This window comes from Gluconacetobacter aggeris (assembly GCF_014174395.1).
Lineage (GTDB): Bacteria > Pseudomonadota > Alphaproteobacteria > Acetobacterales > Acetobacteraceae > Gluconacetobacter > Gluconacetobacter aggeris.
Map to the genome: position 1 here is coordinate 1 of NZ_JABEQD010000009.1, position 56,193 is coordinate 56,193.

The following is a 56,193-nucleotide window of genomic DNA, read 5'->3' on the forward strand; positions in this document are numbered from 1 at the left end:
CGCCATCTGGTTCGGCGCGGTAAACTGCGCCCTGGGATCGGCGCGCAGCAATTCCACCGGCGAGGTTCCCGGCCCGTTCAGCACCGAATTGGCCAGGTCGAGGCTGCCATGCACGTCCGTCGCCTGCCCCTTCCAGCCAAGGTCCGCATACAGGCTCTGGATGTCGGTGCTTTGCAGGTCCCGCCAGCCCTCCTCATGCACCTCCCGGCCGGCGACATAAAAACCCCAATCGCCCCGGCGCGCGGCATAATCGCCCTGGGCCACGATGCGCCCGAACGAACCGCCGGACAGATCGGCCTCGCCGCCGGCGGCGGTATTGAATGCGTTCTTCATCCGCACATTCAGCGCACCGCCCAGCGCGTTCAGGCCGAAGACAGGGTTCGGCCCCTCCACCGCCACCCGCTCGATCGCCAGATCCGGGATCAGGTCCCAGTTCACCGTGTCGCCAAAGGCCTGGTTGAAGCGCACACCATCAAGATAGACCGCAACACCCTGCGACGTGCCCTGCAACGGCGACGCCTGGAAGCCGTTCATGACGATGGTGGGCTGATACGGATTCCCCGCCGGCGCATTGAGGCTGACACCCGCCAGACGGCTGTCCAGCGCATGCAGCATGTCGGCGGTGCCGGTCCCTTGCAGGTCATGCGCGGTCAGGATGGCGGTCGCGGCCGGCAGACGGTCACGGTCGATGCCGGAACCCGGCAGTGGCGAGGTTCCGATGACGGTAATGTCCTCCGCCTGCATACCGGCGGACACGCCACCCCGGGCCACTTCCGGCGCCGTCTGCGCCAGCACCGCGCGGGCGGGCAGAAAGCAGAGCGTGACCGAGGCCAGATACAGGGCCCTCCGTCCAGTCGTCTTCTCAAACATGCGTTTATTCTTCTTTTTTGATTGGCATGCCACGCGGTTCATCAGATCGAACGGGGCCAGGGAAGTCGATGGGACATTTTCCCGAAAATCATAAAAATCATCCGCCCGGCACTGCATTCTTCCCGTTCCGCCCCATCGGTGCGCGCCTGCGGCTGCTGGAGCGCCTGCTGCTGGCACTCATAGTGGCCACGATGATCGGCCTGGTGGCCGGCTCCGGCCTCGCGGCGTGGCAGGCCGCCCGCTCGATCCGGGTGGAGCTGGTCGCCGCCCTGGCCAATGCCCGCGCCGATATCAGCGCGATGCCCCCACCATCGGCCCCGTCCGCCGCCCGCTGGCTGGCGGAACTGTGCGACAGTTTCGACGGCAATCGCCACATCCAGGCCCGCATCACGGATCAGGCCGGGCGCGTGCTGCGCCAGTCCCAACTGGCTGCCGGGCCCCGCCCGCCCGCCTGGTTCCTGCACGCCACCACGCCGCCCATGGCCCCGGTCACGCTCGCCCCGGCCAGCCTGCCCGCCGGATGGCGGCTGCACCTGCAAGCGGATGCGACCAACGAGGCGGCGGAACGCTGGGGCGAACTCCGGGTGCAGATCGCCACCATCACGCTGCTGGTCCTGCTGATCGCCGGATCATGCTGCGTCATCATGGTGCGCGGCCTGCGCCCGCTGGCCACCCTGTCCAACGGCTATGCCCGGATCGCGGCGGGCGACGAGGGGGTGGAACTCCCCGAAAGCGGCCCGGCCGATATCGCCGCACAGGCCGCGTCCTTCAATCGCATGGCCCAGGCGCTGCGCACGGCCACCGCCCAGAATCGCCACCTTCAGGACCAGCTCGCACGCGTCGCGGAGGAAGAACGCGCCGACATCGCGCGCGACCTGCATGACGAGGTCGGCCCCCTGCTGTTTGGAATCACGACCTTCGCGGCCACCCTCGCCCGCTCCGCCGCCGAAGGCCGCCACGACGCCATCCCCGCGCAGGTGCGCGCCATACAGGACGCCACCGGCTCCATCCAGCGCACCCTGCGCGCGATCCTGCAACGGCTGCACGGCACGCCGGGACGCGGGCTGCCCGAAGCCCTGGAGGCGATCGTCCTGTTCTGGAACAATGTCGCCCCGCACATCATCTTCACGCTTTCCTGCGATCCATCGCTCGGCACCCTGGACGGAGCAGAACGCGACGCCCTGTTTCACGTGGCACAGGAAGCTGTCTGCAACGCCGCCCGCCACGGACATCCTTCGCGCATCGCGCTGCGGGCCGGACGCGATGGCGGGCGGATCATCCTCTCGGTCCGTGACGACGGCACCACCGGCCCCAGCGCACCGGGTCTCGGGCTCGCCGGCATGTGCCGCCGCCTCTCGGATCTGGGCGGCCATCTGGACATCAGGCGCGACCAAGGCTGGACCGTCACCGCCAGCCTACCCGATCCGGACGCCCTTCCCCCATCGGCCAACACCCGCACCATGGCGCCGGAGGCGCACAACGCATGAAAATCCTGCTGGTGGACGACCATACGGTGGTGCGCGCCGGCCTGGGGCAACTGCTTTCAACGGCCCTGGGCGCCACGATCCTGGAAGCCGCCGACACCCCGACCGCCCATGACCTCGCCCTGCGCACGCGGCCGGATCTGGTGGTGCTGGATCTGGGCCTGCCCGGCGCCGGCGGCCTGTGGCTGCTGCCCCGCCTGCACGATGCCGGCCTGCGCGTGCTGGTCCTGAGCATGCACGCCGACCCGATCTATGCCCGCCGCGCACTGGATGCCGGGGCCACAGGCTATGTCTCGAAGACGATCGGCCCCGACGACCTGCTGGACGCCATCCGGCAGGCCATGGACGGACAATGCTATGTCGAATCCGGAATCGCCTCCATGCTCAGCGAACATCGCGACGTGCTGGGCCGCGATTTCGGGCGCCTGACGGCCCGCGACCTGGATATCATGCGGTTTCTGGGCGAGGGACGCAGCCTGTCCGACATCGCGGCGACACTGGGCGTCAGCTACAAGACGGTGGCCAACACCGCCGGCATGATCAAGACCAAGCTGGGCGTCGCACGCACCGCCGACCTGGTCCGTCTGGCCATTGCCATGCCGGTGGGCTGGACCATCGGCGGGCGGGAAAACCGGGAAACGGTTTGACGCCTGCGGCAGGGTTCGGAGTCTTCTTTTTCTGAAGAAAAAGAAGCAAAAAGACTTTTATTCGTTTTGGCCATCGTCTGGGTGGCGGCCATCCACAAGACCGTGCGGAACGATCCGGGGGCACGAATGCCCCCGGACGAAAACATCAGAAGAACAGGATCGCGCCGCCCGAGACGGTATTGTCACTGGCCGAATTGCCGTTATGCGCCGCTGCTTGCGTATGGGCATATTCCGCCACCAGCTTCAGCCAGTCGGTCAGATCGTAATAGGCCGCACCAACCTCGGACTGGTTGCGACGCACCAGCCCGGTCGCGGTATCCCCCGACGCCAGATAAAGGTTGCTGACGCCATAACTGCCCACCAGCTTGAAGCGCTTGGTGAAGTTGTAGGCGCCCTGCACGTAATACCCTTCCGAATCACGCTTGTGCCCGTTCGGCGCAATGCCGTCGAAGAACAGGCCCGTCGTGCCTAGGCCGCTGCCGCGATAGTAATAGACCACGGCCTGAGCGGGGCCATAGGTCAGCTTGGCACCGATTTCGCCGGCCTCGGCCATGGCACCACGCCGGTCCGTTTCCGCCAGCAGGCCGCTCGTCAGACCCTGCTGATGCTGGATCAGGAAGCTGGACCAGATCCGGGTACTCAGCTCGCCGATCTTGAAATCGTACGTGATCTTGCCCTGGACCATCGGCGAACTGTGCTGCGTCGACTGCGCCGACAGGCCACCACCGGCAAAATTGAACGCATCCAGCGGCTGGAAGACACCAACCGACCCCTGGAAGCCGGCAATGACCGGCGACGCATAGGAAATCTGCGGAATCCAGTCGGCATAGACATAGCCCAGGCCGATCCGGCCCAACGAGGTATTGGCCGGAGCCGTATTGCTGCCCGTCGTGCCGACGCTGAGCAGCGTCGCATCGTTCAGGATCGCGTCGGAACCGAACAGCGCCAGATCGCGGCCGAGCTTGACGGTGCCGAAGCTCTTCGTTCCCGCCGTCAGATAGACCTGACGCAGATCGATGCCCGCCGTGCCCAACCCGACCGAACTGCCGCCGGAATTGGCATTGAACGCGCCCGGATTGGCGTTGTTGAGGCCGGGATACAGGCCCAGCACCGCCGACAGGTCGATCCCCGACTGCGTCGTCGACAGTTTGAGGACGAAACCGGCCGGCAGCAGCCCGTTGCGCACCGCCGACGAATCGAATCCGCTGCCCCCGCTCGACAGCCCGCCCGCCACCGGCAGGCCGTGCCCTGGCGAATTGTAGCTGTAGAACCCGTTCACGAAACCGGAGAAATTGATATCGATCTGGCCGGCCTTGAAGGTCAGCCCCTTGCCCGCGACATAAGGGGCAACCCGGACCACGCTGGGGCTGTCGATCGTGCTGCGTGCCGCCAGCATCGAGGCCTCGGCGGCGCGGGCGCTGGCCGCGGCACTGTCGGCTGCCCGCTGGGCGGCGAGCACCGCCGGCATCACCGCGCCATCCGCGGCGGCCTCGGTCGTGACCGCGCCATGGCGTGCCGCCGCACCCCGCCCCCGTCGCGGAGCCTGGGCCGAGGCCGGCTCCACCGCATGATGGCGATGCTTGGCCAGCAGGGTCGAATATTCGACCTGCGTCAACGCACCCTTGGCCCGCAGGATATCTAGAAGATCGCTGTAATCGTCAGCCCTGGCGCAGCGGGCCGACAGCATGGACACGCCGCCAGCGGCCAGAACGGCCGTCAAACCCACCTGTGCCCAATGTCTTGCCGACATCTGACAAACTCCGTTGTTTCTTGTTTTTATTATAACGCGTTCGCCTATGGCGCGAACTACCAATTACGCCGCGCCTGTACAGGCTCCGGTAACGTTCTGGAGGGCACGCAGCCGCATCTGTTCACGGTCCGGTCCGGCCTGCAACCTGGCCGGACCGGGTCCCCGCTTCCTAATCCCCGCTATAGACCAGCGGCACCGTCGATGATTTGGCCCCGTCGAACGTCAGTTCGGCCGAACCGGCAGGCATGCCGTTCTGCTGCAGCAGAAACGCCATGATGTTCACATAGACATCGTGCGGCAGGCTGGCCGGCTGGGTCGCCGGCATATTCTGCGACACGATCGTGAACACGTCGCCAACATGGAAATTCGCCTTGGGCGAGGCGAAATTCTTGCCCTTGAGCGCGGGGCCGGCCATCCCCTCCAGATTGTCGCCATGGCATTGCGCGCAATTATCGGCATAGGCCTTCTTGCCTGCATCGGCCTGCGCCGCCGTAAAGAGCGCCGGCTTCGCCCCACCAGCAGCAGGCGTTGCCGGAGCGGCCGCCGGGGCCGCCGGCGCTTCCGCCGCCGCGAGGACGATCGGGTTGGCCGGCGACATGGCATAAGGGCGCAGCAGCGCCGCCAATTGGCCGGACCGCCGCAGCGCCGCGATGCTCTTCTGGAAAGACGCCGCCGCAGCAGCACCCTGCGGGCCATACAGCGCCACCACGTCCCAGTCGGCATGGGGTTCGCTCAGCGCGTGCATGCAATAGTCACGCGCCTTTTCCCCACCGGGCAGATAGGCCACCGCACTGGCGCGCCAGACCATCGCCGCCCGATCCGTGCGATGGACCACGCTCGCAATGGTCTGCGCATCGGTCGGATAGATATCGGCGTGGACATTGGGATGTTTCACGAAATACAGGTTCGGCGCCGTCAGGTAGGTCACCGCCACATCCGTCCCGTTCGGCAGGGCCGCCAGCGTTTCGGCCTCGTGGCCGCGCGGCGTCACCAGCACGAATCCCATCCGTGCATAGGGCGCCGTCGCCCGCATCCCCTCTGGCACCGCGCCATGCGTGGCATCGACGGGAAAGCCCAGCACCAGCGCACAGCGCGAGGCCGCGAGCGTGCTGAATTTCCGGACATCGAATCCGTCATCGTCCCCCGCGCCACTGCCGTCGAACGTATAGATCGCGGCATCGGTGCCCTGCTGGCGGGCCACCGCCTGGACAACCCGGCGATCCATCGCATGGGCCGGGTTGGAGGAATCGATGCAGACCGAAACCGTGGCCCCGGCCGGCCGCGCGGCAAGCACGGCACCGACGGCTACGGCGCAGGCCAGGGCGCGGCGCGACAGGCGGGCAATATTCATGCGCATGCGGTCCTCCTTACAGCGCGAAGACATAGAGATGGCCACCCAGCGGAATCGAGCGGACACGCGGGTCCTTCGCCATGTCGCCGCCCCAGATCGGCACACCGCCGCCCCAACCGGCATAGACGCCGACATATTGCCTGTCGCCGACCTTCCAGGTGCTGGGCACGCCAAGGACACCCGACGACATTTTCGGACTCTTCCACAGCACGGAACCCGTTTTCGCGTCGAAGGCATACAGATAGCCGTCGGCGCTGCCCGAGAAGACCAGCCCGCCCGCCGTCGCCAGCATTCCCCCGTTCCACGGCAGCGCGGATTTGAACGACCAGGCCTGCTTGCCGGAATTCAGGTCGATGGCCTGGACCGAACCCCATTCATCGGGATGTTCCGGATCGCGCATGACGGTAAAGGTCTCGCCCAGGAACGGCAGGCCGGCCTTGTACGAAACCGAGGCCCCCTTCATCTTCATGCAGGTGTGCAGTGTCGGCACATAAGCGAAATGGGTCTGCGGATCGACGGCGATCGGCCACCAGTTCTTGCCGCCCAGGAAGCTGGGGCAGGTAAAGATCTCCTTGTCCACGTCCGGCCGCATGGCGGGGTCGGTCATCGGCCTGCCATCCTTGAAGCCGGAAACCGACGTCGCATGCGCGAATTTTTCAGCGTAGATCAGTTTCCCGTTCGTACGGTCGACCGCATAGAACCAGCCATTGCGGCTGGCGCTGACCAGCGCCTTGTACGCCTTGCCCTGGTAGGTCAGGTCGGTCAGGACCGGCTCGTTCGTGCCGTCATAATCCCATGTATCGTTCGGCGTGTACTGGTAATGCCACTTGATCTTGCCGGTCGCCGGGTTCAGCGCGATCACGCTGTCGGTATAGAGATTGTCGCCCGGCCGCAGCACCGCCAGCCACGGCCCCGGATTGCCCACGCCCCAGATCAGCGAGTCGGTCTGCGGGTCGTAACTGCCGGTCAGCCAGGTGGCGCCACCACCGGTCTTGTAGGCCCCCTTGGGCCAGGTATCGCCGCCCGGTTCGCCCGGAGCCGGAATCGTCGACTGCCGCCAGATCTGCTTGCCGGTCTTGGCATCCAGCGACGCAATGAAGCCCCGCCCGCCATACTCGCCACCCGAGACGCCGACAATGACATGGCCCTTGACCACCAGCGGCGCCAGCGTCATCGCATAGCCCAGGTCCGGCGCCTCCAGCGCCTGGTCCCACACCACCTTGCCGGTCGTGGCATCCAGCGCCAGCACATGATTGTCCAGCGTGGCCATGTAGACATTGCTGCCATACAGCGCGACGCCACGGTTCACCACGTCGCAGCAGATCGTCTTCAGCCCCACATCGGACAGGTCGCGCTGATATTTCCACAGCAGCTTGCCGGTGCTGGCCTGAAAGGCCAGCAGCCCGTTCTTCGGCGTGGTGATGAACATGTAATCGCCATTGACGATCGGCGGCGCCTCATGCCCGCTCTTCGAGCCCGTCTCATAATCCCAGGCGGGCTTGAGCTGGGCGACATTGCCCGCGTTGATGCCGTCCAGGACCGAATAGCCCGTGCTGGAATAATCATGCCGGTACATCAGCCAGCCATTGTCCTGCGCCGCGTGGCCCAGCCGCTCGCTCGTCACCGGCTGATAGGGGCCGGCCGGGTCTTCCGCCCGGACGGGGGATGTAACCGTCAGCGCGGTCGCACAGGCCAGTGCGACCGGCAGGGCCAGCACCGCATTGCGCAGGGGCCGCCTGGTGACGCTGGTACGGTAAGCAAACTTCATCTTGGATCTCCCGCAACACTCTTCCGGTAGGAATCGTCCGCACGGCATTTCAGCTTCCGGGAAATGAAAGTCGCGCCCAACCGTCCGCAACGCCGTCCGGCCGAGGGCCGGATAAGCGTAACGACAGGAACATGGCGCAAGATCCGTAAGTAATCCCCGACAAAACCGTTCATGACGATGCTCCACCTGCACGTTCGTCGTTCTTATGTGTCAGGCCCCTCAGCATTTGCCGGTCCAGGCGTTTCTGTCACGACAGCGAAAAGGCATGGGGCCGGCGGACTGTCGCAAAACTGCGACAAGTCCGGAGCCGGTCGCGCAAGAACAGGGCCGGAAAACCATGGTGCAACGCAGAAAATCGCGGACGGCGCTTTTATTCCCCCGCGGCATCGATACGGATTGACTATAATCACGTTTCAGAGATTATGGCCGGCACGATGAAAGCGCCCCTGTTCCTGTCTCTCTATTGCGTGGCCTGACCGGAAATGTGGGCTGGTGCGCCAGGGCGCCGCGCAAGCGGCACGTCCACCATGTGCTTCCGAGCCTCGGCGCGGACCGGATTTCCATCCCCTGATCGCGCGCGCCTGTCTCAATTCTGCGACAGGTCACGTATCCGGATCGAAACCACCCCCGTGACAGGCCAGCGGCAACATCGGAAAGTCGCAGCCGAAGAGCGAGCGGGCCAATAAGCAAGAATACCAGGAACCGCGATGCAGGGGGATTGCGGGCGATGCCCGGTTTCCGGCAATCGCCTGTAGCTTATCATATCGGCAAGACACCCGAACGGGAGAAAGGCATGCACCAGGCGGCGGAAAGCATCATCCGTCCAGGCCGGCGACGGGCTGGCGTATTGACGCTCTTGGGACTCACCCTGCTGGCCGCGCAACCGTCCCGCGCGGCCGATACCCCCGATCCGGCGGCGGGGCGGACAATCGCGGAAAGCGGCGTCCTGACCGGCCATGTCGGCTGCTCGGCCTGCCACCTGATGAACGGTGCCGGACAGCCCGAGATGGGCATACCGCGCCTGGCAGGCTTCTCGGCCGCCTATCTGGAGCAGCAGCTGGGCTTCTTCGCGTCCGACAAGCGCAGCAACAACTGGATGGCCCCCTATGCGCGGATGCTGACCCGGAAGCAGATGCAGGACGTCGCCGCCTATTATGCCAGCCTGCCCGAACCGCCCCCGGCCGAGAACGACCCGGCCGGCGACACATTGCGCGCGCGCGGCAAGGAGATCTTCCAGAAAGGGGACATGCCCCACGGCGTGATGCCATGCGGCGGCTGTCATGGCCCGGCGGGCCAGGGCATGGGCAGCTTCGCCCCGCATCTGGCCGGGCAGTCCGCCCCCTATCTGCTGGAACAGTTGCGGCAATGGCAGCAGGGCAGGGATCGCGACCCGATGGGCAAGATAATGGTGAAGGAAACCCACGCGATGGCCGACACCGACATGCAGGCCGTCGCGGCCTACCTGCAAAGCCTGCCGGCACCGGACACGGGAGCCACGAAATGAGCACACCGACCACACATGATGACGGGAATGACGGCATCGCCCCGCCCGTGATGGAGGTCCGGCCGGTCGGCACCTGGGTTGTCAGCTTCGTGCTGCTGGCGGCGACGCTGACGGTCTGGGTCCTGGTCTCGGTGATCTTCCTGCATCGCGCGTGACGGGAGAGGAACGGTTATGGACAACAAAACGGGCATGAGCCCATTCGAAGCCGCCTTCCATGCCTCGGCCGAACGGCACGAGCGGTTCTGGATCTTCGGCGTGCTGGTCATGCTGGTACTGCTGACGATCGGGACGATGTTCTACGTCGTCCATGATTACGGCCTGGTAACCGGCACCCATTCCTACGCGGCCGACCCGCAGGCCCCGGCGCGCGAAGCCGCGTTCCAGGACGGCAAGGTGGTCCGCACCGGCCCGAATAGCTATGCGGTCTATATGGTCGGCCGCGCCTGGCACTGGGCGCCGGACGTGATCCATGTGCCCGAAGGGGCCGAAATCACCTTCTACGTCACCAGCGCCGACGTGCTGCATGGTTTCGAGATCCAGGGCACGCCGGTCAACCTGACGGCGGTACCGGGCGTGGTCGGCACGGTGAAATACACGTTCCGCCATGCCGGACTGTTCCGCATCATCTGCAACGAATATTGCGGCATGTTCCACCACGCCATGGTGGCCCGCATCATCGTCGATCCGGCAGGCACACCATGAGCATGGAAATCACAGCCGACACACTCCCGTCCGCCCTGGCCCGGTCCGACTCCGACCGCGCCGCCGCCAGCATGCACCGGCTGATGCTGGCCTTCCTGATCACGGGCTTCTCCGCCCTGCTGATCGGGGCGACCATCGGCCCGCTCCAGGCATTGAATTACGGTGGGGTCGACGCCTATCCCGCCCTGCGCCCGCTGCTGCAGAGCTATTACCAGGGCCTGACCATCCATGGAGTGATGAACGGGTACGTCTTCACCTTCTTCATCACCTGCGGGCTGCTGGTCTACCTGCCGGCCCGCGAACTGGGCGTGGCGCCCAATCTCGTGATGTGGCGCACCTGTTTCGCGATCATGGCGGTGGGTGCGCTGTGCGTACTCTATGCCATGGCCGACAATTCCTCGTCGGTGCTGTGGACATTCTATCCGCCGCTGAAGGGCAGCCCGTTCTTCTATATCGGCATCACGCTCCTGGCCCTGGGCAGCACCATGCCGCTGCCGATCCTGCTGGAGATGCGCGCGACCTGGCGCCGGCACCGCCCCGGCGAAATCACGCCGCTGGTCACGTACATGTCGCTCACCACCATGCTGATGTGGGGCCTGGCCGGCGTGGGCGTGATGGCCGAACTGGTGCTCCAGCTCGACCCGTGGTCGCTGGGGCTGATCGGCACCGTCGACCCGATCATCAACCGCACGCTGTTCTGGCTGACGGGCCACCCGATCGTCTATTTCTGGCTGATGCCGGCCTATGTCTCATGGTACGGCCTGCTGTCGCGCCAGGTCGGCGGCAAGCTGATCTCCGATCCGATGGCGCGGATCACCTTCGCCCTCCTGATGATCTTCGCGCTGCCCGTGGGCACGCACCATCAATTCTCCGATCCGGGCTTCTCGTCGATCTGGCGCGGCATCCTGGTGGTGCTGACCATGTCGGTGGCCACCCCCAGCCTGGTCACCGCCTTCACCATCGGGCTGAGCCTGGAATATGCCGGCCGCCTGCGCGGCGGACAGGGCTGGTTCGGCTGGTTCCGCGCCCTGCCCTGGGGCGATCCCAGCGTGGCGGCACAGCTCCTCGCGGCGATCACCTTCATCCTTGGCGGCGCCACGGGCATCGTCAACGGCAGCTGGCAGCTCAACGCCATCGTCCATAACACCACCTTCATCCCCGGCCATTTCCACGTCACCGTCGGCAGCGTCACCGCCATGACCCTCATGGCGATCAGCTTCTGGATGGTGCCCCATCTGACCGGCCGCCAACTGATCAGCCGCCGGCTGGCGCTGTTCTCCGTCTGGACCTGGTTCGTCGGCATGACGATCTTCGCCATCGGCATGACATGGGCCGGCCTCTACGGCGTGCCGCGCCGGGCATGGGTCTCGGCCCTCCCCCACGACACCTATCACGCGCTCTATGGTGCGGCATCGGTCCCGCTGGCACTGGTGGCGGCAGGCGGTGTCCTGCTGTGGGTGGCCAGCTATGCGTTCTTCGCCGTCTTTTTCGGCAGCATCCTGTTCGGCCGGCGCGCGGCCCCTCCGCCCGTTCCCTTCGCCCAGTCCTTCGGCGGCCCGGCCAGCTCCACCATCGACTCGCCGCCCAACCCGGCCCAGTCGGCCTCGCCCCTGATCCGCGCGCTGGATCATGTGTGGCTGTTGACCGGCATCACGGTCCTGGCGACCCTCGCCGCCTATATCCCGATCCTCTGGCCGTTCCTGCATCATGTGACGCGGGCACCGGGCTGGATTCTCTGGTAGGCCACGCGGCGTGACGGCACTTGCGCCACCGCTCCGCCAGTCCCTGCGGCGCGCCGCCTGCGCGGTGGCCGCCATCCTGGCCCTCCTGGTGCTCCATGCCGGCTGGAGCGGCGGCTTCGGCCGGTTCGGCTCCCCGGTCGCACCGGCCCCGGCCCCGAGCCTCGCATTGCGCGACGATCTGGGCCGCCCGTTCGACCCGGCAACGCTGCACGACCGGGCAACGCTGGTCTATTTCGGCTATGTACGCTGCCCCGATGTCTGCCCGACCGTGCTGGGGGCGCTGGAACCCGTCTTCGCCCGACTGGGCCCAGACGCGGCGCGGACAGCCATCCTGTTCGTCACGCTGGACCCGGCGCATGACACGCCCGCCGTACTGCACGGCTTCCTCTCCCAGTTCCAGCCGGCCCCGACCGGCCTGACCGGCCCCCCCGCCGATGTGGCCGCGATAGCCCGCGCCTGGGGAATCGGCTGGACGGGAACCGACGGCCATATCAACCACAATTCAGTCCTCATGCTGGTCGGCCCCGACGGGCGGATGCGTGCCCGCTACGGCATGACCCAGTTGAACGATCCGGATGCGATGGCCGCCGACATCCGCGCGGTTCTCCCCCGATGAGGGGCTGGAGCCCCCTGCTTCAGGCCGGCTGGGTCGCCGCCGGGCTGCTCATGGGCACCGCGATCCTGCTGCTGGCCGCCCGGCACCGCCGGCCGGCATGGCGGCTGACGGCGGGCGGCACCGGCACGCTGCTGCTGGCGGCCTCCTGCCTGGGGCTGCGTGACCCCCTCGCATCGATGACGCAGTACACCACTGCCCTCATGGTCATGGGTCAGGTCGTTCCCCCCTTCCTGCTGCTGGCCCTCGCCGGCCCCACGACCAGGCAGGCCGCCCCCGTCCGGGTCGCGGGCTGGACGCGCGACCCCGGGGTGGCGGCGGCGCTGTTCGGCGGCCTGGCTGTAGCGACCGGCCTGCCATCAATCCTGGACCGCTCGCTGGCCAACGCCCTGTTCAGCGCGCCCCTGGGCCTGCTGGACCTGCTGGCCGGCCTGCTGTTCTGGGCCCAGTTGATGCCGGGCAGCCGCGTGATCCGGCACGATCCGATGGCCGGCGCCTACGCGCTGCTGGGCAGCCTGCCGATGACGGTCGTGGCCGTGATATGGATGACGGCGCCGCGCGTGCTCTACGCCCCCTATCTCGACGTACTGTGCCGATGGGACCTGACCCCGCTTCAGGATCAGCACTGGGCGGGTTTCGTCATGCTGGTGGCGGGCCTGCCGCTCCAGGTCGTGGGCGCATGGCTGCTGGTCGCGACCCAGGGGCAGAAACCCCCGCCGGCCTTGACCGGCCCCGCCGAATGATTTTATCTGCGCGCATGATCACCCCGTCCTTCCTGTCCGGACTGTATTACGCGCCGCATTCATAGCGGCGGGGGCTTGTCATGTGTTCAACCGCTGCGTCGTCAGCGGTCGAACAATCGAGATTCCTCCCGACAACGCAGCTTCCCGAAAGCAGTGTCATGTCAGACGGATCTCTTCCCTCTTCTCCCCAGATCGGCCTGTTCGGCTTCGGCGCCTTCGGGCGGCTGATCGCCCCCCACCTGGCCGCCCACTGCCCCGTCCGCGTCCACGATCCCCTTCTGCCGCCGGGCCCCCTCATGCCGGGGATGGCGGCGACGAATCTGGAAGATGCCGCCGCCTGCCCGATCGTGATCCTGGCGGTTCCGGTCGCGCGGATGCAGGCGGTCGCGCGCGCGATCGCTCCCCACCTGCCCCGCCACGCGCTGGTGGCCGATGTCGGCTCGGTCAAGATCCTGCCGGCGGAGATCCTGTGCCGGGAACTGCCGGACCATGTCCGCATCATCGCGACCCATCCCCTGTTCGGCCCCCAGAGCGCGCGGGACGGCATCGCCGGCCACCGCATCGTGCTCTGCCCGCTCCGGCGGACCAGGCCCGGCGCCGTGGCCGCGTTCCTGCGCCGGACCCTGGGGCTGGACGTCATCCTGACCACGCCCGACGCCCATGACCGCGACGCCGCGATGGCGCAGGGCCTGACCCACCTGCTGGCGCGCATCCTCTCCGAGATGGGCCCGATGCCCGAACGGATCAGCACCAGCAGCTTCGACCTGATCCGCGCCGCCACCGCCATGGTGCGGGACGACGCGCCGGACGTCTCTCACGCCATCGCGCACCTCAATCCCCACGCAGGCGCGGTGCGCCGGCGCTTCCTCGCCATCGCCGGCCGAATCGCGGAAAGTGATGACGCGAAGGACGCAGCCCCCTTCCCCGAAAGGGCGTTCGGGTGAAAGATGATACGGTCTTGGACAGGGAGAAGAAGATCATGGCAACGATCGACCCCGTGACCTATGTCGTCGCCGACGCGCACACGGCGCGCCTGCTCCGCCACGAAGGACCCGCGCTGCACACCATCCGGCACATCGCGACCACCGAACAGTTCGCCACCACGATCGCCGCGACGCTGAACCACGGCGTGACCGACGGCACGATCAGCCGCTTCGTCCTGGCCGCGCCGGGCCATCTCCTGCACGCCATCCGCGCCGACCTGACCGCCGCCGCCCAGGACAGGCTGATCCTGGCCGTGTCCAAGGAACTGGCACAACTGCCGGACCACGAACTGATCGATCATTTCGACATACCGGCGACCGGCTGGCCATAACCCACGCAATGGACCGCCGGGGCTAAGCTTCGGCGCCCACGCCCTCCGCGCCCGACCCGTTCAGGCCGGAGCGCTTGGCCCATGCATCCAGATCGAGAAAGGCCTCGATCATCCGTTCCAGCGCGATCGCGCGGTTCGGCAGGTCCGGCTGCCGTGCCTGCCAGTCCTCGACACGCCGGAGAACGGAACCGTTGAGCGTAACCGTCACGATCTCACTGTCTGCGACCACCCGCGACGACGAGGGCACATGGACGGTCCGTACCGTCTGCAAGGCCACCTGCAATCCCGAAACCTGGGCACGCAGTGCGGTCAGGTGCGACAGGATCTCGATGGCGGTCAGATCACGCATGACCGTTTCCTCCGAACCAGACAGGGAGCAAAAAAGGGGGCCGTCAACCGATTTCGTAGCGCGCCGTGCCCACGATGGTTGCATCTGCCGCCCAGCGCCGGCATGGCGCCCCTTCTGGACAGCCACGGACGTTCCCGGTCATATGCGCCATCGGCGGGCCAGCGCCCGGACAAAAGCCTGATGGATTCGACCAGTGAGACAGAGCGGCCATGCCGGAAACCCGGATGCGGGGATCGGAATCCTTTTCGCATTCGAAAATCCGCTCCCCAGTGCCGAGGCCGACGCCGAAGTCTTCATCACCACCGCCCGCTACCTGGCCCGCCTGGCGCCCCGCGCGCGGCTGCACGTCCCCATGCGCGACCAGGCGGCCTGCGCGGCCATGGGCAAGGCCACGGGGCTGGCGGTGGTACGGGCCTGGGCACCGCTGGGCCCGGCCGTCCTGCGCCATCTGATGTGCGGCCTGACCATCGTCTGCCGCCGGGCCTTCCGTCAGGCGGACCTGGTCTATACCCGCAACCTGTGGATCGCCTGGATGGCCATCCGGTTCGGCCAGCGCGTGGTCTTCGACCATTACCGCCCCTGGCCCGACCAGATCCCGCCGCTGCGCCGCTGGCTCCACCGGCTGATGAGCCATCCGCGCTTCATCCTCAATATCTGCCATTCGGACTATACGCGGCGGAAATATCTGGAACTCGGCGTGCCCGCCGCCAAATTGCGCTGCATCCATAATGGCTTCGAGCCCGAGCGGCTGGATGCGCGCCCCACGCCGGAAGCCGCGCGACAGGCCCTGTCCATCCCTCCCGCCGCCCGGACGGTCGTCTATACGGGCCGGATCAACCGGCGAAAGGGGCTGGACGTGGTCATCGAGGCGGCGCGCCTGCTGCCCGACCGGCTGTTCATCCTGGTCGGCTCCTACGGCGACGGCCCGATCGAAGAGAAGGCCCGCCCCCTGCCCAACGTGCGGATCGTGCCGTTCCAGCAGCCCGAGACCCTGGGCCTGTATGTCGCCGCCGCCGATGTCCTGCTGATCCCGCCTTCGCTCCAGCCCCTGACGCGCTTCGGCTCGACCGTCCTGCCGCTCAAGCTGTTCTTCTATATGGCATCGGGCCGCCCCATCCTGGCCGGGGACACGCCAGACGTGCGGGAAATCCTGCGCCACGGGGTCAATGCCTGTCTCTGCCAGCCAGACTCCCCCTCCGCCCTCGCGGAAGCGGTGCGGCAGATGACCGACGACCCCATGCTCTGCGCCCGCCTCGCCGAGGCCGCGCTGGCGGAAAGCCGCACCCTGACCTGGGAGGCCCGCGCCACCCGGATCATGACCGCGATCTCCGAACGCCTGGATGCCCCGGCCGATCCGGTCATACCCTGGCAAGCGCCCCAATGGCGCCTCTATCGGCGCCAGTGCTGGTGCTGGCTGAAACATCTGCTGCGCACCGGGTCGCCCATCCTCCCGCCCTCCGGCACATGACCCGGCCGGGGCAACGGGTTTGACGAAAGCAGGCCGCTCTTTTATTCTTGGGCAATCAGGGGTGCGTTCACACGCGGCACAGGCCGCGCCCGTCCGGCGTGACAGGACGGAGGGACCGGTTCGTGCGCCCCGGCGCGACGCGTGTCCCCGACAGACGGTTTTCATACCTTGATCATTCGCAACTATCTTCTGCGCGAAATCGGGAAGCCCCTGGCGGCCATGCTGGTGGTATGCATGGCCCTGTTCGCCGGCTACAGCGCCGCCGATTTCCTGTCGGACGCCGTAAACGGCCTGCTGTCCACCAACACGATCGTGGAGCTGATCGTGCTCAAGCTCCTGATCAGCCTGGAAGTGCTGGTGCCGGTGGCGCTGTACCTGTCGATCGTGCTGGCGCTGGGCACGCTGTACGGCAATTCCGAAATCACGGCGCTGCATGCCCTGCGGGTCACCCCCACCATGCTGCTGCGCCATGTCATGGTCCTGGCCGGATGCGTCGCCATCGGGGTCGGCCTTCTGTCACTGATCGTGCGCCCCTGGGCCTATGAGCGGCTGCATGCCCTCTCGCGCAGCGCCGAACTGACGCTGGACGTCGACGCGATGCAGCCCGGCACCTTCTATGTCGTACAGAATGGCGCGCGCGTCATCTTCCTCACCCGGCGCCAGGGCCCCAACGGCCCGGCCCAGGATATCTTCGTCCAGTTGCGCCGCCCCACGGACATACGGATCATCCATGCCGAACTCGGCTATCCGGTGGCCGAAGAGGGCAATGGCCGCACCGATCTCTATGTACGGCTGAAGAACGCCCATATCTACGATATCGGCACCAGCCCCGGGGCACACGATCAGGTCCTGACCGCGCGCGAAATCACCCAGGACCCGAATCGCCATGTCGTGGAAGCGCCGAACGACAGTTCGGTCACCGCCGGCAGCCTGCGCATCGCCACCTCGCACAAACCGGCGGACGTGGCGGAATTCCAGTGGCGCCTGTCCACCCCCCTGACCACCATGCTGCTGGCGATGCTGGCCGTGCCGCTGGCCCGGGGGCGCCCCCGGCAGAATCGCTACGGCAAACTGGGGACCGCGATCCTGATCTTCTTCGTCTATTACCTGCTCTATACCTCCGCCCGAACCTGGGTCCAGCACGGCATGGTCGCCCCCGTTCCCGGCATCTGGTGGGCGCCCGCCCTGCTGGCGGCCCTGACGGGGTTCATGCTGCGCGGCCAGATCGCCGAGCTGCTGTCACGGCGGGATGACGCGGCATGAGAATGAGACGTTTCGATCGCTATATCCAGCTCGTCACGCTGCGGGCCTTCGTCCTGGTCGCCGTCGGGCTGACGGCGCTGTTCAGCCTGCTGGAATTCGTGGACCAGCTCTCCTTCGTCGGCCAGGGGCATTATCACCTGGCCGACGCCGCCGCCTATACCGCCCTGCTGGCTCCGGCACGGTTCATGCAGGTCACCCCCATCGCCATGCTGCTGGCCTGCCTGCTGGGCCTGGGCGGCCTTGCCAAACATTCGGAACTGACTGCCCTGCAGGGGATCGGCCTGTCGGAAATGCAGATCATCGGCGCGGTGCTGCGCCTGATCGTGCCGACGATCGTGCTGCTGTTCCTGGTCGGGCAGTTCATCGTCCCCTCGGCCCGCCACATGGCCCAGGTAGGCCGGACCGCCGCCCTGACGGCGGGCACGGCGAATGCCGCGGACGACAGCGCCTTCTGGGCCCATGGCGACCAACAGTTCCTCGGCGTCCACCGCTTCATGAACGAAACGCTGGGCGAGGATATCGACATCTACCGTTTCGACGATCAGGGCGCGCTGACGCAATATCTGCACGCGGCCCGCGCCACCATCGGCGCGGACGATGACTGGGTCCTGGCGGACGTCACACGCAAGGACATCGTCGCCGACCAGTTCCACACCAGCCATCAGGACAGCATGATCTGGCATGCCTTCCTGTCGTCGCGGCAGATCCGTTTCCTCAGCCTGCCGCCCGAGAGCGTGCCGCCCATCGCGCTGTATCGCTACATCCAGGACCTGAAGCGACACCACCTGCCGGCCACGCGCTATGAGCAGGAACTCTGGTCGCGCATCAGCACGCCATTCGCCATGATCGCGCTGATCGCCTGCGCGGCCCCCTTCGTCTTCGGACCGCCCCGCTCGCAGAATCTCGGCTATCGCATGGCGATCGGCATCGCGATCGCCATCGTGTTCTCACTGGGACAGGAAATCACCAGCCGGCTGGGCCTGCTGCTGGATCTGAACCCGGCCATCACGGCCCTGACGCCCCCGATCCTGCTGATGCTGTCCGCGGCCTTCCTCTTCATCCACACCAGGGAATAAGAGGCCCTTTCAAAAACCCCGCAGCGCCGTCAGGGCGCGGCGGGCGCCTTGGCCTCGACCACAAAGGCCGCCTGGTCGCGGCGGCGGCCGGCCGGGCCCGGCAGATCGGTGTCCAGCCCATCCAGCCCGGCCGTGAACGCGGCATCACACGCGCGCTGCCGGGCCAGCAATATCATCAGGATCGCCGTAAAACCCACGATCTCGAACATGAAATAGGCCAGCGGCACACGGCAGAAAACGCACAGGAAGATGCCGATCGTCCGATAATTGGCCGACAGGATCGACCAGCCGCGCAACAGCGGCGCAAAGGCCTCGCGATAGGCGGTGCGGATCACCGGCGCGCGGTCGGGATGCGCCGCCAGCAGGCCGGTCAGGCGCTGGTTCAGCCCCGCCTCTCCGCCCGCGGCGGTCAGCGCCTCGAGCCGATTATAGAGCCCGAACAGCAGGTCGCCCATGCGCCGGCCCGAACGAACCTTCGCCCGCGCCATAGGTGCCACGCCACGGGCCCAGCCCCAGAAATTATAATCCTGCCGCTGCCGTTCATAGGCGGCGGACTGCACCGCATGGCACAGGCCGGCCAGCACGACCAGCGCCCACACCCACGCCCCGTAAAGGGCGGAAAGAGCCAGCGCCAGCCCGACATAGACCGACACGAACGTCACATAATCGCAGATGCCATCCAGAATCTTGCCGATCTGCGACTGCTTGCCCGTCAGCCGCGCCAACTGGCCGTCCGCGCCGTCCATGACATGCCAGATGATCATGAGCAGGAACCCGCCGACCGCGTAACGCGGATCGCCGACATGGTGATAGGCCACCCCCGCCAGCACACCCGCCGCCATGCCGCAGAGCGACACCGCATTGGGCGCCACCCCCATGCGGGCAAAATGCCGCGTCAGCCACCCCGAGACCGGATGGATGACATACAAATTGGTCAGTTCTTCGATTTCCGACGTGCGCCGCACGGGATCTGTCTGCTGCAACACGACTGGCGCCCTTGTTTCCTCGTCCCCCTGACCCCGTGGGGGGCCAGGGCAATGCCTGTCAAAGCAGCCCTTGGGCCATCAGGCGTTCGGCCTTGTCATAGGCCACCGGGTCATCGACGTCGATCCACAGACGCTCGCCGATATCGAGGACATAGGCCTTGTGCCAGCGGGCCAGCGTGTTCATGGCGCCGGAAATACTGTCCTCGCCCTCGGCCTGGCTGCTCTCCAGGGCATCGAACATGGAAGGCGTGCACCGGAAGATCCCGGTGTCGAACGCATTGAATTCCGTCAGCGACTTGCCGATGCGCCCGATCCGACCGTCCCGGCACAATACCCGCGTCACATCGTCCGGATCGTTCAGCATGCGCTCGACATTGCTGTCGATACCCAGCGTCACCCCGTCCCGGCCGGCCGGAATCGACGCCATCAGGCGATTGATGTCCGGGTCCAGCACGTGGTCGCACATCGTCAGCAGAAACGGCCCGTCAAGGAACGGCCGGGCACAGAGGACGGAAACCCCGTTGGCGCGGTCCCACGCCGGATTATGGACATGGGTGACACGCACCCCGTCACATTCCGCCATGCCGTCCAGGGCCGCGCACAATTCGTCGCCGCGATAGCCATTGATGATGACGAATTCATCGACCCCGCCACGGCGGGCGCGGTCGATGACCTCGGCGATCAGGGGTCGCCCCCGGATCGGGACCAGGGGCTTGAGCGGCCCCTTGTCACGCAGGCGACTGCCCTGCCCGGCGGCGACGATCAGGCACTTCATCAGGCGGGAACGGCCTCGGTCGAATGGGTGGCGATGAACGCCTCGACCATCTTGTGCGCCTCGTCATCCGTGTACTGGACCAGCGGATGCTTGCAGAAATAGGCGCTGGGCGCCGCCAGGACCCCACCCACGCCGGAATCCAGCGCCAGCTTGCAGCAGCGGATCATGTCGATGGCGACACCGGCCGAGTTCGGCGAATCCTGCACCGACAGGCGCAGCTCCAGCTCCAGCGGCACGTTGCCGAAGGCGTGGCCTTCCATGCGGATGAAGCAGACCTTGTTGTCGTTCTGCCACGGCACATAGTCGCTGGGGCCGACATGGATGTCCTCGTTCTCCATGCGCGTCTTCGCGACGGCCTGCACGGCTTCGGTCTTCGAGGTCTTCTTCGACGCCAGACGTTCCTGATTCTTCATGTTCAGGAAGTCGGTGTTGCCGCCCGTGTTGAGCTGGTACGTGTGCAGCATCTTGACGCCGCGCTTGGCGAACAGGTCGGTCAGCACGCGATGGACGATGGTCGCGCCCAGCTGCGACTTGATGTCGTCCCCGATGATCGGCACGTTGCGCTCGGCAAAGCGGGCGGCATATTCCGGGTCGCTGGCGATGAAGACGGGGATGTTGTTGATGAAGCCGACACCGGCCTCCAGCGCGCATTCGGCGTAGAAGCGGGTGGCCTTCTCCGAGCCGACCGGCAGGTAGTTCACCAGGATCTCGGCGCCGCTGCGGCGCAGCTCCGCCACCACGTCCTCACGGGTCGGCTCGGCCGCATCGGCGCGCACGAAGCTGCGCTTCTCGTCATGGTTGGCCATGTGCTCGGACAGGCCGTCCAGCACCGCGCCCATGCGCACGGTCACGCCACTGTCGGGGATGTTCGGCTCGAACTTCACGACGCAATTGGGGGCAGCGAAGATGGCGCGGCTGACATCGGTGCCGACCTTGCGCGCGTCGATATCGAACGCGGCCACAACCTCGATATCACTGGGACGATAGCCGCCGAGGCTCTCGTGCATCAGGCCGATGACTTCCTCGTTGTGGCGGTTCGGGCCGTAATAGTGAATGCCCTGGATCAGGGCGCTGGCACAGTTGCCGACGCCCACGATCGCGATACGGATACCGCCCTTAGTCTTCATAATGTTTCCCTGCCCTCTTCGAGACCATAATAAACCAACAGTCGTGACGGCCGCCGGCCGCACGACGAATCAAAAAGCACATTGTCGCCTGAACGGGCCCGGTATCGGCATGCGACGCGGCATTGAACCACGGGGTCGCCATGACCGCGCTCACTCCCTGGTGCGATCCGTGCCGATCGCCACGAGCCTCCTGCTCTTTTGCCAAGCATCGGGGAAATCCGACGCCAGATCAAGAATGCGTCCCTGTCAGGTCCCCCTCGGCCAGCGCTGCCACGGGCCTGATTCGGACGCACCCACGGCTCGGGTGCGATCTTTTCCGGCCCTTATGTTACACAGTTCGATGGTCTTTTAGTTAATTTAAGTTAATCTCTCATTGGGCAAAAACACATCGCCCCACCCATGGAACGCGAGGCAACTTTCCCCATATCTTCATAAAAACAATTTTTTATGGACAATCCACCCCTGGTAGGAAAACAGGCATAACCCGGAGACGCTGCCTTCGTTTTGTCATATTTGACATAAAATAAAATCAATCTCCCACGAAACTCGGGCCGCCGGTTACATTTGCTTCATCTCGCCCGAAAGATCGCGGTCGCAGCGGCCACGTTGCGCGCCGTCACACGGACATTGATCGCCGCCTCCGCCAGGGCCTCTTCCAGCGTGCAGGGCCGGTTGACGACGCTGAAGACGGCATCGATCCCATGGGCATGCACCCTGGCCGCATCCGCGCCCAGCGACCCGGCGATGCCGATCACCGGCCGCCCATGCCGCCGGGCCACCCGGGCCACGCCGATCGGCGCCTTGCCGTGCACGGTCTGCCCGTCGATCCGACCCTCGCCGGTAATCACCAGGTCGGCATCGGCCACAATGGCGTCCAGCCCCAGCGCCTCCATCACAATCTCCACCCCCGGCCGCAAGGTGGCATCCAGGAATGCCAGCGCCGCCGCCCCCAGCCCGCCCGCCGCGCCGCCACCGGGAACGGCATCGACCGCGCGCCCCGTCGCCGCCGCGATCTGATCCGCATATCCCGCCAGCGCACCATCCAGCAGGCGCACCATCTCCGGCGTCGCCCCCTTCTGCGGGCCAAAGACCGAGGAGGCCCCGAAGGGACCGGTCAGCGGATTATCGACATCGCAGGCCACCTCGATCCGGCAGCCGGCCAGCCGGGCATCGAGGCCCGAAAGGTCGATGCGCGCCAGCCGGGCCAGTTCCCCGCCGCCGAACGGCAGCTCGACACCGTCCCGATCGCGCAGCGACGCACCCAGCGCCTGCGCCATGCCGGCGCCACCATCATTGGTGGCACTGCCGCCGAGTCCCAGAATGACGTGCCGGCATCCTTCATCGAGCGCCCCCAGGATCAGTTGCCCGACGCCATAGGTCGTGGCCGTCATCGGGTTGCGCCGGTCGCGCGGCACCAGCATCAGCCCTGCGGCAGCGGCCATCTCCACCACCGCCGTCCGCCCGTCACCCAGAATGCCGAACGCCGCCGTGACCGGCGCGCCCAGCGGCCCCGTCACCTCCCGGGTCAGCATCCGCCCACTCGTCGCCAGAACCAGCGACTCCGCCGTGCCTTCCCCCCCATCGGCGGCCGGCAGCTTTACATAAGTCGCGTCCGGATAGATCTCGCGGAACCCATCCTCGATCGCATCGGCCACCTGCAGCGCCGGCAGGCTTTCCTTGAAGGAATCACACACGATCACGATCTTCATCACCGCCCCCTCCCTTGTTTTTGATCATGCCACCCGAGCCTCGGAAAGCGTGGCTGGACATGGGGGCTGGTGAGCGAGAGTGCCGCGCAAGCGGCACGCCCGTCGTGCGTTTCCGAGCACCGGAGCGGAGCGGCCTTGATGGAAGTGAGCACCGGAGCACAGGAAACGCGCGCCGGATCGCCGCCAGCGCGCATGTCCAGCCGCGCTTTCAGCGGTTGACGCGGGTGGGGGGCATGCGCAGCACAAGCACCACCCCCAGCACCGCCATCGCCGCCAGCAGGGCCAGCGCCCCGTCGGTCCGCTGCGTCGCGTCCTTGATCCAGCCCACCAGATACGGGCTGACGAACCCTGCCAGTTGCCCCATCGAATTGATCAGCGCCAGCCCGCCCGCCGCCGCCGCCGGGCTCAGGTAACCGCTGCAAAGCGGCCAGAACATCGGCAGGCCGGTCAGCGCCCCCGCGGTCGCCACCGTCAACGCCCCCAGCGCCACAGGCATCGAATCCGGGAACCGGGCCGCCAGCGCCAGCCCACCCGCCGCCATCAGCAGCGGAACCGCCAGATGCCACCGCCGCTCGCGCATCCGGTCCGCCGAACGGCCCATGACGATCATGAACAGGCTGGCCCCGACATACGGCACCGCGCTCAGCCAGCCGATCGTCGCCGCGTCATGGATGCCGCTGGAGCGGATGATCGTCGGCAGCCAGAAATTGATCGCATAGACCCCGGCCTGGATGCAGAAATACAGCAGCCCCAGCATCCAGACCGCCGGATTGCGCAGCACGGCGCCGAAACTGTCGGCCAGTTGCTTCGGCTGCTCCAGCCGGTCGCGCCGCAAGGCCTCGCCGACCGCCATCCGCTCCTCCGGCGCCAGCCAGGCCGCCTGCTCGATCGTGTCGCTCAGCAGCATCACCATGCCGATGCCCAGTGCCACGGTCGGCAGTCCCTGCAGCAGGAACAGCCACTGCCACGCCGCCAGCCCACCGGGCGCCGAAGCGAAATGCGACAGCATCCACCCCGATAACGGGCCGCCCACCACGCCGGAGAGCGGAATCGCCGACATGAACAGGGTCAGCGCCCGGCCCTGCCGTTCGGAGGGGAACCACCGCGTCAGATACAGCACCAGCCCGGGAAAGAACCCCGCCTCGGCCGCCCCGGTCACGAAGCGCAACAGGTAGAAGCTGATCGGACCGGTCACGAACATCTGCGCCGCCGACAGCAGGCCCCACAGGACCATGATCAGCGCCAGCCACCGCCGCGCGCCCACGCGCTGCAGCATCAGGTTGCTGGGCACGCCGCAGGCGATATAGCCAAGGAAGAAGATCCCGGCCCCAAGCCCATAGGCCCGTTCGGACATGTGCAGCGCGTCGAGCATGTCCAGCTTGGCGAAGCCGACATTCACCCGGTCCAGGTAATTGAACAGGTAACAGACGAAAATATAGGGCACCACCCTGCCCGCGACCTTGCGAAAAGTCGCGTCCAGCCGGCCCACCGCCGGCGACGAGAGTGCGGAGGCTGCGTGCATCATTCTTCCCCGATGCTTGTTTTTTCTTGCCCGGCCACGTTCCGGGGGCGGGACGCGGGCGGGGGCTCCGGACACCATGCGGCAGCCGGGCCATTGAAGCGACCCTACGGGCAGAAGCGGTCCGCCGTCTTGGTGCATCCGCATGATAAATATGCCAGAATCGGCACAAAATTCTGGGCATATGACAGAGCAGCATGAAGACACCGGAACCAACCGCCCATACCGCCACGCCCGACGGCATCGGGCGTCCGGACATCGACCCCGCCCTGGCCCAGGCGATCGTCGACCGGTCGATGGCCATCACCGGCTGCAACATCAACGTGATGGACGCCCGCGGCATCATCATCGCCAGTGGCGACCCCGCCCGGCTGGGCCAGGTCCATGACGGGGCCCTCCTGGTCCTGGCGCGCAGCAGCGCGGTCGAGATCGAAGCCCGCGCCGTCCGGCAGTTCGGCGGCGCCCGGCCGGGCGTCAACCTGCCGCTGCGGATCGGCCGGACGGTCGTGGGCTGTGTGGGGCTGACCGGCGCCCCCGGCTCGCTGCGCCCCTATGCCGAGCTGGTCCGCATGGCGGCCGAGACGATGCTGGAGCATGCGCGCCAGAACCGCACCCTCTCGCGCGACGCCCGCCTGCGCGAGGAACTGGTGCTGAGCCTGGTGCGCGAGGTCCCCACCCCGCCGGCCCTGGCCCGCTCGGCGGCGCGCCTGGGCATCGACCTGCGGCAGCCACGGGTGGCCGCGATCATCGAAATCCGCTCCGAAGGGCCGGACGCCGCGGCATTGCTGGGCGAACGGCACCAGTTGATCAACCTGCTCGGCGAGCCGGAGCGCGGGAATCTGGTGGCACCGCTCTCCCTGGCCGAAATCGCGGTGCTGAAACCGGCCCTTACCGCCAAAGGCATCTGGAGCCTGGACTGGCATCGCGAATGGGCGCGCCGCCTGCTGGCCCGCGCCCGCGCCACCACCGGGCTCGACCTGCGCCTCGCGCTGGGCGGGTTCGTCGACGGGGCCGACGGGCTGGTGCGCTCCTTCCACACGGCCCGGGCAACGCTGGATGTCGGACGGCGCCTGCACCCGGAACGCGAACTCCTGTTCTACGAGGAAATGCGCCTGGCCGTCCTGCTGGACGCCCCGTCCCAGGATTGGCGGACCCAGGAATTGCGTGCCCCGTTGCACCCGCTGCTCGGGGCCACGGGCCACGCGATGCTGCTGCACACGCTGCGGGTCTGGCTGGCCCACGGCATGCGGCCCCAACCCACCGCTGCCGCCCTCGGGCTGCATCGCAACAGCCTGGACTACCGCCTGCGGCGGATCGAAAGCATCTGCGGCGTCGACCTGACCGCCAGCAAGGATATCGTCGCGCTGTATCTGGCACTGCACCTGACCCCCGACAGGGCGCCCCTGGAACACGGCCTTTCCGAAGGCGCCACATAACGCCGCGTCCGGTTACAGACCGTTGCTTTCCCCCCGGCCATGCGAAAGGCGAGGCCCCCACCCGGATGCGCGACGTCACGCCCGACCAGGCGACGATCGGCGACGAGCAGCACTGACCGCATTCCAGAGGCCGCAGTCCCGAATCGCCAGGTCCGTCACGGAAACCCCGCTGCGCAACCCCCATCGGCCCCGGGCGTTTTACGCCGTGCCAGCCTCCGGCCCGAGAGGCCACGAACCAGAGGAATCACGGAGATGGGCGAACTCAAGGACAAGATCAAAGGCCACGCCGACAAGATGGTCGGCGAGATCAAGCGCAATGTCGGCAAGGCGATCAGGAATCCCAATCTGGAAGCCGAAGGCGAGGCGCAGAAGATGAAAGGCTCCGCCGAGAAGGCGAAAGGTGCCGTAAAGGGCACGATCAACAAATTCTGATCACCAGGCGCGCAAGATCGCCGGGGCCTGTCACAATGGCAGGTCCCGCCGGTCGCAGATCGCCTCCATCGCCATGTAGGATGTGACGGTATCCAGTTCGACCCGCGCGATCAGCGCGCGATAGATGGCATCGAACGCATTCATGTCCGTCGTCACGATCTTCAGCATGTAATCGTAATCGCCGGCGATCCGGTAGAAATCGATCACATTGGGCACCGACACCACCGCCTCGCGAAACCGGTCCAGCCAGTCCCGGGAATGGTGGCGGGTGCGCACCATCACAAACACCGTCAGCCCCAGCCCCACGGAATCGGGATCGAGCAGCACCGTCTGCTGACGGATCAGCCCGCGCTCGCGCAACGCATGCAGCCGCCGCCAGCAGGCATTCTGCGACAGCCCGATCCGCTCGGCCAGTTCGCGCTGCGACAGTCCGGCATCGCGTTGCAGCGCCTGAAGCAATGCCCGATCAAAATGATCCAGTTTTTCGCCCATGCCCGATCATATGACCCAATTTCTGCCATTTCAATCGAGAGAATGATAAAGTTCTTCTACCAAATCCCGTCTATTTTTTCGCCATCGATTGATTGGAGGCGGACGATGCGCGACGGACAGGATCTCTTCACGGATTTCACGATGTCCCTGCAGGCGGGCGGGCTCGACGGTCTCCGCGCCGGGCTGATCGGCGAAGGCGCCCCCGTCCCCGGCCCCTTCGGCGTGCAGAAGCTCATCTATGCCGACTACGTCGCCTCGGGCCGGGCCCTGCGCCAGGTCGAGGACTTCATGATGGATCATGTCCTGCCCTGGTACGCCAACAGCCATACCGAGGCCTCGTTCTGCGGCCGGCATGTCAGCCGCCTGCGCCATGCCGCACGCGCCGCCATCGCCCGCCTCTGCGGCGCCGGCGAAGGATTTTCGACCATCTTCACCGGCTCGGGCGCCACGGCGGGGCTGAACCGGCTGGTGGCCCTGCTCGGCGTACCGCAAGCCGCGCGCAGCAGCGCCGCCCCGATCGTGTTCATCGGCCCCTACGAACATCATTCCAACATCCTGCCCTGGCGCGAAAGCGGCGCCGAGATCGTCGAAATCGACGAGGCCGCCGAGGGCGGACCGGACCTGGCGCATCTGGCGGCCTCCCTGACGGAAGCCGGCCCGTCACGCCTGAAGATCGGCGCCTTCTCGGCCGCATCCAACGTCACCGGCATCGTCACCGATACCGATGCCGTCACGGCGCTGCTGAAGGCCCACGGCGCCCTTGCCGTCTGGGACTATGCCGGCGGCGGCCCATACCTGCCGATCGACATGAAGCCCGGCACGGAATGGGAAAAGGACGCCATCGTGGTCTCGCCCCACAAATTCGTCGGCGGCCCAGGCGCCTCGGGCATCACGATCGTCCGCGATGCCGCCGTCACGCTGCACCGCCCGGTCGTCACCGGCGGCGGCACGGTGCGTTTCGTCTCCCCCTGGGGCCATGATTATGCCGACGCCATCGCAACGCGCGAGGAAGCCGGCACCCCCAACGTGACCGGCGACATCCGCGCCGCCCTCGCCTTCCTGGTCAAGGACGCGATCGGGCAGGATGTCATGAATGCCCGCCACGACACGCTGTACCGCGCGGCGCGGGCCGTCTGGGACCACAACCCCAACCTCGTGATCCTGGGCAACCCGCGCGCCACACGGCGGCTGCCGATCTTCTCGATGCAGGTCCACGACCGGCAGCGCGGCGGCATGCTCCACCAGCAGCTCTTCACCCGCATGCTGTCCGACTGCTACGGCATCCAGGCGCGCGGCGGCTGCGCCTGTGCCGGCCCCTACGCCCACCGGCTGCTCGGCATCGACCGCACGGAATCCGACACGTTGCGCGCCGCGATCCTCTCGGGTGAGGAAATGCGCAAACCCGGCTGGACGCGCCTGAATTTCAGCGTGCTGATGGATGACGCAAAAGCGGCACGGATTATCACCGCCGTGGACGAACTGGCCCGCGCGCCGTATCCGGTGGCTGATTTTTACAAGGCGGACCCTGCCACCGCACGGTTTCATGCGATGGCAGGAGAGTCTTCTTTTTCTGAAGAAAAAGAAGCAAAAAGACTTTTATCCGTTTAGGCTCCTTACGAGGCCCGCAGAACAGTCCTTAACAGATCAAACGTTTTTTGGTTCTTTTTTTCAAAAAAGAACAGAAACCTTACTCCACCATCGCCACGTCGATCGCACTCCCACCGGCCCGGAACTTCTCCCCCATTTCCGCCAGCCCGGCCGTGATTTCGGCGGCCGACATGCCGGCCCCGTCATTCTGACTGCGCGCCGCGTCGCGAATATCCTGGCTGATCTTCATCGAACAGAATTTCGGCCCGCACATCGAACAGAAATGCGCCGTCTTGTGCGCCTCCTTCGGCAACGTCTCGTCATGGAAGCAACGTGCCGTCTCGGGGTCGAGCCCGAGATTGAACTGGTCCTCCCAGCGGAATTCGAAGCGCGCGCGCGACACCGCATCGTCATGCAGCCGGGCGGCCGGATGTCCCTTGGCCAGGTCGGCGGCATGGGCCGCAAGCTTGTAGGTGATCACCCCGGTCTTCACGTCGTTGCGGTCGGGCAGGCCCAGATGCTCCTTGGGCGTGACGTAGCAGAGCATGGCCGTGCCGAACCACCCGATCATCGCCGCCCCGATGGCGCTCGTGATGTGGTCGTAACCCGGCGCGATATCGGTCGTCAGCGGCCCGAGCGTGTAGAACGGCGCTTCGCCGCAATGGGCAAGCTGCTCGTCCATATTGGCCTTGATCTTGTGCATCGGCACATGGCCCGGCCCCTCGATCATCACCTGGCAGCCATGGTCCCACGCCACACGGGTCAGCTCGCCCAGCGTGCGCAGCTCGGCGAACTGGGCAGCGTCGTTGGCGTCCGCGATCGACCCCGGGCGCAGCCCGTCACCCAGGCTGAAGCTGACATCATATTCCCGCATGATCTCGCAGATTTCCGCGAATTTCTCATAGAGAAAGCTCTCGCGATGATGCGCCAGACACCATTTGGCCATGATCGAGCCCCCGCGCGAGACGATGCCCGTCACCCGCCGCGCCGTCAGCGGCACATAGGCCAGCCGCACCCCGGCATGGATGGTGAAGTAATCCACCCCCTGCTCGGCCTGTTCGATCAGCGTGTCGCGGAAAACCTCCCAGGTCAGGTCCTCGGCCACGCCGCCGACCTTCTCCAGCGCCTGATAGATCGGCACCGTGCCGATCGGCACCGGGCTGTTGCGGACGATCCAGTCGCGGATATTGTGGATGTTACGGCCGGTCGACAGGTCCATCACCGTATCCGCGCCCCAGCGCGTGGCCCAGACCATCTTGTCCACCTCGTCGGCCACATGGCCCAGCACGGCGGAATTGCCGATATTGGCGTTGATCTTCACCAGGAAGTTCCGGCCGATGATCATCGGCTCCAGTTCCGGATGGTTGATGTTGGCCGGCAGCACGGCCCGCCCACGGGCAATTTCGTCGCGGACGAATTCGGGCGTCACGAAATCCGGAATGCTGGCACCGAAATCCTCGCCATCCCGCAGCGCCGGGTCCGTCGCCGCCCGGCGCAGATTCTCGCGGATCGCGACATATTCCATCTCCTCGGTCACGATCCCGGCGCGGGCATATTCAAGCTGCGTCACCGGCCGCCCCTTCAGGCCGCGCCGCACCACCCGCCCGCGATTGTCGAAGGCCGGCGCCAGCGTCGCCCCGGTGGCGCCGCCATTATCCTCCGGCCGCACCTGGCGCGGCTGGTCGACCACCGCACAATCGCCACGCCGTGCGATCCAGCCCGCACGCAGGCCCGGCAGGCCGCGCGCAATATCGATGTCGACCGTGGGGTCGGTATAGGGGCCCGACGGATCATACAGCGTCACCGGCGGCTCGCCGGCGCTGGGATGCAGGTCGACCTGCCGGAAGGGCACCCGCAGGCCGGGAAACAGCGTGCCGCCCTGATAGACCTTGTGTCCGCCGACGCGGGGGCCGACCGTCACATCGCCGGTCGCGGGCGTGCGCGTCGGCTGGCGCGACGGAGTCGCGGGTTGTGTCTGGATATTCATGGCGCGTCCTCTTGCTCATGGAGGGGGCGCGCCGGCGCGAAATGTCATGACGGACGGCGCATCACGGCGCCGCACTCAATTCCCATCCCTTCGCCGGCATGACCCGGATCAGGTTCGACGGGTCAGGGGGAAAACACCCCTCTCTCAGCCGCTCGCATGCGACTCCCCGGAGAACGGGGCGATCTTAGTCCCGGCCCGAGGGATGGGGTCAAGAGCAACCGGCATGCGCCGATGGCGCCACGCGTCACATTCTCGCGCGGCGCCACCGTCCACTCATACCGCGCGGGGGCGGATCGCGGCCTGCCGCACCTCGGGCGCACAAGCGTCGCGGAAGGTCTCGAAATTCTTCTCGAACCGCTCCGCGAGGTCCGCGGCCGCGCGCGCATAGGCCGCCGAATCGGCCCAGGTCGAGGCCGGGTCCAGCAGGCTGTCCGGCACACCGGGCACATGGGTCGGGATCGACAGGCCGAAATGCTCCTCGACCCGGAAGGGCACGTCATCCAGCCGCCCGTCCAGCGCGGCATTGACCAGCGCACGCGTCTGGGCCAGCGCGATCCGCCGGCCGGTCCCGTACGGCCCGCCGGTCCAGCCGGTATTCACCAGCCAGCACGTCACCGGCGTGCGCGCCAGGCTGGCCGCCAGCCGTTCGCCATACAGTTCGGGCGGGCGCGGCAGGAACGGCGCGCCGAAACAGGCGCTGAAGGTCGCCTGCGGCTCCTTCCCCAGCCCCTTCTCGGTCCCGGCGATCCGCGCCGTATAACCCGAGAGGAAATGATACACCGCCTGCGCCGGGGTCAGCCGCGCAATGGGGGGCAGTACGCCGAACGCATCGGCCGTCAGCATCACCACATGGCGCGGCACCCCGCCCCGGCCGTCCGGACTGGCATTGGCCACGAAATCGATCGGGTAGCAGGCGCGCGTGTTCTCCGTCAGCCCGCCATGCATGAAGTCCGGCACGCCGTCGCGATCGGCCACCACATTCTCCAGCACGGTGGCGAACCGGTGCGATGCATCCCAGATCTCCGGCTCGGCCTCGCGCTTCAGGCCGATCACCTTGGCGTAGCAACCCCCTTCGACATTGAACACGCCATCCTTCGACCAGCCATGCTCGTCATCGCCGATCAACCGGCGCGAGGCATCGGAAGACAGCGTGGTCTTGCCGGTGCCCGACAAGCCGAAGAACAGGGCCACATCGCCGCCAGGCCCGATATTGGCCGAGCAATGCATGGGCATGACATCCTGCTCCGGCAGCAGCCAGTTCATGACCGTGAAGATGGATTTCTTGATCTCGCCGGCATACTGGGTGCCGGCAATCACCACCAGCCGCTGCTCCAGCGACAGGATCACGCCCGTGCCGCTGCGCACCCCATGCCGCGCCGGGTCGAGTTCAAGGTCCGGCGCATGCAGGATCACGAAATCCGGCTCGAACCCCGGCAGGTCGGACGAAGGCGGCCGGATGAACATGTTGCGCGCGAACAGCGCATGCCATGCATGGGTCGTCACCAGGCGGACGCGGATGCGATGGGCCGGGTCGGCACCCGCATACAGGTCCTGGGTAAACAGTTCCTGCCCGGCCAGATAGCCGCGCACATGGTCGCAGACCCGCAGGAACGAATCCGCCGGCAGCGCCGCGTTGATCGCCCCCCACCAGACGCCGTCGCGGGTCGAGGGCTCGTCGACGATGAACTTGTCCTGTACCGAACGGCCGGTATGCAGGCCGGTGCGCACCATCAGCGCCCCGCCGGAAGACAAGGCGCCCTCGTCCCGGCGGATCGCACGCCCGATCAGTTCGGGCGCATGGAGATTGGCATGCACGGCCCCGACAGGATTCAGGCCGGTGCCCCTTATCGCGTGTTCTGAACCCGCAGGCCGGAATATATTATTGTTGTTCATTCTTTTTCCGTTTCCCGATCATTGTTTCCCCGATGTGCCGTCCGGGGATGGCGAGTGTGACCCGATCAGCGTGGCAACCTCCCGATCGATGTCCCCTCGCTCCGTCACAAATTCGTGATCGCATTTTCCAGTATTGTCCTGCCTCTCCTCTTGGTCTCTCCCTGACTGCGCATTCCCTGGTCGGAAAGTTTCTTGAAAGACGATAGCAAACTATCACAAATTCGTCTGAAACCGCCGTCTTTTTGTACCGGACACCCTGCTTTTCTTTGATTTTTTCCGAATCAGTTCATAAAATAACTAAATGAATGATATAGAAAATTCGCAGGCCAAGCTGCTTATCGATGTCATCGCGGGCATTTCCGCCGCCGGCGGGCTGCTGTTCGGGTACGACACCGGCATCATCTCCGCGGCCCTGCTGCAGATCACCCCGCAATTCCATCTGGATATCGGCGGCCAGCAGATCGTCACCTCGGCCATCATCGCCGGGGCGCTGGTGGGCTGCCTGGGGGCTGCGCCCCTGTCCGACCGCGGCGGCCGGCGGCGCACCGTCATGGTGGCCGCCGCAATCTTCATCCTCGGTACGCTCGTCGCCTCACTGGCCAACGGTACCTGGATGCTGACCGCGGCACGCTTCGTGCTGGGACTGGCGGTGGGCGCGGCATCGCAGATCGTGCCGCTCTACATCTCCGAGCTGGCCCCGGCCCACCGGCGCGGGCGCCTGGTGGGCCTCTTTCAGCTCGCGGTGGTCAGCGGGCTCCTGGTCTCGTTCGTCACCGGCTACCTGCTCCGGCATGAAAGCTGGCGGCTCATGTTCGGGCTGGGGATCATTCCCGCCGTGATCCTGCTGCTGGGCATGGCCTTCCTGCCCAACAGCCCGCGCTGGCTGGCCATGCAGGGCGATTTCGAGGGCGCGCGGACCGTCCTGCGCCGGGTGCGCGCAAGCCACCACACGGCAGAGGAAGAACTGCAAAGCATCATCGACGCGCACGACCGGCAGGAACCCTGGTCGGAACTGGCCCGCCCATGGGTGCGCCCCGCCCTGGTGGCCGCGATCGGCGTCGCCCTGCTCTGCCAGCTCAGCGGCATCAATGCCGTCCTCTATTATGCCCCCACCATCTTTTCCGGCGCCGGGTTCGGCCAGGGCTCGGCCCTCCTCACCTCGGTCGCGGTCGGGATCGCGATCATCGTCGCGACATTGTTCGGCAACTGGGCGGTCGAGGCGATCGGCCGGCGTGCCCTGCTGCTGTGGTTCCTGCCGGGGGCCAGCCTGTGCCTGCTGGTACTGGCCGAGCTGTTCCACATGCAGGCGTCGGGGGGCACCTCGCATCCCTGGCTGATGGTGGCGTCGCTGCTGGGCTATGCGGTGCTGAATGTCGGCAGCCTGTCGGTCACCATCTGGATCATCGGGGCCGAGGTCTTTCCGCTCTCGGTGCGCGGCAAGGGCATGGGCCTGGCGGCGGCGGCGCATTGGGGGGCCGACCTGCTGATCTCGATGACGACCCTGTCGATGGTCCAGGGGTTCGGCGCCGGCGGCACCTTCCTGCTGTTCGGGCTGATCAATGCCCTGGCCTACCTGTTCGTGCTGCGCTTCGTCCCCGAAACGCGCGGCCTGTCGCTGGAGGAGATCGAGGGCCGGCTGCGTGCCGGCACCTTCCTGCGCACGGCGAGCGGCCAACAGTTGGGCCGGTAACGTCGGGGGCTCCAGAAGCCCCTCCCGCCGCACGACCGCTTGTCGGCGGCCGGCCGGGCGACTATGCCGACAGGATTCGCCCTCCCACGCCGGACGAGGCCCGCCCATGACCGTCCCCCGCATCGATCCCTTCCATGCCGTCGGGCTCAGCACCCTGGCCCACCAGATGGCGGCGGAAGGGCGCGACATCGTGCATATGGAATTCGGCCAGCCCTCGACCGGCGCGCCGAAGGCGGCCATCGCCGAGGCCCACCGCGTCCTGGACAGCGACGCGATGGGCTATTGGGAGAGCGCGCCGCTCAAGGCGCGCATCGCCCGCCATTATCGGGAAACCTATGGCGCCACCGTCCAGCCCGAACAGATCTGGCTGACCTGCGGGGCCTCGCCGGCCTTCGTCCTGGCACTGAACAGCGCCTTCAGGCCCGGCGCGCGAGTCGCGCTGGCCCGGCCGGGCTATGTCGCCTACCGCAACACATTGCGGGCCCTGTATATGGAACCGGTCGAGATCCCCTGCGGCCCGGCCGAACGTTTCCAGCTCTCGGCTTCCGCCATCGCGGCGCTGGACCCGCCGCCGGACGGCATCATCCTGGCCAGCCCCGCCAACCCCACCGGCACGATCCTGTCGGAAGCCGAGATGCAGGCCATCGTCGCTCTCTGCCGCGACCGGGGCATCCGCATCGTCTCCGACGAGATCTATCATGGGCTGAGCTATGTCGGCCCGGTCCGCTCGATCCTGCAGGACGAGCCCGAGGCGCTGGTCGTCAACAGCTTCTCGAAATATTTCAGCATGGCCGGCTGGCGGCTGGGCTGGCTGGTCGCCCCCCCGTCGCTGATCGAGGCGGTGCGAACGCGCGTGGGCAACATGTTCCTCACCCCGCCCTCGCTCAGCCAGCATGCCGGACTGGTCGCCTTCGACTGCCGCGAGGAGCTGGAGGGCCATGTCCGCATGTACCGCCACAATCGCGACCTGCTCCTGGAACGCCTGCCGGAACTGGGGATCGACCGCATCGCACCGCCCGACGGCGCCTTCTACATCTATGCCGATATCGGGCATCTGACGAATGACAGCCTGGCCTTCTGCGCCCGGCTGCTGGCCGATACCGGCGTCGCCACCGCGCCAGGGCTGGATTTCGACCCCGTCGAGGGCAATCGCTTCATGCGCTTCAGCTTCGCGGTCTCGACCGACCGGCTGGAAGAAGCCCTGCGCCGCATGGTCCCCTGGTTCGCCCGCGCGGGCGGGGCGGGGCGCTGACCGGCGCCTCGCCACGCCTGCAACGCCTTGCCAGGATTGTATAACGTCCTAACATGACGCCATGTTTCGATCCCTGCGCTGGTTGCCGTTTTGCATCCCCCTCGGCCTCGGCGCATGCGCTGATACCGGCTCCTGCACCGTCGCCTCGGTTGGCGATCTGGATGTCCTGAACGATCGCGGCTCCCCGGTCGTCAAGGCGACCGTCAATGGGCATCCCGTGGCACTCATCGTCGATACCGGTGCCATCGTCAGCAGCCTATGGCCGCAGCAGGTCGACAAGCTCGACCTGTCTTCCAGCTTCCGGCAGGTCCGCCTGCTCGGTGTCGGCGGCGAAACCATCGGCACGATCGTCACGGCCCATACGGTCGGCCTGGGCAGTGCGACGGCTTCGAATGTATCCTTCGTCGCCGTCGGCAGGCTGATGGACGGCCGCACCATCAAGGGGCGCCCCATTGTCGGGCTTCTCGGCGCCGACTTCCTGTCCAGTTACGATGTCGTCTTCGACCTGCCGAACCACCGGGTCAATCTGTACGATGTCCATGGCTGCAAGGGCCTCATCCCGCATTGGACCGGCGCCTATTACGAAGTCCCCACCGACCATGACGGCAGGGACCAGACCAAGATCATCGTCCGCGTCAAACTCGATAACCATGCCATGGACGCGATTCTCGACAGCGGCGCGTCCAAGACCCTGATTTCCGCGGACGATGCCGCAGAGGCAGGCGTCAGGAAATCCGACCTCGCCAATGATCGCAAGGGTATCGGCTTCGGCATCGACGACGAGAAAACAGCCCGGTTCCTGCACAGGTTCGACAGTCTTGAACTCGGCCCCTTCCGCTTCAACCATCCCGTCCTGATGATCGGCGAGACCGATCACAGCCTTATGGGGGCGGAATTCCTCCGCCGCCATCGGGTCTGGATTCCCAGGGACCGGACCGGGATCTTCGTTCAACCGATCGCCGCCCTCCCACCCTATCAGCCACCACCACCATCGGCGCCGCCGGCACCGCACGCCTGACGACAGGCCGGTATCAAAGGCGCGCCTCCAGCGGCACGCCCGTCACGGCGCAGCATCAGGCCGCAATAGGCCAGAATGACCAGATAGGCCGGCCCCGCGACCAGAACAAAGGCCGCCTGCGTCCCGCAGGGCCCCGCCAGATGCACGAAAACCTGCGGCAGCACGCCCCCACCGCAAAATGCCATCACCAGCAATGCGGCGGCATGGTCGGCATGCCGGCCCATCGTCCGCATGACCGCCGGGAACAGCGCCGGCATGATCATCGCGTTGGCAAAGCCGAGCAGCGCCACGCACGACACGGAAGGCAGGCCCGCCGTCATCCACGCCGCCCCGCACAGGGCCAGCCCCATGGCGCAGCAGAGCCCCATATAACGTTCCTGCGACACCAGGCGCGGCACCACCACCATGCCGGCCAGATATCCCGCCAGCATCGCCGCCAGGGTCGCGGCGGTAAAATATTTGGTCACGTCCAGCGACAGGCCGAAGGACCGGCCATACAGGCCGATCGCATCCCCGGCCATCACCTCCACGCCCACATAGAGAAACGTGCTGAACACCCCCAGGGCCAGCAGGAACAGGCCCCCATCACGCCCGTCGGCCGGCACAGCCGCCTCCGACCCGATCCCGATATCCGGCAGGCGCGACCGCAGGACCCACACCGCCATCACCACCAGCAGCACGGCCATGAACAGGTATGGCGCATGCACCGCGCGGGTGAAATGCGTCAGCACGGCATCCCGCGCCGCCGGGGACGGCGCCCCCTGAACCAGGGTGGCGATACCGCCGATATCGCGCATCACCAGGGAAGCGAAGACCAGCGGCGCCAGGATGCCGGCGAATTTGTTCGCGGTCCCCATGATCGCAATCCGCTGCGCCGCACGATCGTGCGGCCCCAATAGCGTGACGTAAGGATTCACCGTCACCTGCAACAGCGACAGGCCGGCCCCGATGACCGCCAGCCCCGCCAGCGCGCCAGGATACCAGCGCCCGGTCACGCATTCGCCGAACAAGGCCGTGCCGGCCGCCATCACCATCAGCGCGATCGCCATGCCGGCCTTCAGCCCCGTTCGGCGCGCCAGCAGCGTCGCGGGCAACGGAAAAACGAAATAAGCCAGATAGAAACAGGACGGCACCAGAAAGGCCGCGACATCGCTGAGGCTGAAGGCAAGCTGCACGAACGTGATCAGCGGCCCGTTCAGCCAGGTGACGAAGCCGATGCTGAAGAACAGCAGCGCCATGACGACGATCGGCCGCCAGCCATGGGCCCCCGCCGGACTGGCGACGGAAATATGCTTCATGCCAGTCCCCACATCGCGCACGCTCGCCGCATCCAACCCTGCATCAACCTCGCCCGGCGCCGGAGGTCACGCGCGATCGTCACCCCAGCGCCACCTCCAGCCTCCTTCCGTCTTCGCCGCGCAGACCACGAGAAAGACAGCCAGGATGACGGGAATGATTACGATTTCGACAAAAACCGCAATGGCGGAATGAAAAAAGAGAGGAATGGCCGAAGCGGACAGAACGGCCCCGAGGAACAGCAGCAGCGTCACCCATCCCTGCCACGCGACAGGCAGGCCCGCACCGATGCCATGACGCTTCGCGGCAAACCATTTCTTCGATGATGGAACGGGCATCCGGGCCACTCCGCGTCACAGGAAAACCACGCACGCATCGGAGCATATCATCACCCCGGCTGACCAGCCCTGAAGAGCCCCCAAACCGCGCCTTACAACCCGTGCAGCGTCGCCAGCCAGGGCGTCGCGGCCCCCAGGCCACGTACCGCCAGCATGCCGGCCAGCGCCAGCATCACCGCCGCGACGATCCCGTCCAGCACGCGCCACGCGGCCGGGCGGGCAAAGATCGGGCGCAGCAGGCGCGCGCCGAATCCCAGCCCGGTAAACCACAAGGCGCTGGCGGTCGCCGCCCCGGCCACGAACAGCGGCCTCGCCCCACCCGGCAACCCGCCGCCCACCGCCCCCATCAGCAGCACCGTGTCCAGATAGACATGCGGGTTCAGATAAGTGAACGCCGCGGCCCGCCCCAGCGTGCCGGCCAGGCTATCCTGTCCCGCGTCCCCGTCGGCCACCATTGCGGCAGGGGCAAAGGCACGCCGCAGGGCACCAAGCCCGTACCACGCCAGAAACACCGCGCCGCCCAGGGACATGACCCAGATCAGCGCCGGCAGCCTCTGCACGATCACCCCCATCCCCAGCACACCGGCCGAGACCAGCAGCATGTCGGACAGGGTGCAGAACATCACCACCGGCACGACATGCCGCCGGAGCAGCCCCTGGCGCAGGACGAACAGGTTCTGGGCGCCGATGGCGACGATCAGGGCGGCCGCAAGGCCGAACCCGCTGGCAAAGCCGGAAGGAATCAACATGGCCGCTTCCATGCCGGGCGATGGTCGCGTAATCCAGCTTAATTCTCTTCACCTGATTAAGCGGAGCTAAATCCGATGCTGGATTACGCCGCGCTGGCCGCCGTCGCCGCCGTCGCGCGGGAGGGCAGTTTCGAACGCGCGGCGGCGGCGCTGGGCGTCACGGCCTCGGCGGTGTCGCAGCGGGTGCGTACGCTGGAAGACCGGCTGGGCGCCGTGCTGATCGTGCGCGGGCAACCCTGCGACGTTACCGCGATCGGCGCGCGGCTGTGCGCCCATGTCGAACGGGTCCGCCTGCTGGAGGGCGAAATGGCATCCGCCCTGCCCGGGCTGGCCAGCCAGATCGCCGAGTCCGGGCCGCCGACGATCCGCGTCGCGGTCAATGCCGACAGCCTCGCCACCTGGTTCATCCCCGCCATCGCAGGCTTTGCCGGGCGCGGCGACCGGCTGGTCGACCTGGTCATCGCGGGCGAGGACCATACGGCCGAACGGCTGCGCACGGGCGACGTGCTGGCCGCCGTGACCACCGACCACACACCCGTCCAGGGGTGCCGCACCGTCCCGCTGGGCGCCCTGCGCTACGCGGCAACGGCCTCACCCGCCTTCGTGGCGCAATGGTTCACGAACGGCGTCGATGCCGAGTCCCTGGCCCGGGCCCCGGTCCTGCGGTTCGATCGCCGGGACGATCTGCACGCCCGCTGGGCCCGCACCCTCTTCGGGCCGGAACCGGACATGCCGACGCACTGGATTCCCTCCACCCACGGCTTCATCGACGCCGCCCTGGCCGGAATGGGCTGGTGCATGAACCCCATCCCCCTGGTCGCCAGCCACCTGCGCACCGGGCAACTGGTCAGCCTGACGCCAAACCACCATCTGGACGTGCCGCTCTACTGGCAGCACGCCCGCATCGGCACCCGGCTGCTGGACGCCCTGACGCGCGAGGTCGTCGCGGCAGCGCAGGATGGCCTGCTTTAGGCAGACTGCAAGCAGACTGCGTCAAAAGCCCCGGCGACGGCCGGCCACCACGGCCGGTCAGCGGAACGCGAGATGAACCGGTGCCAGCCCGGCCTGCGCCGGGGGCGCCGAGACGGCATTGACCACCGCCGGATCGAACACCCGCAGGAAGCTGGTGGGATGAATGCCCATCCACAGCGTGACCAGCGCGCAGGGCACCAGTACCGCCAGTTCCGGCCCGGTCAGGTCACGCAGCATCGCCACCACGCCACGCCCCGGCGCGCCGAACATCACCCGGCGATACAGCACCAGCATATAGACCGCACCGAGGATCATGCTGCTGCCCGCCAGGAACGCGATCCAGAACGAAACATGGATCGCCCCCACCATCACCAGCCATTCGCCGACGAAGGCACCCGTCCCGGGCAGGCCGATATTGGCCATGACGAACAGCATCCCCAGCGTCGCCAGCACCGGCATCTTGTGCGCCACACCCGAGAACGCGTCGATCGACCGCGTCTCGGCCCGCCAGGACACGGCGGCCACGCAGAAGAACAGGGCGGTAATGATCACGCCATGCGACAGCATCTGGAAGATCGCGCCATCAATGCCCTCGGGCGTGAGGGTGAACAGGCCGACCGCGATCACCCCCATATGCGAGAACGAGGAATAGGCGATCAGCCGCTTCATGTCCGTCTGCGCCAGGGCGACGATGGCGGCATAGATCACGGCGACGACGCCCAGCGTCAGCACATAGGGCGCGAACAGCCGCGCCGCGTCGGGGAACATCAGCACGCCGAAACGCAGCAGCCCATAGGCGCCGGCCTTCGACAGCACGCCCGACAGCAGCGCCGTCGTGGGCGTGGGCGCCTCGGTATAGGCATCCGGCAGCCACGCATGCAGCGGGAACAGCGGCAGCTTCACCCCGAAGGCCAGGATGAAGCCCAGCAGCAGCCAGCACTGCATGGAAGGCGCGAAATTCGCATGCATCAGCGCGGGAATGTCGGTGGTGCCGGTCATGGTCCACATCGCCAGCAGCGCCAGCAGCATGAACAGCGACCCGCCGAAGGTGAACAGGAAGAACTGCATCGAGGCCCAGACCCGCTTCGGCCCGCCCCATACGCCGATCATCAGGCTGCCCGGAATCAGCGTCGCCTCATAGAACACGTAGAAGAGAACCAGGTCCAGCGCCGAGAACAGGCCGACCAGCGTGGTTTCCAGCAGCAGCAGCGCGACCATGTAGTCGCGCACCCGGGTCGTCACCAGCTTCCACCCGCCGATCACCGCCAGCGGCGTCAGGAAGGTGGACAGCAGCACGAACAGCAGGCTGATCCCGTCGACCCCGGTATGGTACGAAACGCCGAACGACGCCGCCCAGTCCGCCTGCTGCACGAACTGAAAGCCCGGCACCTGCGGATCGAACGCGCCCCACATCACCACCGACAGCGCGAAGACCAGCAGGCTGGTCCACAGCGCCACCCATCGCGACGCGGTCTCGATCGCCTCGGAGGTGCCGCGCATCAGGAAGATGGCAAGCGCGCCGCCCAGCGGCAGATACGTGACCAGGGAGAGCAGGATGGGATGCACGTCGGTCTCATCGTCCGTGAAAGATGGCGAAGCCTATCCCCGTTCCGGCAGCGAGACCACCCGGGCGCCGCATCACGTTCTCCCGAGCAGCATCGGTTTTCGGCGCTTTACGCAACCACGGCCACGCGCTGACGTTGAGGCAGCCCCGCATTTTCCACCGCCCGCGGGCCATCGCGGTGCCTACCGCCGCCCGAACAGCGTTTCCAGGTCCGCGCGGCTCAGCTTCAGCCAGGTCGGCCGCCCGTGCGAACAGGTGCCGGCACGCGGCGTCCGTTCCATGTCGCGCAGCAGCGCGTCCATCTCCGCCCGCGTCAGGCTGCGTCCGGCCCGCACGCTGCCGTGGCAGGCCATCCGGGCCAGGATGGCATCCAGCCGCCCGTCCAGCGCCTGCACCTCGTCCGCGTCGGCCAGATCGTCCTCGGCCATTTCCTCGGCCATGTCCCGCAGCAGCCCGGCCGGGTCGTCGGTGCCCAGCAGCGCCGGCAGGGCCCGCACCAGCACCGCGTCGCCGCCGAACGGCTCGATCTCCACCCCCAGCGCCGACAGCGTGCCGGCCCGGGACAGCACGGCCTCGGCCTGCCCGCGCGGCAGGGTCACCACTTCGGGCAGCAGCAGCCGCTGGGCGCGCAGCGTACCATCCAGATACTGGGCCCGCAGCCGCTCATGCGTCAGGCGTTCATGCGCGGCATGCTGGTCCACCAGCACCAGCGCCCCGTCACCCGACACCGCGATGACATAGGTCCCCATCACCTGCGCCACCGGCGCGCCCAGCGGATAATCCGCCGGGTCGGCCAGCACGGCACCCTCATCTTCCAGCGGCGCCGCGCCCTTGCCCGCCCCCGCTGCCGGCGGCACGGCCGGCAACACCGGGTCCAGAACACGCGCGGCCGGCCGGTCGCCCAGATCGAGTCGCCCGCCGGAAAACGCCGCCGGCCCCGGCGCCGCAAAGACCGGCGCCGCCGGACGCGCGGGCGCGGGATCGGCCGGCGGATACCAGATCCGCGCCGGCCCCGCCGCGCGCGACTGCAACAGCCCCGGCCGCACCCCGGCCACGCCGGCCCCGCCCCCCAGCGCCCTGCCCAACGCGCCGATCACCAGTCCCCGCACCGCGGCCGGGTCGGCAAAGCGCAGCTCGGTCTTCGCCGGATGGACATTCACATCGACCATGTCGGGCGGAATGGTCAGCGACAGCGCCACCACCGCATGCCGCCCATGCTCGATCACATGCCGGTAGCCGACACGCACCGCCGTGCGCAGCACCGGATCGACCACCGGCCGGCCATTGACCAGCAGGATCTGCCCCGCCGCCGTCGCCCGATGCACCGACGGCCCGCAGGCGAATCCGCTCAGCACCAGATCGCCCTTCACCCCCTCCACCGGCAGCATGCCGTCCGCGCCCTCGGTCTCCAGAATGGCCGCCACACGCGCCGCCATGTCCTGGCCCGGCAGGTCGAACACCACCCGGTCGTCCAGTTGCAGGCGAAACGCGACATGCGGCACCGACAGGGCCAGCCGGCGCACCGTGATGTCGGCATGGCCGCCCTCGACCCGGGGACTCTTGAGGAATTTCCGCCGCGCGGGCGTGGCGAAGAACATATCCTCCACCACTACGCGGGTCCCGGCCGGGCCGGCACAGGGCGCGGGCGCGCTCACCAGCCCGCCTTCCACCGTCACCCGCCACGCACTGTCCGCCCCATGCGGGCGCGAGGTCACCGACAGGCGCGCCGCCGCCCCGATCGAGGGCAGCGCCTCACCCCGGAAACCCAGGGTCTCGATCCGCACCAGCGTCTCGTCGCGCAGTTTCGAGGTACAATGCCGCTCGACCGCCAGCATCAGATCGTCCGGCGTCATGCCGCACCCGTCATCGACCACTTCGATCCGGTTGATCCCGCCCTGTTCCAGCAGGATCGCGATCCGCCGCGCACCGGAATCGATCGCGTTCTCGACCAGTTCCTTCAACGCGGCAGCGGGACGTTCGATGACTTCGCCCGCGGCAATGCGGTTGACCACCTGTTCCGACAGACGCCGGATCACCGGTCGGGCGGGCAGGCTGGACGAATCGCTCATGGAATCAGGCTAGACCATCCGCCCGAAGGGGCGAACTCCTTTTCGGCTGGGGGCAGCCCGGAGCGGGGGCCAAACAAAACAAACAAAAAAGGACCGGCCATGGCCGGTCCCCTGTCCTGGCCGGCCGGAATACCGGCCGGACCCTCCCTGGATGCTACTTGCTCGAGCCCTTGCTCTTGACGGTCGGCGTGGCGCCCTGGGTCGGGCTGTTACCCAGCGCCGCATTCTGGCGCAGACGGCGATTCTCGGCCTCGCCATCCACCTCGCCGCCGGCTCCCCCGCCGTTCCAGAACATCAGCTGGTTGATGAAGCCCTGCCCCGCCTGGCCAAGCTCGCCCTTGTCGGAGCTTTGCGATGCCGCATCGGCCTCGTTCACCAGCGCGGCCTGGCCGGCGCTGGGCGTGCCGTCGGCACCCTGCAACGCCACGTTGGGCGAGAGCGTCTCCAGCGCCTGCAATCGCGGGCTTTCATCCTGCGGCCGCGACGCGTCGCTGTGCGGAACCGCCAGCTCCTGGGTCGGCGGCATCGACAGCGGGGCGCGCGTCGTCACCGTATACTCATCCGGCGAATCGCGTTCCAGGCCGAAGGCCCGATTGAGGTCCGAGCCGGAGCAACCGGCAAGAAGGACTCCGCCCGACAGCAGAAGTGCGAACGGAAGCAGACGAGGGAATAGGGGCGCCATGCTTCGCTTTCTACCGCTCCTGCCCGGTTCCGGCAAGGCCGCGCCGCTCGGTCAGGCTGTCGAACAGCAAAATGGCGACACCGCAATCGATCGAGGCATCGGCCAGGTTGAACACGTAGAAACTGTGCCCATACGCATGCAGGTGCACGAAATCGACCACCGCCCCGTAATGGAGCCGGTCGATCACATTGCCGATCGCCCCACCCATGACCGCGCCCAGCCCGCCGGCCACCCAGGGACGGGTCGTCCGCGCCAGCCAGATCGTCAGCACCAGCACCACCGCCAGGGCCAGCGCGGTGAAGACGATGCGCCCCATCCCCGCCAGCCCGCCCAGCATGCCGAAGGTGATCGCGTGGTTCCACACCATGGTCAGGTTGAAGAACGGCAGCACCGGAACCGACACCCGGTTCGGCAGGTCCAGGCCGTACAGAATCCAGTATTTGCTGCCCTGATCCAGCAGCAGCACCAGGACGAACAGCGCGGCGCCGATGGCGCGGCAGCGCCAGGCCGGCCGGGGCGCGCCGGCGGCCAGCACGGCTTCGCTCACGCGCCGCCCCGCGCGTCGACGACGGCAACACAGCGCAGGCACAGTTCGGGATGGCCCGCATGGCTCCCGACCTCGTCCAGCACCTTCCAGCAGCGGGCACATTTATGCCCCGACGCCGCCGAGATGCGCGGCACGCCATGGGCACCGACCGCACCGCCGTCACGCGCCTCGCCCTCGGCCCCGCCGGAGAGGAAGATCGACGCCGCCCCCGGCTCCACCGTGATCGACGCCTGCGACACGATGGCCAGTTCGCACCAGTCGACATCGGCGAAACGCCCGGCCTCCTCCTCCGACAGTTTCAGGTCCAGGGCGGCCTGAAGCGACGACCCCACGATGCCGCCACGCCGCGCGGCCTCGATCTCGGTCGTCACGACACGGCGCACGCCGCGCAGCGTCGCCCAGCGATCGGCCAGATCCGGACGGATCCACTCTTCCGGCAGCGAAGGGAAGGATTGCAGATGCACGCTCTCCCCCTCGCCGAAACGCGCCGTCCACGCTTCCTCAGCGGTAAAGACCAGCACCGGCGCCAGCCACGCGCACAGGCAGCGATGCAACTGGTCGAGCACCGTACGCGCGGCCCGGCGGCGCAGGCTGTCGGTGCCGTCGCAATAGAGCGCATCCTTGCGCACGTCGAAATAGAAGGCCGACAGGTCGGTGGCGCAGAACCCGTGCAGGGCGGCATAGACGCCGACCCATTCATGCGTCTTCACCGCACGGTCGATCTGCGCGCCCAGCTCGGTCAGGCGGTGCAGCACCCATTGCTCCAACTCGGGCATCTGCTCGTACGGCACGCGCTCGGCATCGGTAAAGCCGTCCAGCGCGCCCAGCAGCCAGCGCAGCGTATTGCGCAACCGGCGATACAGCTCGCCCTGCTGCTTCAGGATCTCGCTGCCGATCCGCAGGTCTTCGTTGGTGTCGGAATTCATCACCCACAGGCGCAGGATATCCGCACCCAGCGAGTCGTTCACGTCCTGCGGCGCCACGACATTGCCCAGCGACTTGGACATCTTGCGGCCCTGCTCGTCGAGCACGAAGCCGTTGGTCACCAGCGCGCGATAAGGCGCGATCCCCCGCGTGCCCACACTTTCCAGCAGCGAGGACTGGAACCAGCCGCGATGCTGGTCCGATCCTTCCAGATACAGGTCCGCCGGAAACGGCATGCCGTCGCGCCCCAGCACGAACGCATGGGTCGATCCGCTCTCGAACCACACATCGACGATGTCGAACACCTGCTCGTACTCGTCGGGGTTGCGTTCGTTGCCCAGGAACCGGCTGGCCGGCGCGCTGTACCACACATCCGCGCCCTCGGTGCGGAAGGCGTCCACGATGCGCTGCATCACCGCCGGGTCGCGCAGCACCTCGCCGCTCCGCTTCTCGACGAACACCGCGATCGGCACGCCCCATGCCCGCTGGCGGCTGATGCACCAGTCCGGGCGCCCGGCAACCATCGCGGTCAGGCGGTTGCGCGCCTGGGCCGGCACGAAGGTCACATCCTCCAGCGCCTTCAGCGCGCGGGCCCGCAATTCTCCCTCGCCATCCATGCGGATGAACCATTGCGGCGTGGCGCGATAGATCACCGGCGCCCGCGACCGCCAGGAATGGGGATAGGAATGAACCAGCGTCGACCGCGCAACCAGCCCGGCCGGCGCGGCGCCATCATTATTGGCCCGCTCCATCGCCTGCGTCAGGGCCGCGCAGACCGGGTCGGCGGCCTTGAAGACGTGCACGCCGGCAAACAGCGGCACCCAGTCGGCATAGCGCCCGTCATCCAGGACCAGTTCCGGCACCTCGATCCCGTTCGCCACCGTCAGGGCGAAATCGTCCTCGCCATGCGCTGGCGCCATGTGGACCAGGCCGGTGCCGGCATCGGTGGTGACGAAATCGCCGCCCAGCAGCGGCACGTCGAAATCATAGCCCTCGCCACGCAGCGGATGGGCGCAGATCGCGCCCGCCAGCGCCTCGCCCGGCATGGTGTAGAGCACGTAATGCTCGGTGATCCCGGCGGCGGCGCAGAACGGCGCGATCAGCGCCTCGGCCACCAGCAGGCGGGCCCCCGGCTCCAGCAGCGCGCTGTCGGTCACGCCATCGACGCGCAGCACCGCATAGGTGATCTCGGGCCCGAAGGCGATGGCGCGGTTGCCGGGGATGGTCCAGGGCGTGGTCGTCCAGATCACGGCCGAAACGTCCTGGAGCGCATGCGCCGGCGTGGGGTCGTGGATGAACGGGAACGCGACATGGATCGTGGTCGATTCATGGTCGCGATATTCGATTTCGGCCTCGGCGAGCGCCGTCTTCTCCACCGGGCTCCACATCACCGGGCGCAGGCCGCGATAGAGCAGCCCGTTCAGCAGAAAGCGGCCGATTTCCTCGACGATCGTCGCCTCCGAGGAAAAATCCATCGTGGCATAGCGCTCGTCCCATTCGGCCTGCACCCCCAGGCGGCGGAACTCGGCGGCCTGGATCTCGACCCATTTCGCGGCATAGGCCCGGCATTCGGCACGGAACTGAAGAACCGGCACCGAATCCTTGTCGCGGCCGGACTTGCGATATTCCTCCTCGATCTTCCATTCGATCGGCAGGCCGTGGCAGTCCCAGCCGGGACGGTAATGCACCGCGAAACCGGCCATGCGATGGGCACGGTTGACCACATCCTTCAGGATCTTGTTCAGCGCGTGGCCGATATGCAGGTGGCCGTTCGCATAAGGCGGCCCGTCATGCAGCATGAAGGACGGCCGGCCTTCCGCCTGCGCGCGCAGCAGCCCGTCCAGGCCGCTCGCCGCCCAGTGCGCCAGAATCTCCGGCTCCCGCTTCGGCAGGCTGCCCCGCATGGGGAAGCTGGTTTTCGGCAGGAATACCGTATCCCGATAGAGATCCTGTGACTTCGTCTCGGTCATGACCCTGAATTTCTGACTGGCAACAATGGATAACGATGTGACGGGAGGATCATTCCCTCCCCTCGCGGCCCCAACCTTATGCGGAGCCGCACGGCGGATGGTCAAGCTCGGCCGCTCTCGCTCGCCGGCCCGCATCTTCGGTCAGGCCCTCAGGCGCCGGTCCGCGCCAGCCGGTCGAGATAGGCACGGGCGGTCGCCGCATCCTCGGCGATCTGCGCCTTCAGCGCGTCGAGCCCCTCGAAGCGCCGCTCCTCGCGCAGCAGCGTATGCAGCGCGACCGACAGGGTCTGCCCGTACAGATCCCCCTCGAAATCCAGCAGATGGACTTCCAGCCGGCTCTCCTGCCCGTCATCGATGGTCGGCCGGCGGCCGATATTGGCGACACCCGGCCAGGTCCGGCCGTCCGGCAGCCGCACGGTCACGGCATAGACGCCGCGCGCCGGCTCCAGATGCCGGCCCAGCGGCACGTTGGCGGTGGGAAAGCCCAGCAGCCGCCCGCGCTTGTCGCCATGCTGCACCACGCCCCGGATCGCCCAGGGGCGTCCCAGTTCCTCGGCCGCCCGCTCGGGATAGCCGTCCTGCAACAGCCGGCGAATGCGCGTCGAGGAATAGGGTCCCCCCTCGTCGGCCAATGCCGGTACCGTGGTCATCCCGATCCCCAGCTCCTCGGCCCGCTCGGCCAGGAACGCGGCATTGCCGCCCCGGCGATGGCCGAAGGCGAAATCGGCGCCGCAGGCCAGGTGACGCAGACCCAGCCCCTCATGCAGCACATCGGTCACGAACCGCTCGGCGGTCATGGCGCTGAACGCGGCATCGAAGGGAATCTGAAAGACATGGCGCACGCCCAGCGCGGACAGGGCGGCCAGCCGTTCCTCGGCCAGGGTCAGGCGAAAGGGCGGGTCCTGCGGGCGGAACAATTCGCGCGGATGGGGCTCGAAAGTCACCACCGCCAGCCCCAGATCGGGCCGCGCCGTATGCAGCGTATGCAGCAGATGGGCATGGCCCAGATGCACGCCGTCGAAATTGCCCAGCGCCGCCGCCATGCCCCGCGCCTCGGCGGGGATATGGCGCCAGCCAGTATGCAGGTGCGCCCTCATGGCGCGTCAGGCAGGGCGAACAGGCGCGCCACCTCGTCCAGGGTCGCGGCCACCGGGTGCGTCTCGCCCGGGCGGGTGCCGTCCTCCGGCCGGGCGAGCTGGCAGGTCCGCAGGCCGGCCGCCGCCGCCGCGTCCAGCTCGGCCACGATGTCGGACAGGAACAGCGTCCGCCCGGCCACCCAGCCGGCCTCGGCCAGAATCGCGCGATAACTCTCCGCCTCGCGCTTGCCGCCGATCCGCAGGTCATGGAACCCGTCGAACAGGCCGCGCACGTCGCCCTCGGTCGTATGGCCATAGATCAGGCGCTGCGCCGCCTCGGAACCCGAGGAATAGACCGCCAGCCGCAGCCCGCCCGCATGCCAGCGCCGCAGGGCCGGCAGCACGTCGGGATACAGCGCGGCCTGCAAGGCGCCGGTGCGGTAGCCCTCCGCCCATGCCAGCCCCTGCAACGCCTTCAGCGGGCCGATCTTCTCGTCCCGATCCATCCAGGCATTCAACTGCGCCAGCGGCGCCACGCCGGGGGCCAGCGCCGCGATCTCGGCCACCGCCTCCCGTACCGCCGGCTCGTCGCCGCGCGTGGCCAGCAGCCCAGGCAATGCCTGACGGGCATAGGGAAAGAGAACCTGATGCACGAAGGCGACCGGAATCGTCGTACCTTCGATATCCAGCAGGACAGAGTCGATCCCGCCCGCCTGCGTCACCGCTTCCGCCACGATCATCCGCTCCTCAGGCCGCCGGAAAGCGCTGGGCGATATCGTCGCCCGTATATTGGGCAATCCAGCCGGTCTTGTCGGTAAAGACCCGCAACGCCACGACATCGGGCTCCATCCCGGCATCGAACCAGTGCGGAATGCCGGCAGGGACCGAAATCAGGTCGCCCGCGACGCAATGCACGTCATAGACGCTGCCCCCGACATGCAGCACGAAATTGCCCCAGCCATGGACGAAGAACCGGACCTCGTCCTCGCTGTGGATATGTTCCGACAGGAATTTCGCCCGCAATTCGGCCAGGTTCGGCGTCCGGGTGGTAATCCGCACCACATCGGCCGACCCCGCCCCGGTCGCACCCATCAGCTCGTCCAGATAGGGGCGATAGGCCTCCAGCACCGCATCGGGCGCGGCATCGGGCGGCGGCACCACCGGGCTGTTCCAGCGTTCGAAACGCACGCCGATGCCCCGCAGCGTCTCGGCCATCTCCGGCGCGCTCTCGGTACGCAGCACGATATGCCCCGGATCGTCGTCGCGATAGACGGTCAGGCGACTCATCGGCCGAGCTTCCTCTTTTCCAGTTCGCAGGCCAGCAGGAATTCCAGCCCCTCCAGCCGCGCCAGCGCCATATCCATCGTGGGGCCCCACACATACACGCCGTGGCCGCGAATCACGTAGCCCGCCGGCATCCGCCCCAGATCGGGCGCCACCACCGTACACAGCCGCGCAATGTCCTGGTCGTTGTCGAACACCGGCACGCGCACGCTGGCCGCGTGGGTGGCCTGCCCCTCGAACACCTTCTGGACCTCATAGTCCGCCAGGGTGATCGCGCCATCCGTCGCCGCCATCGACAGCACGGTCGAGGCGACGGAATGGCCATGCAGCACCGCCCCGATGGCCGGGTCATGCGCGTAGAGCTGGCAATGCAGCAGCGTCTCGGCACTGGGCCGGTCGCCGGCATGCACGGCCCTGCCATCCATCCCGACCTCGATCACGCCGTCCGGGGTCAGGAATCCCTTGTGCCCACCCGACCGTGTGATCGCGATCCGCCCGTCCGGCAGGCGGCGGCTGATATTGCCGGCCGTGGCCGGCACCCAGCCGAACCGGTCCATCCGCCGGCCGGCACCGATGATGTCCTGCACCGCATCGGCCCACAGATCGGTCGTCGTCATCTGGTCCATATCGTCACATGATCCCGAATCGTTCGCCCGGCCACAGGCTCAGGGGGTCGAAGACCCCGACGGACGGCCCGATGCCGAGAAGCTGGCATCGCGCTGCGCACCGGCCGCCGGCCCCGGCGGGGCGATATGCCCGCCCGATCCGCTATTCGCGTTTTCCATGCTCTCGTCGTCGGCCATGTTCTTCTTGAACGATTTCACGCCGCGCGCGACATCGCCCATCAGCGTGCTGATCTTGCCGCCGCCACCGAACAGGACCAGCACCACCGCCAGAACGATCAGCCAGTGCCAGATGCTCAAGCTACCCATAACACACACCCTCGTTTCCGCGCCTTGGCGCCGTCGGCTTCGGGGCCGGCACCGGCCGTCCCGACAGTTCCGACATGACATGGACCCCGATATGACATGGAACCGGGAGGCCCACCATGCAAGCGCCGCCTGCCCCGCGCCCGGTCACGCGTCCGGCGACGGACGATCCGGCAGATCGCGCGAGATGAACCCATATGTGGGATAGACGCTTTTACCCAGGCTGTGAACCGGCTGCCACCACACCCTGACCGCCGACCAGTCATTGGCCTGCGAGACATCGACCACCGGAATGCCATGATCGATGCGCCCCGGCACCCAGTTCGCCTGATCGACCAGGATCGCCCGCGACCCACGCACCTGCCGCACGACCGAGACATGCCCGTCCGGCAACCGATGGGTGGAGCGGAACACCAGCACCTCGCCCGGCGCGGGCACATGCGTATGCGCATACGCACCTTCGGACTGCCGCCACCAGCCGGCGGCGGCGCCACTCAGCCGCAACCCGGTGACCGAGCGGGCATAGGGCGCGCACTGCACCGAACCGTTCCAGCCATGGCCGCTCCCGCCGCCACAGGCCGCCAGCGGCAGCAGGCCGCACAGCATCAGCCCGCGCGCAACCCATCCTCCGGCCCTCACGCCGATTTCATCCGGATAATCCGGTCCTCGGCTTCCTCGGGGTCCATGTCCAGCGCCGCCTCGGCCGTCGCGCGGCCGAACCCGGCCCGGGCCATGGCATCCAGCGCCTTGCGGCGCCGCACTGCCTCTTCGTCGCCCGATACCGCGTCCTCGCCCCCTTCCGGGACGGGGGCAAAGGGCCCGGCACGGCGCCGGCGCGCAAAGATCAGGGCCGCCGCCAGCTCCATTTCCTGCCCGTCCTGCCCACGCTCGCCCAGCGTCTCATCCAGCACGGTGCCGACAATGTCCGCCTCCACCCCCCGCGCCGCCAGATGCGCCTGCACCGCGCGGCGCGACCGGCCGGATCGCGTCAGCGACCGCGCGCGCGACCCGGCGAACGCCGCGTCGTCCACCGCCCCCAGGGCCACCATTTCCGCCACCACCTGTTCGATCACGGCGCCCAGCGGCGCGGCCCGGGCTTCCACATTTTCCGACAGTTCGCCGCCCTCGACGGCGCGCCGGGCCCAGCGCTGCACGCGGCGCTCCAGCACCTGCGTCAAACCGGCGCGCGTGGTGCCGAAACGGGCCAGATGCGCCAGGGCGGTCGCGCGCAGGGATGCGCGATCCGGCACCGGCCCGGCCACCCGGCGCCCACCCGCTGTCGTTCCACGTGCGGCCTGATCGTTCATGCGAACGATCATGCCATAAAATGTCGGGAATCGCGATAGTTACGTATCGCAAGTAACGTATCGCAGGGGGGCATCCCGCAACCGCGCCGGTCAGGTCGGGCGGCCGAATGCCTTCAGATGCAGCCGCTCGCCATTGGCGCGGCCGCCATCCACCATCGGGTCCAGCGCCATCACGCGCTGCCAGGCCCGCTCGGCCGCCTGCCAGTCGCCACGCTGCTCTTCGACCGCCGACAGCAGCCGCCATGCCACCGCATCCCGCCCGTCGCGCTGCAAGGCCACCCCCAGATCGGCGATCGCCCCGGTCAGGTCCCGCGCCGCCAGCCGCGCCTGCGCCCGGTCGCGCCACAGGATCGCGACATCCGGTTGCAGGACCAGCGCATCATCCAGGTCCTCGACCGCACCCAGCGCCTTGCCGTCGGCCAGATGCGCCATGGCCCCCCGTTGCAGCAGGCGCGTGGTGGGCGAGAGCGCATGCCGCCGCGCCCGCTCCAGGCGCGCTTCCAGATCGGCAGCCGCAGCGCGCGAGGTCGCGGCCGCCAGTTGGGCCGTCAGGGCGGACAGATCCGGAGTCGAAGCCGGGCCGGACTGCGCCGGATGCCCCGCGCCAGGCGCATCCGCCCGTGCCGGCATCGCGCCGCCCAGCCACAGCAGCGCCGCCAGCATGGCGCGTACGCGCGAAAACCCGCGCCAACCACCCGCAATACGGGGGCAGGCACGGGTTTTCGCGTCACCAAAGAAGAACGGTACGGCCAAGGCCGTCCGCGACATTCAGCCCTGGCGGGCCTTCATGCGGGGGTTCTTCTTGTTGATGACATAGACCTTGCCATGACGACGGACCACACGGCAGTCCTTGTCACGAACCTTGGCCGACTTCAGGCTGTTTCTGATCTTCATGACCCGACCCTCACTGGCGGCGGTAAACCGCGAAGACGGGCCGAATACCGGGCGAGCGCCCCCGAGTCAACCATGCAGCCCCCTCTCCACCCTTCCGGGCTGCATTTTCATCCCACCGCCGGCACCTCCAGGGCCGGCGGCCGGACATGCGGGGCCAGCAGTCGGAACTCGCCCGCGCGGGGCGAACGGGCCCGCCAGCCCAGCCCGATGGTGCGCCAGGCCTGGCACCCCGTTACCGGCCGCACGGCCACCGGAAGGTCGCGCAGAATGCCCGACTCCACGGCCAGGCGCGGCAGCAGCGCGATCCCCAGCCCCTCCGCCACCATCTCGACCAGTGTATAGAGCGAGGTCACGACGAATTCCTCCTCGCCATCCGTGCTGGTCCAGCCCCGCTCCTGCCGGCACAGCGCCAGGGTCTGGTCGCGCAGGCAATGCCCGTCCTCCAGCAGCACCATCCGCTCGCCCGCGATGCGCTCCACCGGAATCGACTCCAGCGCCGCCAGCGGATGATTGGCCGGCAGCACCAGCATGAACTCGTCCCGCCACAGCGGCAGCGTCTCCGCCCCCTCGCACGGGCAGGGCATGGCCAGCAGCACCAGGTCCAGCCGGCCCAGGGCCAGCTTGTCCAGCACATTGCCCGTCAGGTCCTCGTTCACCGACAGCCGGATCTGCGGAAAATGCCGGCGCAGCCGCGCGACCAGCCCCGGCACCACAAAGGGCCCGATGGTCGGGATCACCCCGATCCGCAGCAGCCCCGTCATCGGCGCGCGCGAGGCATCGGCCACATCCTGCACCCCCTGCAGGGCCTCCAGCGCAAATCGCGCCCGTGCGGCAACCTCGTCCCCGATGGGGGTAAAGACCACACGCTTGCCGACATTCCGGTCCAGCAGTTGAATATCGAGCTGCCGTTCCAGCGCCAGGATGCCGGCCGACAGCGTGGATTGCGTCACCGCGCAGGCCTGGGCGGCACGGCCGAAATGCCGCAGTTCCGCCAGCGTGATCAGATAGCGCAGTTGCTGCGCGGAAGGCAGTGGCGTCATCGATCGGTTCGATCATCCAGATATAAATTATTCATTGGCATGATATCGACTTCGGAGCCATAGATACAACCCATGCCGTGACCGCCTGGTGTGGCCACGGTCACGACCACCTCTACAAGGGAGCAAAACCGATGCTGACAGTCGGCGATAAATTTCCGGAATTCGATCTGGCGGCCGTCCCCGGCGGCCCGGAAGGGCTGAAGGGCGATTTCGTCCAGATTTCGGACAAGACCGATGCGGGCAAGTGGAAGCTCGTCTTCTTCTGGCCGAAGGATTTCACGTTCGTCTGCCCGACCGAAATCGTCGCCTTCGGCAAGCTGGCCGGCGAGTTCAAGGACCGCGACACCGTGGTCTACGGCGTCTCGATCGACAGCGAGTTCGTGCACCTGAACTGGCGCCTGCACCATGAAGACCTCAAGGGCCTTCAGATCCCGATGCTGGCCGACATCAAGCGCGAGCTGTCTTCGGCCCTGGGCGTCCTGTCGGCTGCGGCCGGCGTTGCCAACCGCGCGACCTTCCTGGTCGATCCGGAAGGCATCATCCGCCACGTCAGCGTCAACGACCTGTCGGTCGGCCGCAACCCGCAGGAAATCCTGCGCATCCTGGACGCGCTGCAGAGCGACGAGCTGTGCCCGTGCAACTGGAAGCAGGGCGAAGCCTTCCTGAAGCCCTGATCCTTCCCGGTCAGGACGGTCCGGCCCCATGGCCGGACCACCCCGCCCGTCCGGATCGCGGACGGGCGGCACGCGGGCCCTGCCCGCGACGGGGCCCGGCTCGCCAAGCGGCGACGTCCCGATGACGTTGACGGGCAGCGCCCGTCCCCCTGTTTTCCATTTGCCGGAGCCCTCCCGCGACCGCCCGTCCGGCCGGGTGCCTCCGCCCAGCAGGTCTGTCCGCCATGTCGATCGAATCCCTCAAGGACCGCCTTCCCGATTACGCGAAGGATCTCAAGCTCAATCTCGGCTCCCTGGCCAACGACGTCACCCTGTCGTCGCAGCAGCTGGCCGGCACCTTCGTCGCCTCGGCCCTCGCCGCGCGCAACGATGACGTCACGCGCGCCATCGTGGCCGAATACCAGTCCGTCCTGTCGCCCGAAGCCCTGGACGCCGCCAAGGCCGCCGCCGCGATCATGGGCATGAACAACATCTATTACCGCTTCGTGCATATGGTCGAAGGCGACTACGCCAAGATGCCCGCGCGCCTGCGGATGAACGTCATCGGCCGCCCCGGCGTCGAGAAGCTGGATTTCGAACTGTGGTCCCTCGCCGTCTCGGCCATCAATGGCTGCGGCATGTGCGTCGAAAGCCACGAGCGCGTGGTGCGCGAAGGCGGCCTGTCGGCCGAACAGGTCCAGACCGCGGTCCGCATCGCCGCCACGGTCCACGCGGTCGCCGTGACGCTGGAGGGTGCCAGGACCCTGGGCGACGCAGGCACGAACTAAGCATGGCTTGGCCTGCCCGGCGCATCGATGCATCGGGCAGGTTTTCCGGCGCCTGTCATTTTTTTCTCACGCAGGCTGTTGCCAGAATCGCCGGGCTTTGTTAATTCGCCCTCCACACACGGACGAGGGGTGCGAACCCCAAGCCGATGCGGGTGTAGCTCAGTTGGTTAGAGCGCCGGCCTGTCACGCCGGAGGTCGCGGGTTCGAGCCCCGTCACTCGCGCCACCCTTTCCAAAAAAAGCGGTTTTCAAGGCGCCTTGTAGGTCACGCGATAGATCGCGCCGGCCAGGTCGTCGCTCACCAGCACACTGCCATCCGCCAGCGGCTGCACGTCCGCCGGCCGTCCCCAGGGCGTCTCGTCGTTCTGGAACCCGTCCAGCAGCGGCGTATAGGACGCCACCGCGCCATCGGCGCCGAATCGCACCGCCATCACCCGATAGCCCGCCAGCCGGCTGCGATTCCACGACCCATGCTCCGCGATCAGCGCGCCGCCGCGATAGGAATCGGGGAACATGCCCCCTTTATAGAAACGCATCCCCACCGCCCCCACATGCGCCCCCAGT

At 67.3% G+C, this 56,193-nt stretch carries 54 protein-coding genes, 1 tRNA gene and 1 riboswitch (1 of these 56 only partly in view); of the genes, 23 read left to right on the top strand and 32 right to left on the bottom strand.

Translation table 11 applies throughout. The features are described 5' to 3' along the window. Positions 1–870: TonB-dependent receptor plug domain-containing protein (locus HLH36_RS12805; protein ID WP_182986759.1), on the bottom strand; the 870-nt coding region annotated here is incomplete at its 3' end. A gap of 68 nt (positions 871–938) precedes the next feature. Between HLH36_RS12805 and HLH36_RS12810 the strand changes: the two genes are divergently transcribed. Together HLH36_RS12810 and HLH36_RS12815 are read left to right on the top strand one after the other, a co-directional pair. Then, positions 939–2,357 carry a HAMP domain-containing sensor histidine kinase gene (locus tag HLH36_RS12810; RefSeq protein WP_182986760.1) on the top strand — a complete coding sequence of 473 codons (1,419 nt, stop codon included), beginning with the start codon at positions 939–941 and terminating at the stop codon, positions 2,355–2,357. After that, entirely contained in the window at positions 2,354–3,001 is a 648-nt protein-coding gene (locus tag HLH36_RS12815) for a response regulator transcription factor (RefSeq protein ID WP_182986761.1), read from the top strand. Before HLH36_RS12810 ends, HLH36_RS12815 begins: the two co-directional genes overlap by 4 nt. Before the next feature lie 145 nt (positions 3,002–3,146). On the opposite strand, the gene HLH36_RS12820 is transcribed toward HLH36_RS12815, so the two are convergent. The 3 genes from HLH36_RS12820 to HLH36_RS12830 form a co-directional block, all read right to left on the bottom strand. Next, complete coding sequence (locus HLH36_RS12820; RefSeq protein WP_182986762.1) at positions 3,147–4,751, bottom strand: porin family protein; 1,605 nt, start codon at positions 4,749–4,751, stop codon at positions 3,147–3,149. Between the two features lie 169 nt (positions 4,752–4,920). Next, complete coding sequence (locus tag HLH36_RS12825) at positions 4,921–6,108, bottom strand: c-type cytochrome (protein WP_220792830.1); 1,188 nt, start codon at positions 6,106–6,108, stop codon at positions 4,921–4,923. Positions 6,109–6,118: 10 nt separating this feature from the next. Next, entirely contained in the window at positions 6,119–7,870 is a 1,752-nt protein-coding gene (locus HLH36_RS12830) for a methanol/ethanol family PQQ-dependent dehydrogenase (protein ID WP_182986763.1), read from the bottom strand. Between the two features lie 727 nt (positions 7,871–8,597). Between HLH36_RS12830 and HLH36_RS12835 the strand changes: the two genes are divergently transcribed. The 8 genes from HLH36_RS12835 (at position 8,598) to HLH36_RS12870 (ending at position 14,489) form a co-directional block, all read left to right on the top strand. Further along, positions 8,598–9,374 (top strand): c-type cytochrome, encoded by a 777-nt coding sequence (locus HLH36_RS12835; RefSeq protein WP_182986764.1) that lies wholly within the window; start codon positions 8,598–8,600, stop codon positions 9,372–9,374. Continuing rightward, positions 9,371–9,529: a hypothetical protein gene (locus HLH36_RS12840; protein ID WP_182986765.1), complete on the top strand. Its 159-nt coding sequence runs from the start codon at positions 9,371–9,373 to the stop codon at positions 9,527–9,529. The genes HLH36_RS12835 and HLH36_RS12840 overlap by 4 nt, the downstream gene beginning before the upstream one ends. A 34-nt stretch (positions 9,530–9,563) precedes the next feature. Next, positions 9,564–10,076, top strand: coding sequence for a cytochrome c oxidase subunit II (locus tag HLH36_RS12845; RefSeq protein WP_182986766.1), 513 nt, complete (start codon positions 9,564–9,566; stop codon positions 10,074–10,076). Next, a complete protein-coding gene (locus HLH36_RS12850; RefSeq protein ID WP_220792831.1) occupies positions 10,073–11,818 on the top strand; it encodes a cbb3-type cytochrome c oxidase subunit I in 1,746 nt (581 codons plus the stop codon). The genes HLH36_RS12845 and HLH36_RS12850 overlap by 4 nt, the downstream gene beginning before the upstream one ends. A 10-nt stretch (positions 11,819–11,828) precedes the next feature. After that, positions 11,829–12,434, top strand: coding sequence for an SCO family protein (locus HLH36_RS12855; protein ID WP_182986767.1), 606 nt, complete (start codon positions 11,829–11,831; stop codon positions 12,432–12,434). Next, positions 12,431–13,174, top strand: a complete 744-nt coding sequence (locus tag HLH36_RS12860) for a cytochrome c oxidase assembly protein (protein ID WP_182986768.1) — start codon at positions 12,431–12,433, stop codon at positions 13,172–13,174. Before HLH36_RS12855 ends, HLH36_RS12860 begins: the two co-directional genes overlap by 4 nt. 158 nt (positions 13,175–13,332) lie before the next feature. Further along, positions 13,333–14,118 carry a prephenate dehydrogenase/arogenate dehydrogenase family protein gene (locus HLH36_RS12865; protein ID WP_182986769.1) on the top strand — a complete coding sequence of 262 codons (786 nt, stop codon included), beginning with the start codon at positions 13,333–13,335 and terminating at the stop codon, positions 14,116–14,118. Positions 14,119–14,153: 35 nt separating this feature from the next. After that, positions 14,154–14,489: a host attachment protein gene (locus HLH36_RS12870; protein WP_182986770.1), complete on the top strand. Its 336-nt coding sequence runs from the start codon at positions 14,154–14,156 to the stop codon at positions 14,487–14,489. A 22-nt stretch (positions 14,490–14,511) separates the two neighbouring features. On the opposite strand, the gene HLH36_RS12875 is transcribed toward HLH36_RS12870, so the two are convergent. After that, on the bottom strand, positions 14,512–14,838 hold the full coding sequence (locus HLH36_RS12875) for a hypothetical protein (protein ID WP_182986771.1): 327 nt from the start codon (positions 14,836–14,838) through the stop codon (positions 14,512–14,514). 193 nt (positions 14,839–15,031) lie between these two features. On the opposite strand from HLH36_RS12875, the gene HLH36_RS20190 reads away from it, so the two are divergent. The 3 genes from HLH36_RS20190 (at position 15,032) to lptG (ending at position 18,645) form a co-directional block, all read left to right on the top strand. Beyond that, entirely contained in the window at positions 15,032–16,306 is a 1,275-nt protein-coding gene (locus tag HLH36_RS20190; RefSeq protein WP_182986772.1) for a glycosyltransferase, read from the top strand. Between the two features lie 168 nt (positions 16,307–16,474). Then, on the top strand, positions 16,475–17,569 hold the full coding sequence (gene lptF, locus HLH36_RS12885; protein ID WP_182986773.1) for an LPS export ABC transporter permease LptF: 1,095 nt from the start codon (positions 16,475–16,477) through the stop codon (positions 17,567–17,569). After that, positions 17,566–18,645 (top strand): LPS export ABC transporter permease LptG, encoded by a 1,080-nt coding sequence (gene lptG, locus HLH36_RS12890; RefSeq protein WP_246376810.1) that lies wholly within the window; start codon positions 17,566–17,568, stop codon positions 18,643–18,645. The genes lptF and lptG overlap by 4 nt, the downstream gene beginning before the upstream one ends. A gap of 29 nt (positions 18,646–18,674) precedes the next feature. Here the strand turns inward: lptG and HLH36_RS12895 are convergent, their stop codons facing one another. From HLH36_RS12895 to HLH36_RS12915, 5 genes are all read right to left on the bottom strand, one after another. Further along, positions 18,675–19,631 (bottom strand): CDP-alcohol phosphatidyltransferase family protein, encoded by a 957-nt coding sequence (locus tag HLH36_RS12895; RefSeq protein WP_338030454.1) that lies wholly within the window; start codon positions 19,629–19,631, stop codon positions 18,675–18,677. A gap of 58 nt (positions 19,632–19,689) precedes the next feature. Further along, positions 19,690–20,406 carry a phosphocholine cytidylyltransferase family protein gene (locus HLH36_RS12900; protein ID WP_182986774.1) on the bottom strand — a complete coding sequence of 239 codons (717 nt, stop codon included), beginning with the start codon at positions 20,404–20,406 and terminating at the stop codon, positions 19,690–19,692. Further along, complete coding sequence (locus HLH36_RS12905; protein WP_182986775.1) at positions 20,406–21,533, bottom strand: inositol-3-phosphate synthase; 1,128 nt, start codon at positions 21,531–21,533, stop codon at positions 20,406–20,408. Before HLH36_RS12905 ends, HLH36_RS12900 begins: the two co-directional genes overlap by 1 nt. A gap of 569 nt (positions 21,534–22,102) precedes the next feature. After that, positions 22,103–23,242, bottom strand: coding sequence for a glycerate kinase (locus tag HLH36_RS12910; RefSeq protein ID WP_182986776.1), 1,140 nt, complete (start codon positions 23,240–23,242; stop codon positions 22,103–22,105). 208 nt (positions 23,243–23,450) lie between these two features. Then, complete coding sequence (locus HLH36_RS12915) at positions 23,451–24,767, bottom strand: MFS transporter (protein ID WP_220791507.1); 1,317 nt, start codon at positions 24,765–24,767, stop codon at positions 23,451–23,453. A gap of 191 nt (positions 24,768–24,958) precedes the next feature. On the opposite strand from HLH36_RS12915, the gene HLH36_RS12920 reads away from it, so the two are divergent. Together HLH36_RS12920 and HLH36_RS12925 are read left to right on the top strand one after the other, a co-directional pair. Further along, entirely contained in the window at positions 24,959–26,197 is a 1,239-nt protein-coding gene (locus HLH36_RS12920) for a sugar diacid recognition domain-containing protein (protein WP_182986777.1), read from the top strand. Between the two features lie 252 nt (positions 26,198–26,449). Next, the gene (locus tag HLH36_RS12925) at positions 26,450–26,629 is read left to right on the top strand and encodes a CsbD family protein (protein ID WP_182986778.1); all 180 of its coding nucleotides are present in this window, start codon (positions 26,450–26,452) and stop codon (positions 26,627–26,629) included. 30 nt (positions 26,630–26,659) lie between these two features. Here HLH36_RS12925 and HLH36_RS12930 read toward each other — a convergent pair whose 3' ends face one another. Next, positions 26,660–27,121: an Lrp/AsnC family transcriptional regulator gene (locus tag HLH36_RS12930; protein ID WP_182986779.1), complete on the bottom strand. Its 462-nt coding sequence runs from the start codon at positions 27,119–27,121 to the stop codon at positions 26,660–26,662. 105 nt (positions 27,122–27,226) lie between these two features. Between HLH36_RS12930 and HLH36_RS12935 the strand changes: the two genes are divergently transcribed. Further along, positions 27,227–28,729: an aminotransferase class V-fold PLP-dependent enzyme gene (locus HLH36_RS12935; RefSeq protein WP_182986780.1), complete on the top strand. Its 1,503-nt coding sequence runs from the start codon at positions 27,227–27,229 to the stop codon at positions 28,727–28,729. 79 nt (positions 28,730–28,808) lie between these two features. Here HLH36_RS12935 and thiC read toward each other — a convergent pair whose 3' ends face one another. Further along, positions 28,809–30,695, bottom strand: coding sequence for a phosphomethylpyrimidine synthase ThiC (thiC, locus tag HLH36_RS12940; RefSeq protein WP_220792832.1), 1,887 nt, complete (start codon positions 30,693–30,695; stop codon positions 28,809–28,811). A 67-nt stretch (positions 30,696–30,762) separates the two neighbouring features. Next, positions 30,763–30,874, bottom strand: a riboswitch (TPP riboswitch). Positions 30,875–30,968: 94 nt separating this feature from the next. Then, a complete protein-coding gene (gene pckA, locus HLH36_RS12945) occupies positions 30,969–32,588 on the bottom strand; it encodes a phosphoenolpyruvate carboxykinase (ATP) (RefSeq protein WP_182986781.1) in 1,620 nt (539 codons plus the stop codon). 301 nt (positions 32,589–32,889) lie between these two features. On the opposite strand from pckA, the gene HLH36_RS12950 reads away from it, so the two are divergent. The 3 genes from HLH36_RS12950 to HLH36_RS12960 all read left to right on the top strand — a co-directional run bounded on the left by HLH36_RS12950 (position 32,890) and on the right by HLH36_RS12960 (position 36,548). Further along, on the top strand, positions 32,890–34,278 hold the full coding sequence (locus HLH36_RS12950) for a sugar porter family MFS transporter (RefSeq protein WP_182986782.1): 1,389 nt from the start codon (positions 32,890–32,892) through the stop codon (positions 34,276–34,278). Between the two features lie 106 nt (positions 34,279–34,384). Next, positions 34,385–35,530 carry an aminotransferase class I/II-fold pyridoxal phosphate-dependent enzyme gene (locus HLH36_RS12955; protein WP_182986783.1) on the top strand — a complete coding sequence of 382 codons (1,146 nt, stop codon included), beginning with the start codon at positions 34,385–34,387 and terminating at the stop codon, positions 35,528–35,530. Positions 35,531–35,591: 61 nt separating this feature from the next. Next, entirely contained in the window at positions 35,592–36,548 is a 957-nt protein-coding gene (locus HLH36_RS12960; protein WP_182986784.1) for an aspartyl protease family protein, read from the top strand. Here HLH36_RS12960 and gluP read toward each other — a convergent pair. The 3 genes from gluP to HLH36_RS12975 all read right to left on the bottom strand — a co-directional run bounded on the left by gluP (position 36,506) and on the right by HLH36_RS12975 (position 38,931). Beyond that, positions 36,506–37,846 carry a glucose/galactose MFS transporter gene (gluP, locus tag HLH36_RS12965; RefSeq protein ID WP_182986785.1) on the bottom strand — a complete coding sequence of 447 codons (1,341 nt, stop codon included), beginning with the start codon at positions 37,844–37,846 and terminating at the stop codon, positions 36,506–36,508. The two genes, HLH36_RS12960 and gluP, sit on opposite strands and share 43 nt — an antisense overlap. A 66-nt stretch (positions 37,847–37,912) precedes the next feature. After that, a complete protein-coding gene (locus HLH36_RS12970) occupies positions 37,913–38,098 on the bottom strand; it encodes a hypothetical protein (RefSeq protein ID WP_246376811.1) in 186 nt (61 codons plus the stop codon). Between the two features lie 176 nt (positions 38,099–38,274). Then, entirely contained in the window at positions 38,275–38,931 is a 657-nt protein-coding gene (locus tag HLH36_RS12975) for a LysE/ArgO family amino acid transporter (protein WP_182986787.1), read from the bottom strand. Between the two features lie 75 nt (positions 38,932–39,006). On the opposite strand from HLH36_RS12975, the gene HLH36_RS12980 reads away from it, so the two are divergent. Then, positions 39,007–39,903: a LysR family transcriptional regulator ArgP gene (locus HLH36_RS12980; protein ID WP_182986788.1), complete on the top strand. Its 897-nt coding sequence runs from the start codon at positions 39,007–39,009 to the stop codon at positions 39,901–39,903. Positions 39,904–39,960: 57 nt separating this feature from the next. Here HLH36_RS12980 and HLH36_RS12985 read toward each other — a convergent pair whose 3' ends face one another. The 15 genes from HLH36_RS12985 to HLH36_RS13055 all read right to left on the bottom strand — a co-directional run bounded on the left by HLH36_RS12985 (position 39,961) and on the right by HLH36_RS13055 (position 54,189). Further along, a complete protein-coding gene (locus tag HLH36_RS12985) occupies positions 39,961–41,469 on the bottom strand; it encodes an NADH-quinone oxidoreductase subunit M (RefSeq protein ID WP_182986789.1) in 1,509 nt (502 codons plus the stop codon). Positions 41,470–41,649: 180 nt separating this feature from the next. Next, entirely contained in the window at positions 41,650–43,536 is a 1,887-nt protein-coding gene (gene mutL / locus HLH36_RS12990) for a DNA mismatch repair endonuclease MutL (protein WP_182986790.1), read from the bottom strand. A 154-nt stretch (positions 43,537–43,690) separates the two neighbouring features. Beyond that, complete coding sequence (locus HLH36_RS12995; RefSeq protein WP_182986791.1) at positions 43,691–44,218, bottom strand: DUF3035 domain-containing protein; 528 nt, start codon at positions 44,216–44,218, stop codon at positions 43,691–43,693. A gap of 10 nt (positions 44,219–44,228) precedes the next feature. Then, the gene (gene lspA, locus HLH36_RS13000; RefSeq protein ID WP_408871892.1) at positions 44,229–44,765 is read right to left on the bottom strand and encodes a signal peptidase II; all 537 of its coding nucleotides are present in this window, start codon (positions 44,763–44,765) and stop codon (positions 44,229–44,231) included. Further along, a complete protein-coding gene (gene ileS, locus HLH36_RS13005; RefSeq protein WP_182986793.1) occupies positions 44,762–47,659 on the bottom strand; it encodes an isoleucine--tRNA ligase in 2,898 nt (965 codons plus the stop codon). The genes lspA and ileS overlap by 4 nt, the downstream gene beginning before the upstream one ends. A 149-nt stretch (positions 47,660–47,808) precedes the next feature. Then, positions 47,809–48,756 (bottom strand): bifunctional riboflavin kinase/FAD synthetase, encoded by a 948-nt coding sequence (locus tag HLH36_RS13010; RefSeq protein ID WP_182986794.1) that lies wholly within the window; start codon positions 48,754–48,756, stop codon positions 47,809–47,811. Then, positions 48,753–49,475, bottom strand: a complete 723-nt coding sequence (gene mtnC / locus HLH36_RS13015; protein WP_182986795.1) for an acireductone synthase — start codon at positions 49,473–49,475, stop codon at positions 48,753–48,755. The genes HLH36_RS13010 and mtnC overlap by 4 nt, the downstream gene beginning before the upstream one ends. A gap of 7 nt (positions 49,476–49,482) precedes the next feature. After that, positions 49,483–50,022, bottom strand: coding sequence for a 1,2-dihydroxy-3-keto-5-methylthiopentene dioxygenase (locus tag HLH36_RS13020; protein ID WP_182986796.1), 540 nt, complete (start codon positions 50,020–50,022; stop codon positions 49,483–49,485). Then, positions 50,019–50,645: a methylthioribulose 1-phosphate dehydratase gene (locus HLH36_RS13025; protein WP_182986797.1), complete on the bottom strand. Its 627-nt coding sequence runs from the start codon at positions 50,643–50,645 to the stop codon at positions 50,019–50,021. Before HLH36_RS13025 ends, HLH36_RS13020 begins: the two co-directional genes overlap by 4 nt. A 39-nt stretch (positions 50,646–50,684) precedes the next feature. Further along, complete coding sequence (locus tag HLH36_RS13030; RefSeq protein WP_182986798.1) at positions 50,685–50,951, bottom strand: twin-arginine translocase TatA/TatE family subunit; 267 nt, start codon at positions 50,949–50,951, stop codon at positions 50,685–50,687. A gap of 144 nt (positions 50,952–51,095) precedes the next feature. Further along, the gene (locus HLH36_RS13035) at positions 51,096–51,554 is read right to left on the bottom strand and encodes a CHAP domain-containing protein (protein ID WP_182986895.1); all 459 of its coding nucleotides are present in this window, start codon (positions 51,552–51,554) and stop codon (positions 51,096–51,098) included. A 29-nt stretch (positions 51,555–51,583) separates the two neighbouring features. Next, the gene (locus tag HLH36_RS13040) at positions 51,584–52,255 is read right to left on the bottom strand and encodes a regulatory protein RecX (RefSeq protein ID WP_182986799.1); all 672 of its coding nucleotides are present in this window, start codon (positions 52,253–52,255) and stop codon (positions 51,584–51,586) included. 90 nt (positions 52,256–52,345) lie between these two features. Continuing rightward, entirely contained in the window at positions 52,346–53,023 is a 678-nt protein-coding gene (locus HLH36_RS13045; protein WP_246376813.1) for a tetratricopeptide repeat protein, read from the bottom strand. Then, a complete protein-coding gene (ykgO, locus tag HLH36_RS13050; RefSeq protein ID WP_012223099.1) occupies positions 53,024–53,149 on the bottom strand; it encodes a type B 50S ribosomal protein L36 in 126 nt (41 codons plus the stop codon). A gap of 107 nt (positions 53,150–53,256) precedes the next feature. Then, positions 53,257–54,189 (bottom strand): hydrogen peroxide-inducible genes activator, encoded by a 933-nt coding sequence (locus HLH36_RS13055; RefSeq protein ID WP_182986800.1) that lies wholly within the window; start codon positions 54,187–54,189, stop codon positions 53,257–53,259. 131 nt (positions 54,190–54,320) lie between these two features. Between HLH36_RS13055 and HLH36_RS13060 the strand changes: the two genes are divergently transcribed. From HLH36_RS13060 to HLH36_RS13070, 3 genes are all read left to right on the top strand, one after another. Next, on the top strand, positions 54,321–54,863 hold the full coding sequence (locus HLH36_RS13060) for a peroxiredoxin (protein ID WP_182986801.1): 543 nt from the start codon (positions 54,321–54,323) through the stop codon (positions 54,861–54,863). 224 nt (positions 54,864–55,087) lie between these two features. Next, positions 55,088–55,630, top strand: a complete 543-nt coding sequence (locus HLH36_RS13065) for a carboxymuconolactone decarboxylase family protein (protein WP_182986802.1) — start codon at positions 55,088–55,090, stop codon at positions 55,628–55,630. 148 nt (positions 55,631–55,778) lie between these two features. Next, positions 55,779–55,855 (top strand) — tRNA-Asp (locus HLH36_RS13070). 22 nt (positions 55,856–55,877) lie between these two features. Here HLH36_RS13070 and HLH36_RS13075 read toward each other — a convergent pair. Continuing rightward, on the bottom strand, positions 55,878–56,193 hold the final stretch of the coding sequence (locus HLH36_RS13075; RefSeq protein WP_182986803.1) for a PQQ-dependent sugar dehydrogenase. The gene runs 788 nt beyond the window's last position; 316 of the gene's 1,104 nt are visible here — the last part of the coding sequence; its start codon lies off the right edge, out of view; it ends in the stop codon at positions 55,878–55,880.

Bases quoted from the DNA above. Each gene is read 5' to 3' on its own strand.
- HLH36_RS13045 (WP_246376813.1), bottom strand. From the start codon at position 53,023: ATGTCGCGGACGGCCTTGGCCGTACCGTTCTTCTTTGGTGACGCGAAA.
- HLH36_RS13065 (WP_182986802.1), top strand. From the start codon at position 55,088: ATGTCGATCGAATCCCTCAAGGACCGCCTTCCCGATTACGCGAAGGAT.
- HLH36_RS13010 (WP_182986794.1), bottom strand. From the start codon at position 48,756: ATGAGGGCGCACCTGCATACTGGCTGGCGCCATATCCCCGCCGAGGCG.
- HLH36_RS12860 (WP_182986768.1), top strand. From the start codon at position 12,431: ATGAGGGGCTGGAGCCCCCTGCTTCAGGCCGGCTGGGTCGCCGCCGGG.
- HLH36_RS12820 (WP_182986762.1), bottom strand. From the start codon at position 4,751: ATGTCGGCAAGACATTGGGCACAGGTGGGTTTGACGGCCGTTCTGGCC.
- HLH36_RS12935 (WP_182986780.1), top strand. From the start codon at position 27,227: ATGCGCGACGGACAGGATCTCTTCACGGATTTCACGATGTCCCTGCAG.
- HLH36_RS12845 (WP_182986766.1), top strand. From the start codon at position 9,564: ATGAGCCCATTCGAAGCCGCCTTCCATGCCTCGGCCGAACGGCACGAG.
- HLH36_RS13035 (WP_182986895.1), bottom strand. From the start codon at position 51,554: ATGCTGTGCGGCCTGCTGCCGCTGGCGGCCTGTGGCGGCGGGAGCGGC.
- HLH36_RS12955 (WP_182986783.1), top strand. From the start codon at position 34,385: ATGACCGTCCCCCGCATCGATCCCTTCCATGCCGTCGGGCTCAGCACC.
- HLH36_RS13055 (WP_182986800.1), bottom strand. From the start codon at position 54,189: ATGACGCCACTGCCTTCCGCGCAGCAACTGCGCTATCTGATCACGCTG.
- HLH36_RS12980 (WP_182986788.1), top strand. From the start codon at position 39,007: ATGCTGGATTACGCCGCGCTGGCCGCCGTCGCCGCCGTCGCGCGGGAG.
- HLH36_RS12870 (WP_182986770.1), top strand. From the start codon at position 14,154: ATGGCAACGATCGACCCCGTGACCTATGTCGTCGCCGACGCGCACACG.
- mutL (WP_182986790.1), bottom strand. From the start codon at position 43,536: ATGAGCGATTCGTCCAGCCTGCCCGCCCGACCGGTGATCCGGCGTCTG.
- pckA (WP_182986781.1), bottom strand. From the start codon at position 32,588: ATGAACAACAATAATATATTCCGGCCTGCGGGTTCAGAACACGCGATA.
- HLH36_RS12915 (WP_220791507.1), bottom strand. From the start codon at position 24,767: ATGATGCACGCAGCCTCCGCACTCTCGTCGCCGGCGGTGGGCCGGCTG.
- HLH36_RS12920 (WP_182986777.1), top strand. From the start codon at position 24,959: ATGAAGACACCGGAACCAACCGCCCATACCGCCACGCCCGACGGCATC.
- HLH36_RS12825 (WP_220792830.1), bottom strand. From the start codon at position 6,108: ATGCGCATGAATATTGCCCGCCTGTCGCGCCGCGCCCTGGCCTGCGCC.
- HLH36_RS13020 (WP_182986796.1), bottom strand. From the start codon at position 50,022: ATGAGTCGCCTGACCGTCTATCGCGACGACGATCCGGGGCATATCGTG.
- HLH36_RS12865 (WP_182986769.1), top strand. From the start codon at position 13,333: ATGTCAGACGGATCTCTTCCCTCTTCTCCCCAGATCGGCCTGTTCGGC.
- ileS (WP_182986793.1), bottom strand. From the start codon at position 47,659: ATGACCGAGACGAAGTCACAGGATCTCTATCGGGATACGGTATTCCTG.
- HLH36_RS12910 (WP_182986776.1), bottom strand. From the start codon at position 23,242: ATGAAGATCGTGATCGTGTGTGATTCCTTCAAGGAAAGCCTGCCGGCG.
- thiC (WP_220792832.1), bottom strand. From the start codon at position 30,695: ATGAATATCCAGACACAACCCGCGACTCCGTCGCGCCAGCCGACGCGC.
- HLH36_RS12930 (WP_182986779.1), bottom strand. From the start codon at position 27,121: ATGGGCGAAAAACTGGATCATTTTGATCGGGCATTGCTTCAGGCGCTG.
- HLH36_RS12835 (WP_182986764.1), top strand. From the start codon at position 8,598: ATGCCCGGTTTCCGGCAATCGCCTGTAGCTTATCATATCGGCAAGACA.
- ykgO (WP_012223099.1), bottom strand. From the start codon at position 53,149: ATGAAGATCAGAAACAGCCTGAAGTCGGCCAAGGTTCGTGACAAGGAC.
- HLH36_RS13030 (WP_182986798.1), bottom strand. From the start codon at position 50,951: ATGGGTAGCTTGAGCATCTGGCACTGGCTGATCGTTCTGGCGGTGGTG.
- HLH36_RS12830 (WP_182986763.1), bottom strand. From the start codon at position 7,870: ATGAAGTTTGCTTACCGTACCAGCGTCACCAGGCGGCCCCTGCGCAAT.
- HLH36_RS12995 (WP_182986791.1), bottom strand. From the start codon at position 44,218: ATGGCGCCCCTATTCCCTCGTCTGCTTCCGTTCGCACTTCTGCTGTCG.
- HLH36_RS12905 (WP_182986775.1), bottom strand. From the start codon at position 21,533: ATGAAGACTAAGGGCGGTATCCGTATCGCGATCGTGGGCGTCGGCAAC.
- HLH36_RS13040 (WP_182986799.1), bottom strand. From the start codon at position 52,255: ATGAACGATCAGGCCGCACGTGGAACGACAGCGGGTGGGCGCCGGGTG.
- HLH36_RS12960 (WP_182986784.1), top strand. From the start codon at position 35,592: ATGTTTCGATCCCTGCGCTGGTTGCCGTTTTGCATCCCCCTCGGCCTC.
- HLH36_RS12810 (WP_182986760.1), top strand. From the start codon at position 939: ATGGGACATTTTCCCGAAAATCATAAAAATCATCCGCCCGGCACTGCA.
- HLH36_RS12950 (WP_182986782.1), top strand. From the start codon at position 32,890: ATGAATGATATAGAAAATTCGCAGGCCAAGCTGCTTATCGATGTCATC.
- HLH36_RS13060 (WP_182986801.1), top strand. From the start codon at position 54,321: ATGCTGACAGTCGGCGATAAATTTCCGGAATTCGATCTGGCGGCCGTC.
- lptG (WP_246376810.1), top strand. From the start codon at position 17,566: ATGAGAATGAGACGTTTCGATCGCTATATCCAGCTCGTCACGCTGCGG.
- HLH36_RS12975 (WP_182986787.1), bottom strand. From the start codon at position 38,931: ATGTTGATTCCTTCCGGCTTTGCCAGCGGGTTCGGCCTTGCGGCCGCC.
- HLH36_RS12815 (WP_182986761.1), top strand. From the start codon at position 2,354: ATGAAAATCCTGCTGGTGGACGACCATACGGTGGTGCGCGCCGGCCTG.
- gluP (WP_182986785.1), bottom strand. From the start codon at position 37,846: ATGAAGCATATTTCCGTCGCCAGTCCGGCGGGGGCCCATGGCTGGCGG.
- HLH36_RS12875 (WP_182986771.1), bottom strand. From the start codon at position 14,838: ATGCGTGATCTGACCGCCATCGAGATCCTGTCGCACCTGACCGCACTG.
- HLH36_RS12840 (WP_182986765.1), top strand. From the start codon at position 9,371: ATGAGCACACCGACCACACATGATGACGGGAATGACGGCATCGCCCCG.
- HLH36_RS13025 (WP_182986797.1), bottom strand. From the start codon at position 50,645: ATGGACCAGATGACGACGACCGATCTGTGGGCCGATGCGGTGCAGGAC.
- HLH36_RS12925 (WP_182986778.1), top strand. From the start codon at position 26,450: ATGGGCGAACTCAAGGACAAGATCAAAGGCCACGCCGACAAGATGGTC.
- HLH36_RS12900 (WP_182986774.1), bottom strand. From the start codon at position 20,406: ATGAAGTGCCTGATCGTCGCCGCCGGGCAGGGCAGTCGCCTGCGTGAC.
- HLH36_RS12850 (WP_220792831.1), top strand. From the start codon at position 10,073: ATGAGCATGGAAATCACAGCCGACACACTCCCGTCCGCCCTGGCCCGG.
- mtnC (WP_182986795.1), bottom strand. From the start codon at position 49,475: ATGATCGTGGCGGAAGCGGTGACGCAGGCGGGCGGGATCGACTCTGTC.